Source organism: Achromobacter sp. ES-001, assembly GCF_019448355.1.
GTDB classification, from domain to species: Bacteria; Pseudomonadota; Gammaproteobacteria; order Burkholderiales; family Burkholderiaceae_B; genus Achromobacter; species Achromobacter spanius_B.
In genome coordinates, this window is the sequence record NZ_CP079940.1 from 4,404,655 (window position 1) to 4,462,177 (window position 57,523).

Consider the following 57,523-nt stretch of genomic DNA (forward strand, 5'->3'; position numbering starts at 1 on the left):
ATTGAAAGAGCGAATCGTTCACGAGCTTGATCGCCGCGCGCCGCCGCCGTAGACGGCGACTTTTTCAGCCACGGACGCCGGTCACCGCCTTGATCCGCACGGCGCCTTGTTCGGACTCCGATGTACAGCTACCCGGCACCGGCGCGTTCCACTTCATATAAATATCTTTCTGGATCAGCACGATTATTCGGGTACCAAGGGGGTATTGCGCACAGATTATCTCCTGCCTTATTTTTTGTGATGGCCAGAGCACAAGTAACACAGCCACATGCACTATCACCGCCCTATTGAACATCCCGGATTCGCATTTCTACACGGACCGCGAAGTGTAGTGAGGGATGCGTCCCCGATGTTTAGAAAAGGCAATCAAACCAGACAGAAAGTATCTAACGCGTTAACTTTATTGCGGATTATTCTGTAATAATCCGCCAGCGAGATAATCCGACCAGATAATGCGCGTTAATAAGACTATTGACCGGCCGGGCTCGCGCTCAAGGTATTTTTGTAAACCTTGCCATCTTTCATGATGAGGCGCAGATGGGTATCGGGGTCGCCCAGAAAATCCAGATTGCGAGACGGGTCGCCGTCGGCCACCAGAATATCGGCCAGGGCGCCCGGCGCGATACGGCCCAGCGGCTTGGGGTACGGGTTGCGTTGGCCCGACAAGGCCAACAAATCGCCGTTGACCCCGGTTGCCTGCGCCAGCAAGGTCAGTGGGTCATAGAACCGCACCAGCTTGGCCAACTGGCGTCCTTGGCTGGGCGTGTTCTTGGCATTGAACAGAATGTCGGTGCCCCAGCCCGTCTTGATGCCGTATTTTTGCGCCAGTTCATAGGCGCGCACCGTGCCTTCCGACACGCGCCGCTGTGATTCCTGACGCGCGGCATCGGGATACGTGTTGGCGTCCTCGTCCATCAAGAACGGTTGCAGACTCCACCAGACGCCCTCTTCACGCATCATGCGCACGCTTTCCTCGTCGGCCAATTGCCCGTGTTCGATGCATTTGACGCCGGCCTTGATCGTGCGCTGGATACCCTTGGGCGTGTAGACGTGGGCCATCACATAGGTATTCCAGTCGGCCGCCGCGTCAACGGCGGCCTGCAATTCCACTTCAGAAAACTGCGTGCTGTCCAAGGGATCGTAAAGCGACGACACGCCGCCGCCCGCCATGACTTTGATTTGCGACGCGCCCAACATCAGCTGCTCTCGCACACGCCGCAATACTTCGGCGGTGCCGTCGGCAATCATCGCCACGCCGGCGCTTTCCACAAAGCTCAACGGGGTATTGGCCGCGCGCGGCAAGTCGCTGCGCAAGCGAAAATCCCCGTGACCCGAGGTTTGTGAAATCATGGCGCCGCTGGGATAAATGCGGGGACCGGGCACCATGCCTTCATCGATGGCGCGCTTTAATGCAAACGCCGGCCCGCCCGCGTCACGAATCGAGGTAAACCCACGCATCAACGTGCGCTCGGCCTGCTCGGCAGCCGCGATATACAGATACCCCAGGTCGGCCGTCATGGCGACGGTTTGGCCCACCGCCGCCAACATGGAATGCCAGTGCACGTCGATCAAGCCCGGCATGACGAGCTTGCCCTGGCAATCAATCACCTGTGCGCCGTCAACCGATTGCCCGGCGCTGGGCAAGGCGGCAATTACGTTGCCTTGAATCAATACCTGCACGCCGTTTTGTACCGGTTTGCCCGAGCCATCGAACAAACGCAGGTTGGTCAGCAGCAAGGGACGATCGGAAGGCGTGGGGTGACGCAGCCAGTTGCTGGCCGCGCGCGCGCCCGTAAAGGGAAGCATCATGGCCGCCGCGCCGCCGAGGAACTTGCGACGCGACATATCCGCCATCACCCGCTGGTAAATCAAGCCACAGGCCACGCTGCCACACTGGCAGGGCCGCTTGAGGTTCAATACGCCGTTGCCGCCTTTGGCGCCATTGGCACCGTTCGGCGCGCGGCCGGCTCCGCCACTGAATAAATAACGCTGCGGAGAATCGAATGCATGAGCGGTAGCGCGGGCCATCGAACTTCTCCTGATGTTGAATACACGGCAATGCGATGTGCCGATGCTACTCAATAAACAGGATGCCAGCGCAAATAATTGCCGGCCTGATTGCCGGTCTGTAACCAAGCCGATTAATAATGGGAATTGCGTGCCGCGCGGGCAATTCCTTGCTGGCGTCGAGAAGCTACTGCGCCATGCGCCGCAGCCGATCCAATTCCGCCTTGTTCAGGCGTTTGGCTTCCAACTCGGCGTAATTTCGTTCGCCCGCATCGTAAGACCCTTCAAAGATGCAGCGGCTGCGCAGAATCTTGCAGTTATCGCTGACCACCCGCTCGGACGCGGCAACCTTGGCGGTTTCGCTGGATCCCGTCGGTGTGGTCGGCGTCGACGAACAGGCGGATATCAGTGCGGCAAACAAGAGCGCCACGCTGTGGCGGCTCAACAATCGAATCAACATTTTCCCTGGCCCATGGCTTCATCAGCTGTACTTATAGCAAGGGAAACGTCAAAAAATCGTTCCAAGTCGTAGCAGCGCGGCCCGGCGGTCACTCGTCTTCGACGCCCGACAGGTCGGTGAAATCCGCCACTTCGCCGTCCTGGAAGTTGACCATGATGCCGTAGGGTTCGCAGATGGGAAACACCCCTTCCTCGAACAGAATGGACCAGTCTTCCTCACCATGGAAGATGACTTCCGGGCCATCCACCAGGGGCACGCCCACCGGAAGCTGGAACGACGCGTCGCAGCCCAGCACCTCGGGATCGCTGCGATACACCTCTTCCAGATACGCCGTCGCCTTGGCGATCCACGCGCCCAGATCCGCCATGATCCGCGTAAACGCCGCCATCCCGGCCTCATTGTCGCGAGAGTCCGCCAGCACCTGGACGGACACATAGACCTGGCCCCCGTTTATGTCCGGCGTATCGACATTGCCTTGCAGGTAACGCAGGCCGTCTTCGCTGGTATTCAGGGTCAAAGAGGAAAGGGACGGATCGATGGAGGGCATGGGGGGCCTTTAAAGAATGGGAGTGCCGGCAGCGCGTAGCCTGAGCTTCACCGTAGCGCCGATAGATCAGGCTACGAGATTAGCATTTGCCCGTGGCCGATAAACCGTCTGTCCGGCGCATCCCCCTCACGCGTTTGGTGTCGCCCCTTGGCCTGATAGCCCGGTCCCAACGGCCTCCAACGTATGCGACAAACAATAAATATCCGACCACGCGGCGGCCGGGTCGGCGTGCCTCGCCAGTTCCTCGGCATTGCGCACCTCGCCTTCGCAGGCGGTGACCGCGTTGATGTCGTAGCCGTTGACGATATAGATCCAATCGGCAACGCCGTCCCGGGCGCCGCGTATGGCTTGCTCGGTCGTTTGTGCAATCGCGGGGGTCTGCGTCATCAGCAGATGCGCGCCCGAAATGCCCGGGCGCACGCAGCAGGCGGCAGCATGCGCTTTCACACACGCGCGCAAAGCGTCCCGCGCGCCTGCGCGCGGTGACAAACGCAGGGTCAGCGCGTACCGCGCCAAACCGCCTCCGACGCTTTCCAGCACCCTGCACTGGCTGCGGATCATGTTGCGATGTTGCGGCATCAGCTTGGTGGACCAGGGCGTCGGCTGGTTCAACCTGCCCAGGTAGGCGGGCGAACTCAGCGTGTCGTAGCCGTCAAGTTCGTACATGACGAAAAAGCCTTCGCCGCCATGGGCGCTGACCCAGCGCGAGCCGCGCCGGAAACCCGGCACGCTCATGCGCTCGGGGAAGTGTTCATGCGAATGCCAGTCTTCGAATTCCGAGCGCCATGCCGGCGCAATATCCCACCACATAGCGATGGCGGCGCTGCCCAATAGCGCCATGATCAGCGCTTTGCCCGCAGCGCGGACAATTCCGTGGCCACCTGCTGCATCACGTCCGTGCCGATCTCGCCGGCGAACTTGTCGACCACCGGTTTGACGGCCTGGCGCAAGCCGTCTACCGCCTGCGGCGCCGGCTCGTTGACCTGCATCAGCTTGCGCAAGTCGTCGATGGCCACGGCTTCCTTGGCCTGCGAGATCTTGCGTTCTTGCTGCTTGGCTTCGTTGGCCGCGTCCAGGATGATCTGGCGTTCGGCCGGCGACATGCCGTCCCACGTCTTCTTGCTCATCAGGAACGGCATGCCGGTATAGATGTGCCGCGTCAGCGACAGGTACTTTTGCACCTCGGCGAACTTCGCGGACTGGATCACGCCCACGGGGTTGTCCTGCCCGTCGATGGCCTTGGACTCCAGCGCGCCATAGACTTCGCCGAACGTCATCGGCACGGGGTTGGCGCCCAGGGTCTTGAACATCTCGATATACACCGGCGCGGCGATCACCCGGATCTTCAAGCCCTGAAAATCCTGCACGCCGGTAATGGGGCGGCGGCTGTTGGTCATGTTGCGAAAGCCCAGGTCCCAGATTCCCAGGCCGACCAAACCGTGGTCGGCCAAGCCGTCCAGCAGGCGCTTGCCCACCGGGCCATCGGACACCGCATACGCTTCGCGCGCATCGTTGAACAGAAACGGCAGGTCAAACACCATGAAGCGCTTGTCAATGCCGGCCAGCAGCCCCGTGGCCATCGACGTGAAGTCCAACGTGCCGCCGCGCACCGCCGACAGGTTTTGCGGGTCGCCCCCCAGCACGGCGTTGGCATAGATCGACACCTTCATCTTGCCGCCGCTTTTCTCGGCGACCAGGTCGGCAAACTTCTGCGCGCCCTGCCCCAGCGGATGATCCGCGGCCAAGCTGAATGCAAACTTCAGGGTACGCGCCTTGACCTCTTGCGCGGCCACGGTGGCGGTTAGCGCCAGGCAAACCGAAAGAGATGCGGCGGCGGTTACGGCAAGGCGAAATAACGGCTTTCCAATCTGCATCACAACCCCTCTGGTTTGGTGTCGGCAAGGAATATTTCGCTGCGAGCATAGGGCATAATTTTGAATGCCGTTCAAATTTTGGCCGAATTCAAAATTTGAATTTGGCCGCATTCAGCGCTCGGTTTTTCATGGTGGCCAACCCAAGGAGTTGCAATGAGCGGGGCAATCGAAAAGACATTGGCATTGCTTGAATACCTGGCCAAGCACCCCGACGGCGTCGCGCTGGCGACGGTGGCCGACGACCTGAACCAGTTGCGCAGCGGCTGCCACCGCACCCTGCACGAGCTGATGAAGTACGGCTACGTGCGGCAGACGCCGGTGCGCGGCGAATATGCGTTGACGACCAAGCTGGCGTCGATGGGTCTGAGCTTTCTGGGGCGTTCGGGCGTGGTCGACATTGCGCAACCGGTCATCGACCGCTTTGCCCTGGCCACCGGCGAACTGGTGCGGCTGGCCATCGTCGACGGTAAGCGGCTGACCCTGGTGGCCAAGGCGCAAGGGGCAAAGTCGGGGCTGCTGTATGACCCCGACATGGGCATCGACCTGCGCCTGTCTTGCAGCGCGGCCGGCCACGCCTGGCTGATGACGTTGCCGGAGGACCAGGCGATTGCGTACGTCACCGAACAAGGGCTGGGCAAGCCGCGCGATTTCGGGCCCAATGCGCCCACGTCGATCCGCGCGTTGCTTGCCGGCCTGGACGGCCACCGGCGGCGCGGGTACAGCATGCTGCAAGACGTTTATGCGGCGGGCATGAGCGCGATGGCGGCACCGATTCGCCGCCCCGGCCACGCAAGCACGGGCATCCTGGTGGTGGCCGGCCCGTCGCAACGCTTGACGCTGAAGGCAATGGAAAAGTTTGGGCCGGCGCTGCTGCGCGCGGCCAGCGAGCTGGCGCAGGCGGCAGAGGCGTCGCCGCTGCTGCGCTCGGCGCGCGTGGGCACGTGGGGCAATGGCCCGGCCGCGGAGGACTAGCGCGCCGTGGCCGGATCACGGCCTACTTCGCCGTATCGTCGCCGTCACTACGGCCCTGCATGGGAAAGCGCTTTCGGAACATCGGCGACGCCAGGCTTGCCAGCGCCAACTCTTCGGTGGCCGCCAGCAACTGAGGGCCCAGTTCCAGCATGCGCGCTTCGGTCAGGCGCATGGCGGGGCCCGCGATACTGAGCACGCCGATGGCGTCTTCGCCCTTGCGCTGCACGGGCGCCGCCATGGCCGTCATGCCGGGCGCAAACACTTCGTTGATCATCGCGTAGCCGCGCTTGCGGCCGGCTTGCAGCATCTTGGTCAACGCCGCAATCGTGGTGGGCGCGTTGGGGCCATATTCCGCCGGCGAACCGAAGCCTTGGCGCGACACCAGATCCAGCGCGCGCTCGTCCGACATCGTCAACATCCACGCGTGCCCGGACGCGCTGCACGACAGCCGCGCGTCCGATCCCATTTCCGGGTCGTACCGCAAGCCGTGACGCGCGCCCTGCGCCTTGGCGACCCACGTCAGCCGTTCGTTATCGACGATGGCCAGGCGCACCAGCTCGCCGGAGATATCGGCCAGCCGGTCGACCAGCGGCTGCGCGATATCGACGATGCCGGTCGCCGCCAGATAGCTCAGGCCAATGGAGGCCACGCGAGCGGTCAGCGCGTAGTCGCCGTGGTCGCGGATCTGCCTGACGTAGCCGCAACGGCACAGGTCGGTCAGCAAGCGATGGGCGGCGCTTTGGGGGATCTCAAGCTGCTGCGCCAGCGAGGCTAGCGGCACGCCTTCGGGTCGGGAGGAAAGGTGCTCCATGACGGCAAGCGCGCGTTCGAGGACTCCGGCCATGTCATCTCAACAAGTAATGGGGTGATGGATGATAACCCTAGGTGGAAAACTATTCCACTCGGAATTACATTCCACTACCGAGTCCTCCAAGACATCGAGAACATTCCAAAAAAATCACGGAAGGAGACAACGATGAAGACCCGCATTTTCTGCCTGGGCCTGATGGGCCTGCTGTGCTCGACCGCCATGACGGCCCATGCGCAGGACATCCAGGAACGCACCATCCGGTTCGGCCACCTGAACAACACCGACCACCCCGTCAGCGCGGGCGTGCAGAAGTTTGCCGAGATCCTTGCCAGCAAAAGCGGCGGCAAGATGAAGGTGAAGGAATTCCCCGCATCGCAGCTGGGCAATGAAATGCAGCAGCAGTCCGGCCTGCAAGGCGGCGTGCAGGAAATGTCGGCGCCCGCGTCCACGTCGCTGGCCGGCATCGTCAAGGAATTCGGCTTGATCGACCTGCCCTTCTCGGTCACCGACTTTGGCCAGGCAGACGCGCTGCTGGACGGGCCGCTGGGCCGCGCGCTGATCGCCAAGCTGCCTGAAAAAGGCCTGGTTGCGCTGGGTTTCTGGGACCTGGGCTTTCGCAACGTGACCAACTCCAAGCACGCCATCACCAAGCCCGAAGACCTGGCCGGCCTGAAGATCCGTGTCATTCCCAACCCGGTATTCCTGGACACGTTCAAGGCGTTCAAGGCCAACCCCGTGCCCATGCCGTTTGCCGAGCTGTACGGCGCGCTGGAATCCAAAGCGGTGGACGGCCAGGAAAATCCGTATTCGGTGATTCTGTCGAACAAGTTCTACGAAGTGCAGAAGTACGTCAGCGCGACCAACCACGTTTACGCCGCCAACATCGTGCTGGTCAGCAAGAAATTCTGGGACAAGCTGTCGCCCACCGAACAGCGCCTGATGCAAGAGGCGGCCGACGAGGCGCGTGGCTACCAGCGCAAGGTCAGCCGCGAAGCCGCGCAAAAAGCCGTGGCGGAATTGCAAGCCAAGGGCATCCAATACAACACGATCGAACCGGCGGAAAAAGTCCGCATGCAGCAGGTCGTCAAGCCGGTTATTGAACACTTCACCGGCAGCTACGACCCCGCCATCGTCAAGCTCTACAACGACGAACTCGCACGCATCCGCAAGTAAACGCACCGGCGTATCCATCATGAAGATTCTTGTTTTGCACGGCCCGAACCTGAACCTGTTCGGGCGCCGCGAGCCGCACATCTACGGCACCACGACCTTGGCTGAAATCAACCAGCGCCTGGCCACGCTGGCTGAAGAATTGGGCGTGGAACTGGCCACGCTGCAATCGAACCACGAAGGCGCGCTGATCGACTTTCTGCACCAGAACATCGACGCGGCGCAAGGCGCGCTGGTCAATCCGGCCGGGCTGACGCAGCACGGCGTGCCGCTGCACGATGCCATCAAGGCAATGCCGTTTCCGACGCTGGAGGTGCATATGTCCAACATCGCCGCGCGCGAAACGTGGCGCGCGCATTCGATCATTTCGCCGGCGGTGCGAGGCACCGTGCAAGGGCTGGGGCCGCATTCGTACCTGACGGCGCTGCGCGGGCTGGTCGACATCCTGCAAGAAGCGCGCGCATGACATCGCGCACGCTTTGCACGCTGAAGGGGGCGGCTTCATGGTTTACATAGACGGGTTCATCGCGGTCGCGTGCCGCGTGCTGGAGCTGGCCATCGCGCTGCTGCTGGCGGCGATGGTGGTGCTGGTTTTCGGCAACGTCGTTGCGCGCTACGGCTTCAATTCCGGCATCACCTTGTCGGAAGAACTGTCGCGCTGGATGTTCATCTGGCTGACGTTCCTGGGCGCCGTCATCGCGCTCAAGGAACGCGGCCACCTGGGCATGGACATGGTGGTGGCCAAGCTGCCGACGGCGGGCAAGAAAATATGCCTGGTCGTGGGCCAGATCATCATGCTCTACATCGTGGGCCTGATGTTCAAGGGCAGCTGGGAACAGGCCGTGATCAACGCGGACGTCAGCGCGCCCGTCAGCGGTTTGCCGATGGCGATCGTGTATGTGGCGGGGCTGGTGTTCTCGGCCTTGGCCGGGCTGATCATCGCGGTGGACCTTTATCGCGTGCTGGCCGGCAAACTGCGCGACCAGGACCTGATCATGGTCCAGGAATCCGAAGAAGCCGTGCAGCTCAAGCAGATTCTGGACGACGCCAACCACGGCGCGCCGGGGAGAAGCGCATGACCATCTTCGTATTCATCGGGTCGCTGCTGGGCGTGATGGCGTTGGGCGTGCCCATTGCCTTTGCGCTCTTGGCCAGCGGCGTGGCGCTGATGTGGCATCTGGATATCTTTGATTCGCAGATCCTGGCGCAGAACGTGATCGGTGGCGCGGACAGCTTTCCGCTGCTGGCGGTGCCGTTCTTCATGCTGGCCGGCGAAATCATGAACGTGGGCGGCTTGTCCAAACGCATCGTGGACCTGGCCCTGGCGCTGGTCGGGCACGTCAAGGGCGGACTCGGCTACGTCACCATCATGGCGGGCTGCCTGTTGTCGGCCTTGTCCGGTTCCGCCGTGGCGGACGCGGCGGCGTTGACCGCGTTGCTGCTGCCGATGATGGTCAGCGCGGGCCACAAGAAATCAACGGCCGGCGGCTTGATCGCGGCCACGGGCGTGATCGGCCCGGTGATCCCGCCCAGCATTGGCCTGGTGATTTTCGGCGTGGCCGCGAATGTGTCGATCTCGAAACTGTTCATGGCGGCAATCGTTCCCGGCTTGCTGATCGGTGGCGCCTTGTGGCTGACCTGGGCTTGGCTCGTCCGCCGTGAAAAAGTGGTGCCGCCGCCGCGTAAATCCGCCAAGGAAATCGGCACGGCGGCGCGCAATGCGCTGTGGGCGCTGATGCTGCCGGTCATCATCCTGGTGGGCCTGCGCATGGGCGTCTTCACGCCGACGGAGGCCGCCGTGGTGGCCGCCACGTACGCACTGCTGGTATCGACGCTGGTCTACCGCGAGCTGAAGCTGAATCAGTTGTACGCGGTGTTCGTGTCGGCCGCCAAGACCAGCGCCATCGTCATGTTCCTGATTGCCGCCGCCATGGTCAGCGCGTGGCTGATCACCGTGGCCGACCTGCCCGCCAAAGTCGTGGACATGCTTCAGCCATTCATCGGCAACAAGATCCTGCTGATGGCGGCCATCATGGTGTTGGTGATGGTGGTGGGCACCGCCATGGACATGACGCCCACCATCCTGATCCTGACGCCCGTGCTGATGCCGGTGGTGCGCGCGGCCGGCATCGACCCGGTGTATTTCGGCGTGCTGTTCATCATCAACAACTCGATCGGCCTGGTGACGCCACCCGTGGGCACCGTGCTGAACGTGGTGGCGGGCGTGGGCAAGATGAAGATGGACGACGTCACACGCGGGGTCATGCCGTTCATGGTGGCCGAGTTCGCCATCATGTTCCTGATGGTCGTTTTCCCGGCGCTGGTGATCGTGCCCGCGCGCTGGTTCGGCGGGTGAGGCGCAGGCGTTGTGCGGGGAGGGTCAGGCCCGCACCCGCACAACCGTATCGCACGCCCTGATCCGCTACACAAAGGAGAATTTTCGCAATGTCCGATCTTGCCCAATACCGGCGTCCGTTCTGGAACACCCAGCCCGCTTACCGCTTCGACGCTTATGGTTCCACGCTGCTGCGGTCGCCGAATGAGCCGCTGATCGCCGTGCCGCAGACCCTGTCCGAAATCACCGGCCCCGCGTTCGGCGCCGCCTTCGTCAAGCAGGGCGACAACGACCTGACGCGCATCGCCAGCGCCGACGCCATCGGCGAACGCATCATCGTGTCCGGCCGCGTGCTGGACGAGAACGGCCGGCCGGTGCCCGATGCGCTGATCGAAATCTGGCAGGCTAACGCCGCCGGCCGCTACCTGCACAAACGCGATCAACACGACGCACCGCTGGACCCGAACTTCAGCGGCGAAGGCCGAACGGTAACGGACGCGCACGGCCGCTATCAGTTCAAAACCATCAAGCCGGGCGCCTACCCGTGGGGCAACCATTACAACGGCTGGCGCCCGCAGCACATCCACTTTTCGTTGTTCGGCCGTGCCTATGCCACGCGGCTGGTCACGCAGATGTATTTCCCTGGCGATCCGCTGCTGGAATTCGACCCCATCTTTCAATGCGTGCCGGACGCCAAGGCGCGCGCCCGCCTGGTCGCCACGCTGGACTGGGAAACCACCGTGCCCGACTACGCGCTGGGCTACCGCTTCGATATCGTGCTGCGCGGCCGTAACGCTACCCCGATGGAGTAACGCATGCTCTACCCCACTACCTCGCAAACCGTCGGCCCTTACCTGCACATCGGCCTGTCCGGCCTGAACTGTGCGGACTTGACGGCGGGTCAGCCCGACCTGGACGCGCCCCGGGTCGTCATTGAAGGCCGCATCATCGATGGCCAGGGCAACCCGGTGCCCGACGGCATGATAGAAATCTGGCAAGCCGACGCACGCGGCGTGTACCGTCACCCGGACGATCCACGCCATGCGGACAACGCTGCGCCAGCCGGCTTTACGGGATTCGGGCGCGTGCCCACGGAAGCAGACGGCTCTTTCCGCTTCACCACGATCAAGCCCGGCGGCGTGCCGGCGCCCGACGGCTCGCTGCAAGCGCCTCATCTGCTGGTGTCCTTGTTCATGCGCGGCCTGCTCAAGCATCTGTCCACCCGCCTGTACTTCCCGGACGAAGCGCAAGCCAATGAACAGGACTGGGTCCTGCGCCAGACGCCTGCCGCGCGCCGCGGCACGCTGATCGCGCAGGCGTCGGACAACGGCGTACTGCGCTGGAACGTCGTCTTGCAGGGCGCGGGCGAGACCGTGTTCTTCGACCTCTGACCGCGTCAGCAACGGACGCAACATGACCATTCTTTCCGGCCTGACGGAACAGATCTATTCCGACCGCGACATCATGGGCCTGTTCTCCGGCCCCGGCACCATCCGGCGGATGCTGGCGGTGCAAGCCGCGCTGGCCCGCGCGCAGGCGCGCTGCGGCGTCATCCCCGACAGCGCGGCGCGCAGCATCCACAAGGTCTGCCATGCCGAAGACATCAACAGCATCCTGGACCTGGACGCCATCGCTTCCGCCTCCATGCTGGCCGGCAACATCGCCATCCCCTTCGTCAAGCAACTGACCGCCGCCGTGCGCCAGGCAGACGCCGAGGCGGCACGCTTCGTGCATTGGGGCGCCACCAGCCAAGACGTGCTGGACACCGCGCTGGTCTTGCAACTGCAACAGGTTGCCGCGCAGCTGGACCAGGACCTGGACGCGGCGCAACGCGCATGCGCCCGGCTGACCGCAACGCATCGCGACACGATCATGGTCGGCCGCACGTGGTTGCAACACGCACTGCCCACCACCTTTGGCGTCAAGACGGCCGGTTGGTTGGAAGCGCTGACCCGCTCGCGGCAACGCCTGCGGCACGACGCCGAACAATGCGCCCTGCTGCAATTCGGCGGCGCCGCCGGCACGCTGGCAAGCCTGGGCAACGCCGCCCCCGATGTTGCGCGCGTCCTGGCCGAAGAACTGGGCCTTGCCCTGCCCGACATGCCCTGGCACACGCATCGCGACCGCCTGGCCGACTTGGCGGCAACACTGGGCGTGCTGACCGGCACGCTGGGCAAAATCGCCCGCGACGTGTCGCTGATGGCGCAGACCGAGATCGCCGAGCTAGCCGAACCCGCCGGCCCGGGGCGCGGCGGCTCCAGCACCATGCCGCACAAGCGCAACCCCGTCAGCAGCGCCGCCATCCTCGCCGCCGCCACCCGCATGCCACCGCTGGTGTCCACCATGCTGTCCGCGATGGTGCAGGAACACGAACGCGCGTTGGGCGGCTGGCAAGCGGAATGGGACGTCCTGCCGCAGATCTGCGCGTTGGCGGGCGGCGCATTACGGCATCTGGCGGGCATGCTGGACGGGCTGGAAGTCCATCCGGAAAACATGGCCCGAAATCTTGGTGCGACGAATGGCTTGATTCTGGCCGAAGCGTACGCGCTGGCGCTTGGCGGTCGAATGGGTCGTCTCGAAGCGCATGAATTGGTCGAACGGGCGTCCAAGGAGGCGGTTCGCAGGAACTGCACGCTAAAGGTTGCGATGCAGGAAGCGCTGGCGGCGCATGAGGGCACGCGGGATCTGCTTGGGAAGGAAGAGCTGGATCGCTTGAGTGATCCGGCGAATTATCTGGGACAAGCGGGGGAGGTTTGTGATCGGGTGTTGGCGGGGTGGGAGGGGCGGCGCAGTTAGCGACGCGCAGTCCCAGTACTGGTGCCCCCGGGAATCAGTCTGACAAATGGGGATTTTGGCGCAAACGATGTTGTGTATTATTGTGTAGGCCGTGACCATGGGCTAATGAATAGCGCCGACATCATCAAACGACTAAAAGCGGATGGCTGGTATCTGGTGCACACAGTGGGCTCGCACCACCAGTTCAAGCACCCCACCAAGCGCGGCAAGGTGACCGTGCCCCACCCGCGTAAAGATCTTCCAGTGCCGACAGCGCACAGTATCCTCAAGCAAGCCGGCTTGAGGTAAGCGCGATCCGTCAGGAGACCCCAAATGCTTTATCCCATCTACGTACACAAAGAAAAGAGCAGCGCCTACGGAGCGTCTTTTCCGGACTTTCCGGGCTGCCACGCAGCAGCAACCACGCTACAACGCCTGCCAGCCGCGGCACAGGAGGCGGTCGAAGCGCACTTCTTTGGCGAAACTGCACCCATCGCGCCGCCTACCGCGCCGGAGGTGTGGATACAAAAGAAGGCATTTAAAGGGGGCTTCTGGATGCTGGTCGACATCGACCTGTCCAAGGTCAACGCCAAGGCAGTCAGGCTTAATATCAGCTTGCCCGAAAATCTGGTGCATCGGATCGACGCGGTAGCGCGGGCGCGGCGGCTGTCGCGCTCGGCTTTTCTGGCTCTGGCGGCACAACACGAAATGGAAGCGGCGTAGCCGCGGATCACCACGTCGGAAACAGTTCCATTCACATCGCGATCTTGCTTTTTGAAATGGTTTCTTTTAGTTGGATGCCCCTATGCGCACCTATCAAGGCTCCTGCCATTGCGGCGCGTGCCGCTTTGAAGTGGACATGAACCTGGACCATGTCCGCAGCTGCAATTGCTCGATCTGCAAGCGGCGTGGCGCGCTGATTCATCGCGTACCGACCGCAGCACTGCGCATGTTGACGCCGCTGGATGATTTGAGCGTTTATCGGTGGGGCTCAAAGACCGCAAAGGACTACTTTTGTCCGCACTGCGGGATTCTTCCGTTTCGAGTGCCCAGCGCGCCCACGGCTCAAGAGCTGGCGCAGGGAAAGCAGGCGTTCGTCGGTTGGGCGGTCAACGTGCGGTGTCTTGATGGGGTGGATTGGGCGGGGGTGCCGGTCCTGAAGGTGGACGGGGCGGGGCTGGCGATTTGAAAATCAACAGAAAGTTGTTAGTAGCGCAGCAGAAAGGCGCTGAGCAATGCGGGAAGCTATGGGATGGTGCCCAGGTTTGGCTGGCACAAAACGGGGCGTACAAGATCCAGAGCGTGTCCAGCTCGGTGATCCAGACCTATGGCCCCACGCGCAACTCTCCGCAGCTGGCTTACACGGTCATCAAGGAACCGGGTCCTTACGGTACTCACACCATCAAGATGGCTGCAACCTGCGACAACATGTTTGGGTGTCAACCCAACGCTTTCATAGCTATCGCCAATTTCAAGGACTATCTGTTGGCCCTGCCGTAACCCGCCAGGAATATACGAATCGCCGACCGCCCGCAGACTTGCGGGCGTTTTTATTGCAGCGGCGTCCGGCGCGGAGGTATGCCGCCCTTTCGGCACGCGCCATAAAGCAACGCCGTAGACGAGCGTATTAGTCCATTTAGCTGTTAGCGAATTTCGAAAGGGGTATGCCCTTGAGTTCGCTGACTATTCTGGCGCGGCAGGAGGGGCTCGAACCCCCGACCCCGGGCTTAGAAGGCCCGTGCTCTATCCAGCTGAGCTACTGCCGCGCAGTCGTTGACACCCGGCAAGAGATCCGGGCGGCGCATTTTACCTTGTTGCGGGAAACTTTGCGGCGGCTCCTTGCTCCTACGCCGGCGCCCCTACTCTTCCTCGATGTCCGCGTGCGTCGACACCCACAGCACGATCGCGTCTTCCTGGCTCAGGCTGATGACGCGGTGGCCCATGCGGCTGTCTATATAGAAGCTTTCGCCGGATTTCAGACGGGCCGGCTCGTAAAACTCGGTGAAAAGCTGGACTTCGCCTTCCAGCACGTAGACGAATTCCTCGCCGCCGTGGCGGCTCCAGTCCTGGAATTCGTCGAACGAGCGCGCCTTGACGCGGGTGTGGAACGGCATCATGCGCTTGTGCGACAGGGCCGTGCACAGCAGGCGGTGGTCGTAGTACGGGGTTTCGTATTGGCGGCCCTCGCCCTGGCGGCTGAGGCTGCGGCGGCCGGTGCCCATGTGGGCGTCGGACGCGGTGAACAGTTCGGCCACGTCCAGTTCCAGGCCCGCGGCGATCTTGATCAGGTTGTCATAGGTGGGCGACAGCAGGCTGTTTTCTATCTTGGACAGCGTGGACGCGGCGACGCCGGTGGCCGCCGCCGCCTGCTTCAGGGTCCAGTCACGCGCCTGGCGCAGGGCTCGCAGCCGTTGTGCCAATGCGCTTTGTTTGTTGCCTTGCATCCTGTGTACCTTGTCATGCCCGCGTAGTGCGCTCCCGCCACCAGTCGCGCGCCTGGTAAGACCAATAAGTCAGTTGAACCGCCGCCGTGCCCAGGCCGCCGCCATTCCAGGCCAGGCCAAAGGGTGCGAACAGTTTGTAGCGCTGCGTGTCGCCGGTGATCCCTTCGGCCACGACGCGTCCGCCGATCGAGGTGGTGTTCATGCCGTGCCCGCCAAACGCCGTGCAGTACCACACGTCCGGCGCCAGTTGGCCGATTTGCGGCATCAGGTGGCGGGCGTAGGCCATGCGCCCTGACCATGCGGTTTCAACGCGCACGCCTTTTAACTGCGGGTAAACGGACAGCAATTCGCGGCGCAAGGACTCGGCCAGATCGGGCGGGTCGTCGACACGGGTGGTGATTCTACTGCCCCAGCCGATGCGCCCGCCATCGAGCACGCGGTAATAGTTGCCGGCGCGCCGATCGTCGCCGATGGCGGCGGTGCTGCGGATGGCTTCCTTGACACGGTCGCCCAGCGGTTCGGTCAGCATGATGTAGGTGGCAATCGGCAACATGGCGCGCCGCAGCGCCGGCACGACATCGCCCGTGTAGCCGCCGGTGGCCAACACCACGGCGCGCGCATCGACCTGGCCTTGCGCCGTCGTCAGGTGTTTGACCGCGCCTTCCAGCGCCAAACCGGTGACCGCGGAATCTTCATGGATGCGCACGCCCAGGCGCTGGCATTCTCGGGCCAGCGCGCGCGCGTAATTGAGCGGATGGAAGTGGAACGAAGACGGGTCTTCAATGCCCTGGTGATAGACGTCGGACACCAGCCGTTCGCGCACCTGCTCGCGCGTCAGAAAACGCACGTCGCGGCCGAAGTCACGGCGCTGCGCCTCGCACCACTGCTGGAGCGCATCGGTGGCTTCGTAGCGCACCACGCGCAGGCGGCCGTCGACCTTGTGCGCGTCGGCGATGGCCAGCGTACGGATGTTGTCGCGGATGATCTCCACGCCTTCCATCGACAGCCGATACAGCTGCCGGTAATGGTCTTCGTCCACATGGCGCTTGATGGCGTCAGCGCCAGCCGAGAACGCGGGCGACACCGAGCCGCCGTTGCGGCCCGACGCGCCCCAGGCAATGCGCCGCCCTTCAAGCAACGTAACGCTGCGCCCACGCCGGGCCAGTTCCAGCGCGGTGGACAAGCCGGCCAAGCCGCCGCCCACCACGCAGACGTCGGTGCTGGCCACGCCGGCCAGCGGCGCGTAGCGCGTATCGCTGCCGGACAGGGTGCGCTTGTAATAGGTGTCGATGTACTCGGAGGCCATGCCGGTGGGGTCCGTGTCAGTGCAGGCTTGCGCCTTGCAGGCCGCCCGTCAGGCGCTTTTCCAGCCAGTTGGCCAGGCGCAGCAACGGGTAGCAGTAGATGAAGTAGATGGCGGCGATCAGGCCGTAGATGAATAGCGATTTGGCTGGAAAGGTGATGATGAAGACCTCGCCCTGGCGCGTCAGTTCGGTGATGCCGACCACCGACAGGATGGCGGTGCTTTTGATCAGCATGACGTAGACGCCGCTCATCGGTTGCACGATCAGGCGCATGGCCTGGGGCAACACCACCAGCCGCAGGATTTGCAGGGGCCGCAGGCCCAGCGTCATCGCGCCTTCGGTCTGGCCGCGCGGCACGGACTGGATGGCGCCCATGACGATTTCGGCAACATAGCAGGACGTATACACCGACAGCGACACGAAAGCGGCGGTGCCGGAATCCCAATGCAGCAGCTCGATGCCGGAGCTGGGCAGCACGAAGTAGAAGATGTAGAGCTGCACCAGGAACGGCGTGCCGCGCAGAACGTGGATGTACAGCCCAAGCAGCTGATGGATAACACGTATGTGATAGCTTCGGATAACACCAATCACAAAGCCCAGCAATGACCCGGCGATGATGGCCACAAAGGATATCTTCAGCGTCTCCCAGAAGCCCTTGAGCAGGAAGGGCAGCACGACGCCGGCGGTGGACAGATAGGAATCCAGCATGCTTACCTCGCGTTCCAGGCCGGGCCGGCCAACCACAGGCTGACGCCTCGCGACAACAACAGCATCACGCCGTAGATCAGCAGATAGCCGGCGGCAATCGTCAGGAAGCTTTCGCTGGGCACGATGCGGTCACTGTTCATCTGCACGCCCGCGGCCACCAGTTCAAACACCGTGATCAGCGACAGCAACGACGTGTCCTTGATAAGAACGGCGGTCTGCCCCAGCAAGGGCGGCAGCGTATTGGCAAAGGCTTGCGGCAGCACGACGTAGCGCAGCCGCTGTTGATAATTCATGCCGCACGCCTTGGCGCCTTCGACCTGGCCACGCGGCACGGACTCGATGCCCACGCGGATGATCTCGCTCATGTAGGCGGCGTGATGCAGCGTCATGGCCAGGATGCCCAGGATCATTTCGCTCCAGCGCCCGGCGCCCGGTATCAGCATGGGCACCGCGTAATAGACCAGGTAGATCTGCACCAGCAAGGGAGTGGACCGGATGAACTGCACGTAGGCGGCTACCGGCCGCCACACGGCGGCGCGGCGCGACATGTGCAGCAAGGCCAGCGGCACGCCGGCCAACACCGACAGCACCAGGCTGGCGCCCGCCGCGATCAGCGTGTTGCCCAGGCCCCTGGCGAATTCGCCCGTGTACTGGCTGACGATGCGCCAGTTGTAATAGTCAGTCAACCAGTCCATGGGCGCTTCGGCCTCCCCTGTTGTGCCGCGCTATCGATCAGTGATCGGTGATCAGTGGTCCTTCTTCCAGTCGGTGGAATACCAGTACTTCACCTGATCGGGCAGCGTGTTGTCAGCGGTCTTCAGCGTTTGCCAGTTATCCAGCCAGAACTTCAGGCGAAAGGCGTTGGGGCCGACGGCGAAGGCCAGCGGTTCGCGCACCATCACGCCGTCCAGCACGCGCAGGTTGCCGAAGTCCACCAGGAACTGGTTGGCGGTGGACATGGACATAATGCCGGCGTCCAGACGACCGCTGGACAAGGCCTGACCGACCGGCGCGCTGCCGCCCGAGAACTCTTTCATGGTGGCCTTGGGCAACATCTTCTTGCCCACTTCGGCGTACGTGCTGGCGCCCAGCACGCCGACGTTCACGCCCGCCTTGTCCAGTTCTTCGTACGACTTGTAGGGCGAGTCCTTGGGCACGACGGCAACCGTTTCGGCGTAGAACATCGGCGCCGAAAACAGCACCTGCGCGGCGCGCTGAGGCGTGGGCGTCATGTCGGCCGCCACCATGTCGGCCTTGCCCGACAGCAGCGCGGGCAGCAAGCCCTTCCATTCGTAGTCTTGCAGTACAAGCTTGACGCCCAGGTCGTCGGCCATGCGCTTGGCCACTTCCACGGCCAGGCCAGTGCGGTTGCCCGACTTGTCCATGAAGCTCATCAGGGGCCCGGACGTCTGCACCGCCACGCGCAATTCGCCGCGCTTGATGATGTCGCCCAGCTCGTCGGCCTGCGCCGGCAGCGCCACGGTGGCCGCCGCGAACGCGACGCCGGCCATGCCCAGCCATTGTTTGATTTTCAACATTTGAATGTCCCCTAGAAGTGGATGAAACCTTGTCATTCCGGGCAAAGCGTTGTGTTGCCGCATGGCCGGCAGCGCCCGGATTTGCCGGACCGGCCTGTGCTTGGACTACAGGATCTTGTCCAGGAAGGCGCGCGTGCGCGGCTCCTTGGGATGGCAGAACACCTCGTCGGGCGTACCCGTTTCCACGATGCGGCCCGCGTCCATGAACAGCGCGCGGTCACCGACGTCGCGCGCGAAACCCATTTCATGGGTCACCACCGCCATCGTCATGCCGTCGCGCGCCAGTTGCCGCATCAATTCAAGAATGCCGCCCACCGTTTCGGGGTCCAGCGCCGAGGTGGCCTCGTCGAACAGCATCAGCTTGGGGTCCATGGCCAAGGCGCGCGCAATCGCCACGCGCTGCTGCTGGCCGCCGGACAACTGGCTGGGATAGCGCTGGCCGTAGTCGGCCATGCCGACGCGGCCCAGCAGATCAAGCGCATACTTTTCCGCGTCGGCGCGGCTGCGGCCACGCACCACGCGCTGGGGTAGCGCAACGTTGTCCAGCGCAGTACGGTGTTGGAACAGGTTGAAGTGCTGAAACACCATGCCCACTTCGGTGCGCCAGTGGTTCACGTCGGTAGCCGGGTCGGTCAGCGACACGCCGTCCACGCGGATCGTGCCGCTATCGATACTTTCCAGACCATTCAGCGTGCGCAGCAAGGTGCTTTTACCGGACCCGGACGGCCCGACGACCACCATGACCTCGCCTCGATTCAACTGGCAGTCCACGTGATCCAGCGCCAGATGCGGGGGCTGCCCGTCGCGTTGGAACGTCTTGGTGACTGCCTGGACATCAAGTAAAGCGTCTGCCACTGATGCACCTCGAAGAGGGGTTTTTCTATTGCCCGCGCCCACCGCCAACGGGCAAACGACGCTAAAGCCGGTTTAGAAAAAAAGTTTCGCAATTCACGCTGGAGTTTCGTATAGTAAATTTTTTTCCCGAATCGCCACTTAGGCATAACCCGCATAACCCCGCATTTCCCGCATAACCCGCATAACCACTTAGCGAAGCATTGATTTCGCTGGCACTCCAAGGAACCGGCATGGACACCCCTCAAACCATCCTGCAAGCGCTCGGCCTTTCCGCCGACGCCCTTACCGGCGGCACCCTGACCGCGCGCAGCCCGATCGACGGCGCTGAGCTGGCCCGGGTGCACGAACACACGGTGGCCCAGGCCCATTCCGCCATCACGCGCGCACGCCAGGCCAGCCTGGCCTGGCGCGACGTGCCCGCGCCCCGCCGCGGCGAACTGATCCGCCTGCTGGGTGAAACGCTGCGCCAGAACAAAACCGCACTGGGCCGCCTGGTCAGCCTGGAGGCCGGCAAGATCCTGGCCGAAGGCGAAGGCGAAGTGCAGGAAATGATCGACATCTGCGACTTCGCCGTCGGCCTGTCGCGCCAGTTGTACGGCTTGACCATCGCGTCCGAACGCCCCGGCCACCGCATGATGGAAACCTGGCACCCGCTGGGCGTCATCGGCGTCATCAGCGCCTTCAACTTCCCCGTTGCCGTCTGGTCGTGGAACGCCGCGCTGGCCATCGTCTGCGGCAACGCCGTGGTCTGGAAGCCGTCTGAAAAAACGCCCTTGACCGCCCTGGCCTGCCAAGCCCTGTTCGCGCAAGCCATGCAACGTTTTGGCGACGCCCCCGCCGGCTTGTCCGAAGTGCTGATCGGTGGCCGCGAAGTTGGCGAAGCGCTGGTCGATTCGCACGCCGTCGCGCTGGTGTCCGCCACCGGCTCGACCCGCATGGGCCGCCAGGTCGGCCCGCGCGTTGCCCAACGCTTCGGCCGCGTGCTGCTGGAACTGGGCGGCAACAACGCCATCATCGTCGGCCCCACTGCCGACCTGGACATGGCCGCGCGCGGCATCGTCTTTGGCGCCATCGGCACCGCCGGCCAGCGCTGCACCACCACCCGCCGCCTGATCGTGCACGAAAGCGTGGCCGACGCCCTGGTCCAACGCCTGCACAAAGCCTACGCCAGCGCCACCATCGGCAACCCGCTGGACGCTGGCAACCTGGTCGGCCCGCTGATCGACCGCGGCTCGTTCGACGCCATGCAAGATGCCCTGCGCGCTGCGCGTGAACAAGGCGGCAAGGTCACCGGCGGCGAACGCGTGCTGGAAAAGGACTATCCCAACGCCTGGTACGTGCGCCCCGCCATCGCCGAAATGCCCGGCCAGACCGACGTCGTCTGCCACGAGACCTTCGCGCCCATCCTGTACGTGATGCGCTACAAGGAATTTTCCGACGCGCTTGCCCTGCAAAACGGCGTGCCCCAGGGCCTGTCGTCCGCCATCTTCACCAACGACCTGCGCGAAGCTGAAACCTTCCTGTCGGCCTCCGGTTCCGACTGCGGCATTGCCAACGTCAACATCGGCACGTCCGGCGCGGAAATCGGCGGCGCCTTCGGTGGTGAAAAAGAAACGGGCGGCGGCCGCGAATCCGGTTCCGACGCCTGGCGCAACTACATGCGCCGCGCCACCAACACCATCAACTACTCGCGCAACCTGCCGCTGGCGCAAGGCATCAAGTTCGGCGAATAAACCCGCCCGCGTGATTTGATGCACAAGGCCCCGCGCGTTGTCCGCAACGCGCGGGGCCTTATTGCATGGGCCATGTCTGCCCGCGACACGCCGCGTAACGCCTGTTTATTACACCTCCTACATCCGATAAGCCTGCCTTACAAACAGTTGCGGCGCGCGATGCTACATTGCCTCGTCACAAGAACAACACACGCAACCATGCCCTTACGCCGTCTTGCTCACCGCCGTTTCGCCCTGCGCGCCCTGACCGCCGCCGTCGCCCTTGGCGCCGCCGGCTCTGCCGCCGCGGGCGTGTCGTACCGCCTGGACCGCCCCTCGGCCGCGCCCGGCGAAACCGTCACCATCGAAGCTGTGTTCTTCAACGAAGGCAGCGCGCGCGCCAACTGGGAAGCCCCGCCGGAACTGGTTCTGCAATGGCGCAGCCAAGACGGCCAGATTGTCCGCAGCCTGGCCAAACTGGCCGGCGACCGCGCCAGCTACAGCGTGCCCGTCAACAACTTTGCGCGCATGGCGTGGACCGCCGTCGTGCCCAGCACCGCCCACGGCCTGCAAGCAGTCTCCATTGAAGGCCAACCTTCCATGATGGCGCTGGACGCGACCGGCCGCGACGCCGGCACCGTCGCCAGCCGCCCCGCCCAAGGCCCCGTCGTTGACGCGCGCAGCGGCGAACCCGTACCGGTTGCCGCCGTGACCGCCGTCGGTGCCTCGCCCGAAGGCGGCCCGGCGCCCGACGCCGCCGTCATGCCCAGCGTGCAGCCGCAAACGGCGTTCGACCGCTTCCGCAGTTCCATCTCGGAATACAAGCCCGTCTACTTCGACATCGGCACGCGCGGCCAAACCACCGCCCGCTTCCAGATCAGCGCCAAGTACCGCCTGTTCAGCCCTGCCGGCGACCAACCGGCCACCTGGGGCCAGAACTTCTACCTGGCCTACACCCAGACCTCGCTGTGGGATTTGCAAAGCGATTCGATGCCCTTCATCGACACCACGTTCAATCCCAGCGCCTTCTGGCTGTCGGACAACATCTGGCAGTCCGCCAACCAGAACTGGCGCTTCGGCATGAACACCGGGGTCGAGCACAGCTCGAACGGCAAGGACGGCGACGACTCGCGTTCGGTCAACGACGGCTACATCGAACCGCGCTTTCACTATCGCTTTGATGGCGGCAGCACGCTGACCTTCGCCCCCAAGGTCAAGGCCTACTTCGGCGTGGCCGACGAAAACCGCGACTACGCCGACTACGCCGGCCACGTCGACTGGCAGCTGCGTTGGGCGCAAGACAACGGCGCGGTGGTCTCCGCCATGTACCGCCAAGGCGACCAGAAGCGCCGCACGACTCAGCTGGATTTCGCGTGGCCGCTGCAACGCACGTGGTTGAATATGAACGGGTATCTGCACTTGCAGTATTTCAACGGGTACGGCGAAACGCTGCTGGGCTACAACCAGCGCAACGAATCGCAGTTCCGGGTGGGCTTGTCGCTGGTGCCGTAATGCGCGGGCATCGCGGGCGACAGCCCGCAATCACCTCGCAATCACCTCGCAATCACCCCGCGTTCGTTGATTCATACACCAGCGTCGCCAGCGTCAGGTCCTCAAGCGCGCTGCCCACGGCCTTGAACACCGTGATTTCCTGATCGTTGCGCCGGCCCTGGCGGGCGCCGGTCGTCAGCTGGTGCAGGTCGCCCTGGATCGCCTCGCGGGTCAGCACGCCGGCCTCGAATGCCGACAGCAGGTCGCCGGATTTGGTGGGGGCCTCGTCGGTATCGACGTACACCGACGTCCCATCAAAACAAGCCGTATCCGTCTCGCGCATCTGGGGCGTGAAACTGCCGATCAGGTCCAGGTGCGCGCCCGGGCGCAACCAGGCGCCCTGGATCAGCGGCACGGTAGACAGGGTGGCGCAACTGATGATGTCGGCCTCGCGCACGGCGGATTCCAGGTCGGACGTGGCCTGGGCGTCAAAACCCTGTACGCGCAGCGTTTCGGCCAGCGCATCGGCGCCGGCCTGGCGCACATTCCACACCAACACACGCTGAATCGGGCGCACCGTACGCATCGCTTGCGCGAGCAGGCCGGCGATGCGGCCCGAGCCCACGATCAGCATCGTGCGCGCATCCTTGCGCGCCAGATAGTCGGCACCCAGCGCAGCCGCGCCCGCCGTACGGTAGACCGTAACGATGTCGCCATCCACCTGCGCAATCGGCACGCCGGTCGTGGCGCTGTACAGGTTGTACGTGGCGTGCAGGCCGGGCAGGCCCTGGTGCGTATTCTCGGGAAAGATGTTGATGATCTTCACGCCGAAATAACCCCGGTCGCTCCAGGCCGGCATGATCAGCGTGGTGCCCTGGGCATCGCCCGACCGGATGGCGTGCACGTGGCGCGCGGGCACGGTGGCGCCCTGGCGGAAGGCTTCCCGCAGGGCGGGGATGACGGCGTCGAATGACAGGGCGCCGCGAGTCTGTTCGGTGTCGATAAAGCGCATGGGATCAGTGCCTGAAGAGGGTCAACGAATCAAAGGGCCGAAGGCAGTCTAGCAGCGCGGTCCTCGGGTGTGATGATCGAGGGCTGGATTGTCGAGATCCCGCACTCACGCGGGGAGCTTTTGGTGCACCTGCCTCCACTCCGGGTTGAACCTTCACCATCCATTGCCACTGGCATTCCTGGATGAGCCCCAGCCCTCCATTGAAGGCATTCCCTGGCGCAGCTATCCCTGGTCTCCAAAAAAATTGCCTGCGATAACGCAGGCAATTTTCAACTGGGCTTAGGCCACGTCCGGCACGGGTAGCGGATCACCCGCGCCTGTGCGTTCGGTGATCAGCTTGTAGTGCTGCGGGCTGCGATGTTTAGCGAAATTGAAGACGTGTTCGCGGAAGGTCTGGCCCATGGCCAGATCGATCTTCGCGGTAATCACCTCGTCTTCCTCGCCGCTGGAACGCGCCACGATCTCGCCGGACGGCGCCACGATCATCGAACTGCCAATCATGTGGTGGCCGTCTTCATGGCCGCACTTGCCGGCAGCGCCGACCCACACCGCGTTCTGATAGGCGCTGGCCTGCAACACGATCTCGTGCGTGGTAGTGCGCCAGTGCGCCGGTTCGTTCCAATGGATGTTCAGCGACGGCGTGTTGTAGCCCAGCACAATCAGCTCGGCGCTTTGCAGCGACATCACGCGGTACGTCTCGGGCCAGCGGCGGTCATTGCACAGGCACATGCCGATCTTGACGTCGTTGGTCTCCCACACGCCAAAGCCCAGGTCGCCGACTTCAAAGAACTTCTTTTCCAGATGCTGGAACGGTGCATCAACCTTGTGGTCGGAATGCCCCGGCAGATGGATCTTGCGGTACTTGCCGATGATCTTGGCCGTACGGTCAACCAAGATGGCCGTGTTGAACTGGCGGCCTTCCGGCGTCACTTCCGCATAGCCCAGGTAAAACCCGATGCCCAGCTCGCGCGCGGTGTCGAACAGCGGCTGCACATCGGCATTGGGCATGGACTTTTCAAAGAAGCGGTCCACGGCTTCGGCGTCTTCCATCCAGTAGCGCGGAAAGAAGGTCGTCAGGGCGAGTTCCGGAAACACGACAAATTCCGCCTTGCGACCAGCGGCCTCGCGCATCATCTCGACCAGGCGGCGCACAACCACCGCGCGGGTGTCGGCAAGGTTCACGGCGCCCATCTGGGCGACTGCCAGGCCCATTTTGCGGGCGGGGGATGCGTTACTCACGATGTCAATCTCCAGGGGTTCGTTTCGAATGGGGTTCGAGTGCCGGGGGGGGTGGCAGATGGCGGCGGTGAATGGCGCGCGCGACCGTAGGAAAGAAGCATGCATGCCTTCGCGACTTTGCGATACCGTGAGCAGTTGGGTTGCGGCGGGCGGTGGCCAGGGCTGGGATTGTGGCCAAAGCGCTGATTAGATTGAAGATTCAGCACGCGGACGGTGTTGGCGGACGGCCGAGGCATAACCCTGGATCATGGACGCCATGCAAACTTTTATATCGGGTTTCCCCGCAGTGCCGGGCGTGCCGCGCTTCGCCCATCCTACAAAGTACCGTCGCGTCAGGTGCCGAGGCTAGGTCCGTCGAATCACGCCCGCAAAATGCCACCGAACCACATGCCAAAAGAGGCCGCCCGCGCGGCCGGCTTTGGCGGCCCTGCACACTCTTCCACTCCCCCACCCGGCCTCACAGAAGCATGCCAAGCACACCACCCGCCCCAGCGACCGACAAGTTTGCGCGGCGCAGCTCGGGGTGGTGGCGGCCTGGTGGCGCGGGGAGTCGATAAGCCCGAGGGAATCCGAAGGCAGCCGCCGCAGGCGGCAACGAGGATGACGACGGGGCAGTCCGGAGCGAAGGCTCCGGACCGCAATCGTTGACCCGCGCCGCCAGGACGCCGCCGCCCCGGGCGTCTGAAGAACCCCGCCTTGATCATCTCAAGAACCGCCCCCCGATCGCCCAACGCCCCTCACACCAAGCGCCTCAAGAACCCGACCTCTAGTGCCCCAATCCCTCACGCACCAAGGGCATTCCCTCCCCTCTCCCGCGCCAAGCCTCCCGTAAACTTCCCCAAAAAATCCGCCCTCGCCCCGCAACAACCCCATCATGTTTGCCGACCTGAACCATCTATCCCACCACGCCGCCTGGCGTCGTCAGTTGGAAATGCTGCTGGAATCCGCCGGCGAAGGCATCTACGGGATTGATCTGCGTGGCCGTTGCATCTTCATCAATGGCGCGGGCGCCACCTTGCTGGGCTATACCCCGGACGAAGTCGTAGGCCGCAACATGCACTACCTGATCCACCACTCCCACGCCGACCGCGCCCTGATGCCCGTGCATGACTGCCGCATCTTCCAGGCCTTTCGTGAAGGCCGTGGCGTGCGCGTGGACGACGAAGTGCTCTGGCGCCGCGACGGCTCCTGCTTTGACGCCCAATACGCCTCGTACCCCATCCGCAACGATGGCGAAGTGGTCGGGGCCGTGGTCACGTTTTCAGACATCACCGACCGCAAACGCATCGAACGGGAACTGCATAGCACCCAGGCCCTGCTTGAACGCCGCGTGGGCGAACGCACCGCCGAACTCAGCAATGCCCACGATTCGCTGCGCCGCCTGTCATCCCACCTGTCCACCCTGCGCGAAGAAGAACGCGCCCACATTGCCCGCAACATCCATGACGATCTGGGCGCCTCATTCACCGCCCTGCAACTGGACCTGAACTGGCTGCGCCGCCAGCTTGGCGCCACCCCCGCCCTGCAATCCCACGTCGACCGCATGCTTGAGGTCACCCAGACCGCCATGGGCGCCACCCGCCGCATCCTCAGCGACCTGCGCCCCGTCGTGCTTGACCACCTGGGCCTGTGGGCCGCCCTGGAAACCCTGCTGCAAGACCTCCAGACCCGCACCGGCCTGCAATGCCGCTACCTGTGCCCGCCCGACACCGAACGCCGCCGCCTGGACCGCAACGCGGAAATCGCCGTCTACCGCATCGTCCAGGAACTGCTGACCAACGTGCAGCGCCACGCCTGCGCCCGCAGCGTCAGCGTCAGCGCCGTCTGGAGCGACGACGGGCTGTTGCTGACCGTTGAAGACGACGGCATCGGCATGCAGCTGCCCGAAGCCCGCCACACCTTCGGCATCCTGGGCATGCGCGAACGCGCGCGCGGCATCGGCGGCGACCTTGCCCTGGACAGCGCCCCCGGCGCCGGCATGCGCGCCCGCCTGCGGCTCAATCCCAACTGACACTCCCATGGCCCTGAACCTGCTTATCGTCGACGACCACCTCATCATCCGGCGCGGCCTGGCCCGCATCCTGGAAGAAGACCCGCGCGTGGCCCTGGTACACGAAGCCGCCGATGCCCCCTCGGCCCTGCGCGCGCTGCGCCAGACCCGTTACGACGCCATGGTGCTGGACGTGGCGCTGGGCGAACGCGATGGCCTGGACGTCCTGAAAACCGTGCGCGCCGACTACCCCGCGCTTGGCGTCGTCATGCTGTCCGTCTACCCCGAAACCCAGTTTGCCGTGCGCGCCCTGCGCACCGGCGCGCACGCCTACCTGAACAAAGGCTGCGACCCCGACGAACTTCTGTCCGCCCTGGTCAACGCCGCCGCCGGCAGACTCTACGTCACCCCCGCCGTGGCCGAACTGCTTGCCCATACCGTGCGCCAGGACAGCACCCGCCCCCCGCACGAACAGCTGTCCAACCGCGAATTCCAGGTCTTGCAACTGCTGGTCGCCGGGCGATCCGTCTCTGCCATCGGCGAACAGCTGGCGCTGTCGGTCAACACCATTTCCACCTACCGCAGCCGCATCTTTGAAAAGCTTGGCGTGCGCACCCTGGTCGAGCTGGTCGCCTACGCCAACACGCACCAGCTGGGTGCGATTTAGCGCCCCGGCGCACCAGCGCGGCGCGCCCGCGCACCGCGTAGTACACGCACTACACGCATATCGTCGAACCCGGGATACCGGCGCCATGCGCCCGGCCCCATGATGGCTCCAACCCTTCTGGCCGGAGCCATCCCATGTCCCTATTCAGCAACCCGTTCGACGCCAACAGCCGCCTTGCCTGCGGCTGCGGCCGCCACGCCTCGCAGGCCGACCACGAACGCGCCACGCAATCGGCCACGGAGGCAGCCGCCGCGCTTGCCCGCCAAGGCGCCGCCCAACTCCGCGCCAGCCACGACGACACCACGAGCAACGCCGTCGACCAGGCCGTCATGCGTGCCCTGTTCCCGCAAGACGCCCTGCGCCGCCGCTTCCTGCGCGCCGTGGGCAGCAGCACCGCCATGGCTGCCATTGCGTCGATCTTCCCGCTGGCCGCCGCCCGCGAAGCCTTCGCGCAATCCACCGGCCCGCTGGAAAAGCAGAAACTGAAAGTCGGCTTCATCCCCATCACCTGCGCCACGCCCATCATCATGGCGCACCCCATGGGGTTTTACGCCAAGCAAGGCCTGGACGTAGAAGTCGTCAAGACCGCCGGCTGGGCGCTGATTCGCGACAAAGCCATGTCCGGCGAATACGACGCCGCCCACATGTTGTCGCCCATGCCGCTGGCCATCTCGATGGGCGTGGGCGCCAGCCGCGCCGTGCCATGGACCATGCCCGCCGTTGAGAACATCAACGGCCAGGCCATCACCCTGTCCATGAAACACAAAGACCGGCGCGACCCCAAAGACTGGAAGGGCTTCAAGTTTGCCGTCCCGTTCGACTTTTCCATGCACAACTACCTGTTGCGCTACTACCTGGCCGAACACGGCCTGGACCCCGACACCGACGTGCAGATCCGTTCCGTGCCGCCCCCCGAGATGGTCGCCAACCTGCGCGCCGACAACATCGACGGCTTTCTTGCGCCCGACCCCGTCAACCAACGCGCCGTGTACGACGGCGTCGGCTTCATCCACACCCTGTCCAAAGCCATCTGGGACGGCCACCCCTGCTGCGCGTTTTCCGCCAGCAAGGAATTCGTGACGGCCATGCCCAACACCTACCAGGCCTTGCTCAAGTCCATCATCGAAGCCACCGCCTACGCTCGCGACGCCGCGCATCGCAAAGAGATCGCGTCCGTCATCGCCGCCCCCAACTACCTGAATCAGCCCGTCACCGTCGTCGAACAAGTGCTGACCGGCACCTATGCCGATGGCCTGGGCAAAGTGCTCACCGACCCCAACCGCATCGACTTCGATCCCATGCCATGGCAGTCGTTTGCCGTATGGATCCTGACGCAGATGAAGCGCTGGGGCCAGGTCAAGGGCGACATCGATTACCAGAAGGTCGCGGCCGACGTCTTTCTGGCCACCGACGCCGTGCGCCTGATGCGCGAAGCCGGCCTGACGCCGCCGGCGGAATCGGCCAAGACCTTCAGCGTCATGGGCAAGCCGTTTGATCCGGCGCAGCCCGAGGCCTATCTGGCCAGCTTCAAGATCCGGAGAACCTGATGCGGTCTGTGCAATATTGGCGGGCAACGTTTCTGTCCGTCGCGCTGTTCCTGGCGTTTTTGCTGCTTTGGCACGCCGCCACCCGCCCCGACACGGGCGGCGTGGCGGTGGACCCGGCTTATGCCGCGCTGGTCGGCAACGCCGCGGCCAGCGGGTCGAAGACGCCGTTTCCCGGCCCCGCCGAGGTCGGAGAAAAGCTGTGGCAACACATCAAGGACCCCTTCTACGACCGCGGCCCCAACGACAAAGGCATCGGCGTGCAGCTGGCGTATTCGGTGGCGCGCGTCTTGACCGGCTTCAGCCTGGCCGCGCTGGTGGCCATCCCGCTGGGGTTCCTGATCGGCATGTCCAAGACCGTTTACCGCGCGTTCGACCCCTTCATCCAGGTGCTCAAACCGATCTCGCCGCTGGCCTGGATGCCGCTGGCGCTCTACACCATCAAGGACGCCGACACCTCCGCCATCTTCGTCATCTTCATCTGCTCGTTGTGGCCGATGCTGGTGAACACCGCCTTCGGCGTGGGTGCGGTACGGCAGGACTGGTTGAACGTGGCGCGCACGCTGGAAGTGTCGCGCCTGCGCACCGCCTTGCAAGTCATCCTGCCCGCCGCCGCGCCCACCATCATGACCGGCATGCGCATCTCGGTCGGCATTGCGTGGCTGGTGATCGTGGCCGCCGAAATGCTGATCGGGGGCACCGGCATCGGCTACTTCGTCTGGAACGAATGGAACAACCTGTCCATCGCCAACATCATCTGCGCGATATTTTTCATCGGCCTGATCGGCATGCTGCTGGACACCGTGCTGGCGCGTGCCGCGCGGCTGGTCAGCTATCGGGAATGACGTCATGACCCATGCATTTCTGCAAGTCCAGGGCCTGGGCAAACGCTATCCCGGACGCAATGGGCAGCCCCAAGCGCCGGTGTTCGAGAACATCGACTTCGATATCGAACAGGGCCAGTTCGTCTGCGTCATCGGCCATTCCGGCTGTGGCAAAACCACCATCCTGAATGTGCTGGCCGGCATCGACGACACCAATGAAGGCGTCGTCATCATGGACGGCCGCCAGATCTCTGGCCCGTCGCTGGAACGCGGCGTGGTGTTCCAGGCGCACGCATTGCTGCCCTGGCTGACGGCGCTGCAAAACGTGGAATTCGGCGTGCGCTCGCGTTGGCCCGCGTACAGCCGCGATCAGGTCCGCGAACACAGCATGCGTTACCTGGACATGGTGGGCCTGGCGCATGCGGCCGCCAAGAAGCCCAGCGAATTGTCGGGCGGCATGAAGCAGCGCGTGGGCATCGCCCGCGCCTTCGCCATCCAGCCCAAGATGCTGTTGCTGGACGAGCCCTTCGGCGCGCTGGACGCGCTGACGCGCGGCACCATCCAGGACGAGCTGCGCGCCATCGTGCAGCAGACCCGCCAGACCGTATTCATGATCACGCACGATGTGGACGAAGCCATCTTGCTGTCGGACCGCATCCTGCTCATGAGCGCGGGCCCCTATGCCCGCATTGCCGAGTCCGTCAGCGTGGACCTGCCGCGCGACCGGACGCGCGCCAGCCTGCACCACGAACCCCGCTACTACGACATCCGTAACCATCTCGTCGACTTCCTGGTCGACAAGGCATCCCATAAGGAGTGAACCCCATCATGATGTCCCGCGCTGAAGTGACCGAACTGGTCGTTACCCGCAAGCTGGAAAAGAAGCTGTCCTGGACCGCCATCGCCGACGCCGTCGGCCAAAGCAAGGAATGGACCACCGCCGCGCTGCTGGGCCAGATGACGCTGACCGAGGAACAGGCGCTGGCCGCGGCCCGCATCCTGGACCTGCCCGACGACGCCGTGGTGCAGTTGCAAGTGGTGCCCTACAAGGGCTCGCTGCCCAGCACCGTGCCCACCGACCCGCTGATCTACCGCTTCTATGAACTGATCAACGTCTACGGCACGACGTTCAAGGCGCTGATCAACGAAGAATTCGGCGACGGCATCATGAGCGCCATCGACTTCAAGATGGACCTGTCGCGCGAAGCCGACCCCAAGGGCGACCGCGTGCAGATCGTGATGAGCGGCAAATTCCTGCCGTACAAGACGTATTAAGGGATTGCGCCGCAGCGTTGCTGGGTAGCGGGCTGCGGCTGTGGCTGCGGCAGGGCTTGGCCCTGGGCTCGCGGCTGCGGCCGCGGCTTGGCGACTGAGCCTCGGCTTGGGCGCCAGGGGTCGGCGTATCGCCTACCCTTCCGCCGCCTACCCTTCCGCCGCCTACCCTTCCACCGCCAGCTCTTCCCAGCCCAGCTCCCGCGTGCGCTGTAGCGCGGCCGTGACCTCGTCGGCCGCCTCGCGCACCGCGTCCACCAGATCCAGCCCGGTCAACAGCCGGGCGGTGACGCTGGCCATGAACACGTCGCCGGTGCCGTGCACCGACGGCGGGATGGCGATTTCCGGATGCGTCACGACGCTGACCTTGTCCTGCGTCACCACCGCCAGCTGCAAGGTCCCGGGCGCCGCCGCCATCGGCGCCGCGCTGGTCACGACAATCCATGTCGGCCCCAGCGCCATCAGCTCGCGCGCCGCCGCCGCCACCTCGTCCAGCGTCGACAACGCCCGGCCCACCAACATTTCCAGTTCGAAATGGTTCGGCGTCATGCCGTCGGCCAAGGGCACCAGCAGGTCGCGGTATTGCGCGACCAGGCCCGCATCCACATACAGCCCGTCGTTGCGGTCGCCCATGACCGGGTCGATGTGCACGCGCACGTCCGGCCGCGCGGCGCGTAGCGCGGGCAGCCAGGCGGCAAGCAGATCCGCCTGCCCCGGCTGCCCCAGGTAGCCGCACACCACGGCGCGCGCCACGCGCGTCACGCCGCGTTCGTCCAGCCCTTTCAACAGGCCGGCGAACCAGTCCAGCGGCACCGCCCCGCCATGCAGCGTGGGATAGTGCGGCGTGTTGCTAAGAAGCACCGTCGGCACCGCGATGGCTCGCAGCCCGGCGCGGCGAAAGATCGGCATGGCCGCGTTGTTGCCCACGTAGCCATAGACCACTTGGGACTGGATCGAAATAATGTCCACCTGCGCGGTGGTGGCAGGCAACGCTGCGCCGGCGGTAAGGGCAGCGGAGATGACGGTCATACGGCGGGCTCCTGACGGAACAAAGTTGCATGCGGCGTAGCGCCGGCTGTGCAACATTCTAGTCCCGCGCGGCGCCATCGACGGCAGCGGCCGATCCCTCCCGCGCTCCGCCCTGGCCGGCGGCGGCCAGCCAATCGGCGCCGTCGCGTATCGCTTTGGCCATGGCGCCCAGATGCGGCGCATAGGGATAGGCGGACGACGCGGTGACGCGGCACTGCCGCATGTCGGGATGCGCGGTATTAAGCAGGTATTGAAAGCCGCCGGACGTAGCCGGCACGCGCAGCAGCAAGGACTGGCCGCTGGCCGCCCACGCGTCGCCTATCGCGCGGGTGGCGCGCAGGTCCGTCTGCCCGGGCGCGGGCGCGTCGGCCACGCTGACCGAACGGCCGGGCGTGGTCACCGACAGCAGCTGATAGCCGCGCGGCAAGGCGTCGGGGTGCGTCACCTCGGCCAACACCAGCCGCGCCAGCACCGCCGCCGCCGGGCTCGCCTCCAGCACGATGACCGGCACGCCCGCGCCATGCCAGCGCCCGGGCGGGCAGGCGCGCGGCTGTAGATCGCCGGCATTGCTCAAGCGCCACAGCAGCATCATGGTCCGTTGCCTTCGTCGATATCGATCAGCCAGCTTTCGATGAACCCGGCATAGCGCCCGTGCTGGCACAGCAGCAACGGCACCCGGCCCAGCAGCCGGCGCTTGGGGCTGCGCAGCCAGCGCTGCCCCTCGTCCCGGCCGCCGAACACCAGCTCGGCCAACCAGACCACCCGAAGCGCCCGATACAGCACCCGCAGGTCGGACACGTCCAGGCCGAATGCCAGGCCGGGCTCCGGTGGGCATAACGGCACCAGCGGAAACCAGCGCGCCAAGTCGTCCGGGAACGTCTGCCGCAACGCCTGCAACAGCGGGGCAGCGCCCTGCAACGTAGAAGGTGCGCGCGTCGTGCCCAGGGTCTGCGTCAGCCGCCAGTCCAACGCCAGCGTGACGCCGTGGTCAGCTGCTGACGCAGCGCCGGGCGGCGCGTGGATCACCGTGCTTGCCGGCGCATCGTCCACGGCAGCCGGCCGCTTACGGAGCGCGGGCGACGGAGGCCGGGCCGGGCGTTGCCGCCGTGCTTTGCTCGAATGCGGCGTTGAGTGCCGCGCCATCGATGCTGACGGTTCCGGCATTCAGCAAGCCCTCCATATAGGCCCGCGCGGCCAGTTCCTGACGTTGGCTGCGCAGCGCGGCGCGCAGTTGCTGGCTGACCTGGTCGAACGGCGTCACGCCCGCCGGTTGCAACGCCGTCAGCTTCAAAATGTGAAAGCCGGCCGCCGACTGCACCGGCGCCGACACATCGCCCGCCTTCATCTGCTGGACCACCGGACGCATTTCAGGCGTCAATTGCGCCAGGGGCACGAAGCCGATGTCACCGCCTTGCGCGCGCGTGGTCTCGTCTCGGGAATTGGCCTGCGCCAGCGCCGCGAAGTCGGCCTTGGGCGCCTGCGCGCGGCGGACCAGGTCCTGCGCCTGCTTGCGCGCGGCGGCAACGGCGTCGGCATCGCCCAGCGGCGCGGGCAGGAAGATCTGGCTGACGTGGTACTGCGCGGGCACGGCCAGCTGCGGCTTGGCGCGTTCGTACGCCGCTTGCAGGTCGGCGTTGGTGGGGTAGCCGTCCGGCGCGCGGCTGACCGACTCCAGATAGCTTTGCATCACGATGCGTTCCTCGGCCGCCTGCACCGCACGGCGGATTTCCGGCTGATCCTGCCAGCCCTGCGCGCGCGCCTGCTCGATCAGCGCCTTCTCTGCCAGCCGGGCACGCAGCCATTGCTCGAGCCCCGCCCGGTTGTCCTGCAACTGCTGGCGCGCTTGCGGCGGTAAGGCCTGCAATTGCCGCAGCAGCTCATCGCGATCCACGCGTACGGCGCCCAGCGTCGCGATGGCCGTGGCCGGTTGGGGCTGGGGCGAGTTTGCTTGCGGCTTGGCGGTGGCGTTGGCGGATGGCGCGGCGGTGGCTGCCGTGGCGGCAAGCGTTCGGGCCTTCGCCGAGCCGGATGCGGGAGCGGGGGCCGCCGCCGATGCGGGAGCCGCGGCCGCAGCCGTGGGCGACGCCTCGCTGCTTTGCGCATCCTTGCCGCGCATCAACGCAACGGCGCCCGCCAGCACGGCGATCAGCAACACCGCCGCCGTGACGCGCAGCGGTTTGTTGGCGGTCAGGGTCTGGTTCATGGTTCTATCCCTTCAGGCAATCCACGTTACGCAGTCGCCAACGAGTCGGCCGGCGTTTCCACCGCATTGACGTCCCCCTGCGGCGATGCATTGGCGCGCAGGAACAGCAGGAACTCTTGCAGCAAGCGGTCCCACAATTCCGTCGTGGCGCGCAGATACGATTCCGACACGCCGCCCGCCACGATCACGTCCAGCTCCAGCACCAGGAACACGCCTTGCACCGTCAGCCGGGCAAAGCGCTTTTCCACGTTCCAGCGCTCTGCCAGGCCGGCGGGCACGTCGCCCTGCACGCGCAGCGCGCAGCTCAGCGTGTAGTCCAGAAAATGCCCGTCCTCTTGGGCGGGGTTGCCCATGCGGGCGGCAAAACCCACGCCCTGGCTGGCGCTTAGCAACTGCACCATGCCGTTCTGCTCGGACCGCGTGACGCGGTAGCCCACGGATTGCAGCAACGCTTGCAGGCGTTCGGCATCGACATCAAGAATCAAGCTGGTTTCGGTCATTCTTAGGGTCCTGAAAAATGGGGAAGCAATCGGAGGAAGCAATTCGGGCAAGCAAGGCTACGGGCGCGACGTTGCAGCGGCTTGACTGCCAGCCACCTGCGCGTCGTACAGCTGATCGCCATAGGCCTGCGCCTGCTCTTCGAACTGCACGCGGGCCTTGCCGGCAAAGGGCTGCTTGATGGCCAGGATGTCGCCCGTGCTGATGCCTTCGTAGGCGTTCAGAATTTCTTTGCCTGCCTCGTACATCTGGCGGTTCTTGGCCACGCAGGTCTTGATGTCCGCATCGCGCAGCGCCACCGTGCGGGCCAGCGCGGCGCGCTCCGCTTCCTTGGCGCGCGACAAGGTCAAGAGCTCGTCGTACGCGCCCTTGAACTTGCCCAGCTGTGCCTGGCTGGCCGCGACCTGGGACTGCGCGGCTTGCGCCACGGCGTCCTGTTGCCCGGCAAGCTTTTCGGCCTGGCCACGGGTCTTGGCCAACTGCGCGCGCAGCGACTCCAGTTCTTTCTGCGCCGCGTCGCGTTGCGTTTCCGCCGCCGTCTTGGCCGCGTTGATCTGCGCCTGCTCGCTTTGCAGCTGCTGTAGCTGCTGCGTGGTGCTGCGCAGCTGCGCGCGCAGACGCTCTTCCATGCTTTCGGCGCGCGCGCCGCCCGCCACGCTCAAGCCGGCCGCGCACAAGGCCACGGCCGCCGCCAAGCGCCGCCCGCGTCCCGTCGTGGCCGCGTGGCGGGATTCATCCCAAACGGTATGCATGTCCATGGCCTTAGAACCTGGCGTTGATTTCAAACTGCATCGTGTCGATGGCCAAGGGCGGACCGTAGATCTCCTTGGTGCTCATCCAGCGGAACACGCCATACACGTTCTTTTCGAACGCGTAGCCCGCCCCGATGTAGTAGCCGCGCGCGTTGGTGCCGCCCTGGTGGAACGACGAATCGTTGTAGGCGTCGGGCAGCGCGTCCGGCTGGATGTACTTGTAGCCAACAAAGGCCAGCCAATCGCCCTTGTCCTTCAGGTCATACGAGCGCCCCAGCGTGGCTTGCAGCATCCAGGCGTTGGGGCCGCTTTCGATATCGCCGTTGTCGCCGAAGTTATTGACGATGTAGCCTTGCGAGCGGCTTGCCATCTTGCTCTTGCTGTAGGCCAGGTTACGGATGTAGTTACCGTTCAGGCGCAGGCCCAGGCCGTCGAACACGCGCGTGTCCCAACGCAGGTTCAGGTCCAGCAGATCGAACTTGGACGCCAGGCCCACGTATTGCGGCTGCGGCGTGTCGGCCGGGTTCAGCGGGTTGGGCGCGATGTTGCGCAGCAGGAACAGCGTGTTGCCCTTTTGCATGAACGCCGGGCGCGACCAGTCGGTGTCGCAGCTTTCAGCACCCGCCCACGGCGAACATGAACTGGATCGCTTGCCCGCGATGTTGTCGAAGTGGTAGTAGGCCAACGCGCCGCGCAGGCTGTTCTGGTTGTTGATCTTCCAGTCGGCGCCCACCTGCCCGCCCAGCAGCCATTTGTTTTCCGTTTCGCCTTCGCTCATCGACGATGAGCTCCAGCCGTTGTTCGCGTATTCCGTCGCGAACGCGCCCAGCGTGCCGAACAGCGTCACGTCGCGGCCTTGCAGCGGCTGCTTGAAGATGGCGGCGATACCGTCAAAGTTCAGATCGTTGGAGAACAGCGTGTCGGTCGATTCGAACGGGTTGGCGATGCGCCCGCCGGTCACCGTGGCCCACTTGGCCGGGCGATAGGTCAGGTAGGCCTGGTCCAGCCAGATGTCCTTCTTGCCCATGCCGCCGCCCAGCGTCTGCGACGTGGATACCGGGCTGTCGTCGCTGCCGGTGGCCAGGCGGATGCCGGCCGTCCAGGCCTCGGAGATTTCCGCGCGCACGCCCAGGCGGGCGCGGATGCGCAGCTGGTTGCGGCGGTCTTCGCGCGTGTTCAGCATGGGCGGATAGCCGCCGTTGGTGTTGGGGTTGACGTCGTACGGCCCATTGGCGTTCAGCTTGGCAAAGTCAGTGATTTCATTGCTGTTGCCGCCGTTGTACAGGCGCGATTCATCGCGCACGCGCACGTCGCCTTCCACCGTGATGCGCGAGACCCAATCCGGAAACGTATTGGGTTGCGCCCAGTTTTCTTCCTTGGCCTGCACCATGACTTCCGCCTTGACCTCGTCGCGAATCTGATCGCGCACGGTCTGGGGAATGTAGGGCACGCGCACATCGCCGGCCTGCGCCACGGCGGCGCCCCGGTCGGGCGCGGCCTGGCGGGCCGCCTTGGCTTCGGCTTCCGCCTGCGCGACCAGCGCATTGGCCTGTTCGGGCTTGAGCACGCCTTGCTGCACCAGCAGGCGGATCAGGTTGATGGTGGCGTTCTCGGACGGCGCGGGCGCGCTGTGCGCCGGCAGGCAGGCGGCACCCGCCACGGCCAGCGCCAGCGATGCCGCCAACCGGTTCAAAGGGAACTTCATGCTGTTGTCACTCCAGGATCAATTCAATTTGGGACATCAAGACGGGCGGCGGCCAGTCAGCGACGCGCGGATGGGCATGTTGGCCGAGGCCGGCGGGCGCTCGTCCAGCCCGGGCACCGCGCGCAAGGCGGCGATCACGCGCGCATCGACGTCGGCATCGCCGCTGCCGCGCGTCAATTCCACGCGGGTGATCTGGCCGGCTGCCGTCAGCCAGATGTTGGCTTGCAGGCGGAAGGTCAGGTTGCGGGTGCGTTCGTCTTCGCGCAGGATCTTTTGCAGCGCATAGGCCAGGTACTGGCTGTAGGTGGCATTGCCCGCGCGGCCACCGCCGCCGCCCGACATGCCTTTGCCCTGCCCCGCGCCGATGTTGAAGGCGTCGCTGCCGGCTTGCGCATCGCCGTCGATCTGCATCGGGTTGGCCAGGTCGTCGGCCGGACGCGGCGGCGCCTCGTCCTGCGGCTTGGGCGGTTCGGGCGTGGGCTGCGGCTCGGGCTCGGGCGTGGCCACGGGCTCTTCCTTGGGAGGCTCGGTTTCCGGCGGCTTCTCGGGTTCGGGTGGCGGTGGCGGCGGCGGGGGCAGCGGGATGATGGCGGTGACCTTGGGCGCATCGCGCCGGACACCGGACATATCGTTGGCCCAGCGCCAAAGCGCATAGGCCGCCACGACGGCCGCCACCGCCACGGCCGCCAGCTTCAGCCAGCGGCGCGCCGGATGCGGCCCGCGCAAGGGATCGGATGCGTGTTGCGACATGACGTGGTTCCCGGCCCTATTGCGGCTTGCCGGTAACCAGGCCGACCTGCGCAAGCTCCAGGCGACGCAGCAGGTCCAGCACTTCCACCACCTTCTGGTACTGCACGGCGGCGTCGCCGCGCACAATCACCGGGAAGTCGGGGTTCAGTGCTTTCTCGGTACGCAGCCGGTCTTCCAGTTCGGGCAAGGTGACCGGGTAGGCGTCCAGGAACACCTGGCCGGCGTCGTTGACGGAAATCGCCTTGGTCTTGGGCTGCGACAACGCCATGGTGGAACTGGCCTTGGGCAGGTTGACCTTGATGCCGGCGATCTGCGCGGTGGCGGTCAGGATGAACATGACCAGCACAACCATCAGCACATCGACCAGCGGCGTGATGTTGATGCCGTCGACGGGCGCGTCGTCATCATCGTCCTGGGAAGTGGATACGGAAGCCATGCTGTGCTCCTTACGCGTGGGCGGGCGCGGGCTGCGCCTCGCGCATGGCAGGGTGGCCGGGGGCAGCCGCGCGCGGGGCGGTGTGATGCGCCGCTTCCTGCGCCTGGGTCTCGCCGTGCACTTCGGCCAGGCGCGTGATGAATTCGTCGACGAACACGCGCATGTCGGCGCTGACTTCCTTGTTGCGCGACACCAGGCGGTTGTAGCCAAACAGCGCGGGGATGGCCACGAACAGGCCCATCGCGGTGGCCAGCAAGGCGGCTGCCATGCCGGGGGCAATGGCGTTGATGTTCACGTCGCCCGCCATCGCCGTGCCCAGGAACACGACCATGATGCCCAGCACCGTGCCCAGCAGGCCGATGTAGGGGCCGCCCGCGATGGCGTTGGACAAGGAACCCAGCTTGGAACCCAGCGCCAGGTTTTCCTTGGTGCGCACGGCGTCCATCGATGCGCGAATGGCTTCGATGGTGGCGGCCGAAATCGACGTGGTGTCGGCGCCCTGCGCGCGGCGCGTGCGGATTTCGTTGATGGCTACGCGGTACAAGCGCCACAGCGAGGCGTTCGCCAGGCGTTGCGCCAAGGCGTTGTCATCGGCCAGCAATTCCAGCCGTTGGCCGACCGTGGCGAAGCTGTCGCGAAACACCTCGTTGGCGGCGGCCACGCGCGCCACGTTGCGGCTTTTTTTGAACATGATGATCCAGGACTGCACCATCATCAGCACCAGCACGCCGATGATGATCCAGGCGTCGATCGGCACGGCCTTGAGCAGAAAGCCCAGGCCACCGAAACCGAAGCCCGACTGCTCTTCATCCGCGCCGTAAGCCACCAGGCGCGACTCGGCGCCTTGCGAGGCGGCGTCGGCGTGGATCAGCGCGGCGGGGCGCGCAACCTTGGACAGGCGCACTTCGTCCATGGCGCCCACGAACGGGGCGTACACCGGACGCGGTGCGGCAGCGGGCGCGGCGGCGTCGGCGGAGGCCGCACCGGTCGCGGTATTCGCCGAATTCGCCGAATTCGCGGAGGTCGCGGAGTTCGTCGCCGGCGTGGCAGGCGTTGCCGACGCAGCGGAGGCGGCCGGCATCGGCACGTCGCCCCCCAGCGCGGCAGGCGTGGCCAGCGGCGGCAGGCTGGCGGCCAGCGACGCGGTGGCGCGGCCGTTCACGTACAGGTGCACCTGGCTGCCATCGGCCGTCACGGCAAGGTGCTGCCACGCGGCGGGCGTCAGCGGCTGGCCGGGCTGGCTGCGCTGGCCGTTCACTTCCACAAACGGCACGCCCTGGTTGATGCCGATCAGCAAGGCGTTGCCGGCATCGCGACGCGCATAGACCAGCTGTTCGCCGGCCGGTTGGTCGGCGCGCACCCAGGCGCTGAACGTGAACGCGCCCGCGGCCGGGATGGCCAGCGAGGGGCTGGCGGGCAGCATCAGCGGCGCGTTGCCCGTGAACTGCGCGGCGCGGCCAATCACGCCGTCGACCGCAGCGCCCGTCGGCGTCTGGCCGTGGTTGCTGTAGGCGGTGGTGTCGCGCGGCGGCGCACCGGCCGCACCGTCAAAGTGATAGACCAGCGTGTAGTTCGGGTCGAAGCTCAGTTGCCCATTGGCGGACGCGGGCGCCTTCTGGTTGCCGTAGTACATCCAGATGTCCTGGCGTTGGCCGTCGGCAAGTTCCGGCACGTCCACCCACACCAGCGCCATGCCCAGCAAGGGGTCGAACGATTCCAGCTGGTGGTTCAGCACGGTCTGATCGTCGGCCGCCACGAAGCGGATGTCGGCGCCCTTCTCGTTGATGCCGTCAAAGGTGAAGTTGCCCGTATGCAGGCGCACCAGCAGCGGCGTGCGGCCGGCGGGGCCGCCCAGCGGCAGGCCCTGCGCGGTGCTGTCAACGGTGATTTGCTTGCGGTACTGCCAATCCGGTTGCCACCAGGCGTTGGCGGCCGACGGCAAGACGCCGGCCAGCACGGTTAGCAGGAGCATCAATAGGCGTTGCATGAGTAAGACTCCGGGATGGAAAAGTGGCGTGCGCTCAGAAGCTGGCGCGCACGCTGAAGTTCAGGCGGGGATCGTGTTTGCGGGTATTGGGGCCGTCTTTCAGCGGATAGCCCCAGTCCAGCGAGCCCGACAGCCAATCGATCATTTGCAGGCGCGTGCCCAGGCCTACGCTGGCCAGCGAATAGCGCGAATCCTGCTCAGGCAGCGGGTCGCGCAAGCGCAGGCTGGCCGCGTCAGCAAAAGCGTAGAAGCGCCATTCGTTGACGTTCGCGCCCAGCCAGCGCGCCAGCGACGGCGTGCGCCATTCCAGCGACGCCAGGATGCCGTCGTCGCCCGTGCGTTCGGCCGCCAGGTACCCGCGCACGCTGGTCGCGCCGCCCGCCGAGAATTGTTCGTTGGACACCAATGCACCCGAGGCCAGCTGGAACGATCCGCGCAGGCCCAGCTGCCAGTCGCCAAACAGGTTTTGCGTGTGCGTGCCGTCGCCGCGCACCAGGGCAAAGCTGGGGTTGGCCTGATAGCGCTTGTCGTCGAATTCCTTCCAGTCGCTGCCCTGGTTGAAGAAGGAACCGCTGGCGCCGACCAGCGACAAGCCCAGGCTGCTTTGCGAGGACTCGCTGTAGCGGTAGCCGTTGTAGGCCAGCGTGAACGGCAGGTACTTGATGGGAATCTGGTCTTCGTTGGCGCCAAAGCGGGTGGACTCGTCGAACTTCTTGTAGTCCAGGCCGAGGGACAGGGAATTGCTCCAGTCGCCTTGCGGGTCCATCGTGTAGATCGCCGACAAGCCGAACGAATAGCCCTTGCCCAGCACGTTGGTGCCGCCGATGGTGGCCACGTTGCTGTCGCTTTTGTAGCCGGAGAATTGCAAGGCCCAGCGCGGCGCCAGCGGCATCGAATACGAACCCGACCACACCTTGGCGTTGTCCGTATCCTGCGGCGCGGTAAAGAACGTCAGGCTGACGGAATGGCCCAGCTGCCACAGGTTGTCATAGCCCAGCGAGGCCGTGCTGCGCAGGCGCGAGGTGTCCGCGCTGTAGTCGTTGTTCAAGCCCACGCTGGCATGCCAGGGGCTTTTGTCTTCCACCTTCAGGTCCACGTCCATCGTGCCCGGCAAGCGCCCTTCCTTGACCAACGGCACCACCTGACGGCCGGCGCCCTTGTTCAGCCCGGTCAGCTCGGCCTGCGCCTGGTTGAAGTTGGGCACCTGCCCTTCCTGCAACGCGGGCACCTCGTCGCGAATGGTCAGCGGCGAATAGTGCTGCGCGCCCACCACGCGCACGCGGCCGATCTTGGTTTCGGACACTTGCAGGAAGACGATGCCATCGGCCACCTGCTGCTCGGGCAGGTCCACATAGACGGACTGGTAGCCCTGTTCCTGATAAATCGTCTGCAAGGCTTCGCGCGCCGATTCAATATCGGCCAGCGTGCGGTCAGGCCCAAGATAGGGATAGACGGCGCGCTCGATGTCGCGCGCTTGCAGCACGGTGTTGCCGCGCACGATGTATTCGTTGATGTTGACGCGGCGCTCTACGCCCGTGGGCGCGTCCTGCGCCAGGGCGCCGTTCATGGCAATGGCCAAGGCAAACGCATGCGGCGCACGGCGCAATATGGCGCGCAACGCGCTACCCCTACTTTCGAAATCATGCATGACGATGCACTCAGTTCCTTGTGTGAAAACCGGTCGGTGCCGGCCGCTACCGTGCAGCGCTACGCGACAATTTCGTTACGGCTTTTGCCCGCAACAGCGCGTCCATGGCTTCTGCTTGTTACTAGACGTACTGGCAGGCCCGGGACGACGCGTTGTAAGAAAAACTTCATGAAAAAGAATCGCGGCGTGCGCGGTCGCCGGGGGTCGCCGCCTTGCGCGGGGATTCTGGCCACGCGACATGACGGCGAATGCAGTGCAAGCGGCGTGGCGAAAAAAAAACGCGGCCGGTGCAAACCGGCCGCGCATACCAGGCATGGTTGGGGCATGCAGGAGGCACTTCCCTTACATCGTCAGGCGGCTTTTCTCCTCGGCGCTCAAGCCGCCGGTTTCGCTGGCGTTCAGCGCACCCGCGCCCAGCACCTGCACGGCGCTGGCGGCGTCGTACTTGGGCGCCGCCGATGCCGACCCGGCCGGCGGCGCGGTCGGGGCGGCGCCCGCCACCGGCTCGTCGCCATAGCCCAGGATCTGCACATTGATGACCGACGGCTGATTCTGGCGCGCTTCGTTTTGCGCACGCTGCGCCGAGGCCTCGGCCGCATTGACGGCCGAAGTCGCCGCCGCGCTGGCCGATGACAACGCGCCGGTATTGACGGCCGCCGACACCGGCACGCCCGCGCTGTCGCCCTGGGCCTGGATGTTGGCGGCGTTCACCACCTGCAAGGCCGCGATGTTGACGTTGCCCGACACGCGGATGCCGGCCTCGCCCGCGTCGATCGTGCCCAGCGGCGCGTACAGGTCCACGTCGCCCGCCGGCACTTCCGGCAGCGGCGCCAGCGTGGCGATGCCCGCGCCGGTGCTGGGCGCATTGGGCGACAAGGTCACGTTGCCCACGGCGTCATATTCCCGCTTGGGCGGCGAATACAGCACCGTGGTCTTGGACCCGCGACCCGCGTTGATGTCGCCTTCGGCCGACCACGCCGTGATGCCGCCGCCAAAGGTCGTCATGACGCGGCTTTGCCCCAGCAGGATGCTGCCTTGCGCATACAGCTGGATGTTGCCTTCCCCCTGCGTGATGATGCCGGCCGTGGCGGGCGGCGCCACGCCTTCCACGCCGAACACCTGCTGCCCGCCCGGCGTCATCAGCTGGATGTCGCCGCCGAAGCTGCTGCGGATGCCCGCCGCGCCGTACAAGGTGATGTCGCCGTCATACGCGCCGGGCGTCGCGTCGGAAAACAACGCGGCGATGGCCTGGCGACCGCGCAGATAGCTGCCGTTGCGCGGGCTGCTCTTGTCGTTGTATTCGCGGCCCCCGGCACGCAGCTCGGCAAAATACACCTGCCGCGCGAAGATGCGTTGCTGCTCGGCGGGCAGCGCCGCGAACGCCGCGCGCGCATCGTCCGTGCTGCCGGCAAAGCCATAACGCTGCGTCAACCACAGCAGCAGTTCGGCCTCGTAGGTCTTGAAGGCCAGGCCCTGGTCGACCAAGGGGCGGCCGGGGTCGGCGGCCTTGGCCGGGTCCAGATAGCGGTCGATAAAGCCCGCGTAATCCGGCCCCTTGGCGCCCACGCCCGCCTGCACGGCGATGGATGCGCCCAGCCGGTGGTCGCCCGACAGCACCGGCCCCAGGCTGGTAATGGACGCGCGATCCGCCATCAACACGTGACGCCCCGCCGATACCTCCAGCACGCCGGGGCCGGCCACCTGGAACGAGCTGTACAGGATGTCGCGCCCGGCGGACACGCGCGATACGTCCAGCGCGTCGCGGTGCAGGAACAGGTTGCCGGCCGAGGTCACCGACGTCGAGCTGGCGCCGAAGTTCATGCCGTTGGTCGTGGGCACATCGGTCTTGACGCCGGTGTCGGTACCCGAGGCCACGATGTCGCGGCCCGCCATCATCCACACCGGGCCCGACGCCTCGTACCACGTCTGCCCGGTATTCGGCCCCTGCAAGACCGAGAGTGCTTCGCCGCTGCGCAGCCCCACGATGTCGCCATCGCGGGCGTAAAAGCGCGTCACCGCATTGGAACCCGCCGCGCCGGCCGTCGGCGCATTGAAATAGAACAAGGGGAAATGGGTGTCGCGGGCGCCGTCGATGCCGTCCACGCCCTTGTTGCCCAGGGCCACATTGGAGTTGGCTTCGGACAGGTAGCCCGAAAAGGCCGGCGCGAACACGTTGGCCACGCTGGCGGGGTCGGCGCCCGAGCGGTTGATGGCGTAGCCGCCCGCGTAGATGGAATTGCCGGCCAGCACTTCCAGCTGGCCACGCGCGCCCGGCGCCAGGGTCAACGAATACGGCAGCCCCGAGGCCTCGTTGTTCAGGTAGCCGGCCGACACGCCCGCATACACGCTGCCGTCGTAGGCCGTGGCGCGAAGAATCGACGGATACAGATAGCGTCCGTCCGACGGCGACGTATTGCGCCCGGTCTGCACCGACAGCCCCTGCGCGCTGTGCGAGGTCTGCCGGCTGGGCGTCAGGTTGCCGCCCGCGCTGGACAGTTCGATGGCGGTGTTCTCGGTCCACATCGAGAACCAGCTGGTGCCGCCGCCGGTGCGCAGGGTGCCATCAAGCAGGTGGTACGGCGTGGTGTTGGGCACCGCCACGCGGCCGGGGTCGCCGGCGCCGCCCACCACCAGGTCGCCGCGCGTATCGATGCGCATGACCGAATCGCCGGGAATCAGCACCAGCCCGCCCGTGGCGCTGGTCAGGGTGGAGACATACGGGTCGTAGCCGCGGCTGTCCTTGGCGTCCTGCTGGTTGACTTCGTTGCCGTACCGCAAATCCAGGCCGCCCACCGCGCCGCTGGACAGCCCGGCGTGGCCGCGCAGGTTGATCAGCGCGCCTTGCAGGTCCAGCGCGGGTTCGCCGTAGTAGGGCGTGGGGCCCACGGTGGACGAGACCCGTCCGCGTGCGCTCTGCGTAGGGTTAAGCCCGCCGCCCACACGGATGTCGATGTCGCCGCCGCCCGTCAGCGTGATGGCGCCATCGGCCGCGACACGCCCGGTGCTGCCCACCGCCACGATCAAGCCCTGGCCGCGCGGGTTGGCAACGGACCCGCGCGATTCGATATTGCCGGCGTCGCCGTCCACGCGCAGGTTGACGTTGCCGCCGCCCAGCGCGCCAAAGCCCGTGAAGCCCACCAGCAGCGGCGTGTTGTCCTTGAAGTCGGAAGGCGCCTTGACGTAGCTGCCGAAGTTGATCCACCACGCGGTGGGCGTATCGCCGCCGTTGGCGCTGCCCGAGCCTTGCCGCCACAACCAGTTGCCCACGCCCACGCTGGGCGCCAGCACGCGCGCGTCGAAGGGGCCACCGGTGGTCTTGCCCCACACGTCGCCGCGCAGGGTGCCGCCGGTGTACAGGCCCAGGTTGCCGCCTTGTTCCGGATACCAGGCTTGATAAGTGCCGCCCTCCGATACGAAGGGTTCGTAGGTGCTGGAATGCGCATCGCCCAGCACCGTGGCTTCGTAGCGGCCGCGCGGCAGTTGGTAGGCGGGCGCCACGTCGGCGGACTGCGTGCCCGCCGTGTAGACCCCGTAAGCCGACATCAGGCTGATGTCACCGCCGGCCGCCAGGTCCAGGTCGCCCGTGCCGGTGCGCAGCACGCTGAAGTTCTGCGTGTGCGCGGTTACCGTCGTCGACGACTTGTTCTCATAGCACTGCTCTGGCGAGCGCGCACACTTTTCCAGGTCTTCGTCCGACACCGGCGACCCGGCGGGCTGACCGTACGTGTTGTCCGGCGCCCAGGCCCAGCGGGGCGGCGGCAGGCACAGCCCTTCGATCGCGTCGCACAACCACAGCAGGTCTTCCGGCACCGGCGCATAGGGCTCGAAGCCGGAGGGGCCCGCCTCGGGGCCCCACACCAGGCCGGCGCCCATCGCCAGCGTGACGTTGTAGTGGCTGTCGGCCAGGTTCAGCTTGCCGGCGCCAGGGCCGGGTTGCACGCGCAGCGGGTCCGCCGCATCCAGGTCCGCGCCGGCCACCAGGCGCAACGACCACGACTGGCTCCCGGCGGGCAACATCTGCGCCAGCGCCCAGTTGCGCCGCTGGTCGGCCGTCGTGCCGGGGCGCAATTCGACATAGTCCACGCCATCCGGAAACACCAGCTTGGCCTGCGACGGAATCACCGCGCCTTGTTTGAGCGTGATCGTGCCCGCCATCAACAACACGTTGGGCTCGTAGCCTTGCGTGGTGTACAGGTTGGGCAGCGCCACATTGGCCGGCCACGTGAACGCCTGCATGGCCGTGCCCGCCGTCAACAGCGTGCCCGCGCCCAGGCGCGTGCCCACCGGCAGGTCCACCGCCTGCTTCAGGATGCTGCCCGCCGCGTACAGCAACTGCCCGGCCGCATCGCGCACGTCGCCGGACAACACCGTGCCTGCCGCGATGGACAGCGGCTGGTTCAGCGCCGCTTCAACGGGCAGGCGCGTGCCGGCGGCCAGCGTCGTCGGCTGCAAGGGCAGCGCGTAGTTCAGCGTTTTGCCACCGGGAAATTCGGTGCCGTCGGCAAGCACGACGCCGCCGCGCGGCAACACCACATCGCCGCCGAAGGGCTGCGCGCCCGGCGTCAGAATCCAGCCGTGCTCGTCGTCGGGCGTGGCTGCCGGCGGCGCGAAGCCGTCGTTGATGCTGCCGAAGACGTCCAGATTGCCCTTGGCGCGCAAGGTCAGCGCGCCCGCCTCGCCGGAGCCGTACACCGACGTCATGGCCGAACGCGGGTTCAGGCTGGCATAGCGATAGCCCGACAGGTCCAGGTCGCCTTGCACGACCAGGTCGCCATCGCCCGTCTTGCTGACGATTTCCACGCCCGGCCGCAGGTGGAACACGTCGCGGTAGGTGGCGTTGTTCAAGCCTGCAAGCTTGGCGTTCAGCAGATTGCCGTTTGCCAGTGCGTTGCCGATGAACGTTGCGCTGTCGCCATGCAGCGTGTCCAGATAGGCCTGGTCAATGATCTGATGGCTGCGTCCGTTGGCGCGGTCGGCCGGGTCGCCGACGCGCGCGTCGTCATAGCGCTGCATGGCCACCAGCGAAATGGATTTGGCGCCGTCGATGGTCAGCGGCCCACGCGCGTCGATAGCGATGTCGCCGGCCGTGGCCGCCGCGCCGCCATTGACGCCCGCGTTGCCCGACGCGTCGATACGCGGCGCCAGCAAGTCCAGCGTGCCCCGCGAGGCCCCATCGTGCTGCCCCGCGCCGGTGCCTGCCGTGGCGGCCGTGCCGTGGCGCAGGTCGATGCGCGCGCCGCTGGCCAGCGTCAACACGCCGCGCCCGGCGTTCAGTTCGACCACCGCGCGGTTGGGCGCGTCGATGATCTTGCCGTAGCTGTCCACGCGCAACACGGTACCGTGCGTGTCCAGCACGGCGTTGGACGCCAGGGTCAGCCCGTCGCGCGCGGCCAGGCGGATGCGGCCCACGCGTTCGCCGCTGGCATCCACCACGCCGGCCACCGTCAGGCTGCCGCTGTCGATCGACAGATTGATGTCATTGCCGCGCAGCGTGTTGCCCAGCGTCAGGCTGCCTTGCTTGAGCTGGAAGCTGCGCGCGCCGAAGACGCCGCCCTCGTTCAGGCGCTGGTTAAGCGCATCGAAATCCGTGCTGAGCGTGGCCGCCGTGCCCAGATGCTGGGCACGCACGTCGATGCTGCCCGCGCGATACGGCACGGCGGTACCGCCGGCATCGTAATGGCCCGAGCTGGCGCCCAGGATGCGGCCTTGCAGGTCGACCACACCGGCCGACGCCGCCAGCGCATCGGCCCGCAGCGTGCCCGCGTTGTTCTGTTGCGCCGACAGGTCGATCAGCGCGCCGCCCGCTTGCCGGATGCCACCCTGCGCGCTTTCCAGAATCACATCGCCGCCCCAGCTGTAGCGCAGCACGTCGTTGAACGCGATGGCCCGGCCGGACACGTCGATTTGCGACGCCCCGGTCAGCAACACGCCGTCGCGGCCTTGCAACGTGAGCTTGCCGCTGGGCAGCACGATACGGCCGTCGACTTGCACCGTGGCGCCGGACAGGCCGACTTGCGCGCCCAGGTCCTGCACGGCCGCCACCGGCCCGGCGCCCGCGCCGGACAGGCGCACGTCGCCGCCCGCCAGCATCTGGTTCACCGAACCCGCGCCCCCGGTCAACAGCGGCGTGTTCAGGTTCAGGTTGCCGCCGCGGTACGCGTAGCGGCCGGTGCTGCTGTCGAATGCGCCCTGCGATTCATACACGGACAAGCTGCCGCGATGGTTTGCCGTGATCCGGTCGCTGGCGTTCAGGTTGACGCTGGCAAAGCCCAGCGCCAGACGCGCATTGTCTTCCTGGCCGCTGGGCTGCGCGCCCTGGCCATAGCCGAATTCGATGCGCTCGGCGTCGATGCGCAGCACGCCCTTGCCCGTGCCCGCGCCGCCGGCCACCACTGCGCCGGGCGCTTGGGTTGCGCCGTTCCAGATCAGGTTCTGGGTGCGGATGCCCGCCTCGTCGCCCGCGTCGCCAAACCCGTAGATGGCCGGGGTGCCCAGCGCCAAGGTCGCCAGGCTGTATTTGCCGGTGACCGGGTCGCGCGTGTCCAGCGCGACGGTGCCGTAGAAGTTCATCGCGTCGCGCGCGGTCAGCGTCAACACTTCCAGCGCGGGCGCGCCCATGCTGGTGTCGCCGCGCAGCAAGCGGGCCAGGATGTCCTGGTTCAGCGTCAGGCCGCTGGGCAGGATGCCCTGCGCCGCCGCCTGCGCCAGCGTTTGCGCCGTGCCGACATTGACGGCGCCAACGGCCAAGGACAGGTTGCGGGTGCCGTAGCGCACCTGCTCGCCCAGGTCGAAGGCGCCGTTGGTGGCGGCGGCGATGGTGCCTTCGGAATACAGGCGCGTCACATCGTTGCACGCCGTGGTGGCGCATGTGCCGATGCGGATGGCGCCCGTGGCCAGCGCGTCGGGCGCCAGCACGTCAAGGCGGCCATTGGACACGGCCAGCAGGCTGGCGCTGCCCGGTTGGAAGGCGTAGCCGCTGGTGGAATCCACGGACGGCGCGCCCCGGCCCAACGTCGATATCCCGGCGCCAGCTTCAAGCTCGATGGTGTTCGCCGAGAGCAGCACTTCGGGCGCGGTCAGCTGCGCGCCGGTGCGCAGCACCACTTCGCGGGCGGACTGCTGGAAGGTATAAAAGCGCCCGCCCTGCCCGTAGGACACCACCGGCATCGCACCGACGACCAGGCGGCTGGCGCCCAGCGCCGTCAGCGCATCGGCGCCCACCGACGTGCCCGCGAAGCCTGCCGTGGGCGCCTGGCCCGGGGCCAGGATCTCCACCGCGGTGCTGCCGCCGTTCACCGCCACGGCGCCACCGAAGCCACCTTGCGCAGCCTTGAAATTGGCCTGGCCTTCAAAGCTGAACGCCTGCCCGTCGGACGAACCGGGATGCAGCGCCAAGCGCAGGGTGCGTGCGTCGGCGGGCAGCATCGCGCGTGGCACGCCGCGCGTCACGGCGTCCGCCGCCACAAAGCTGGCGTAGCTCATCTCGTTGTATTGCGACAGGGTCCGCAGCACGTTCGCCGGCGTCAGGATGACCGCGCTGGCCAGGCTGTTCGCCACCTGTGTGCCGGCGGTCGACAAGGACCCGCTTGCGGCCCAGGACTGGTTGCGCATCCGCATGGGCGTCACCGCCGCGCCCGCCGTGGCCGCGCCGTTGATCTCGACGCGGAATGCGCCGGGCAGCAAGGCATAGGTGGACGGCAGCAAGGTGTAGGTGCCGGCCGGCAAGCCCGGCACGCCCGCGCCCAACGTAATCTGCCGGCCCACGCCGGGCGTGGACGCGCCGGCCTCGCCGCCCACCGGGGCCACGGGCGCCTGCGCCCCGGGCACGATGGCGTACACCGGGTTGGCGGCCAGGCCGGGCAACGTAAAGCCGCCGTCGGGGTTGTTGCGCACCAGCGGCGCGTAGCGCGCATCGGTGGAACCGCCCCGGCCAGACACAAAGCCCGCGCCGGTCAGCTCGCCGCCACCGGACAGGTCCAGCACCGAGCCCGGCAGCGCATCCACGTCCTGGAATGCCAGGGTAACGCCGGTGCGCAGCGCGGCCTGGTCGCCGATGCCGGCTGCGCCCCCCACGCCCACCAAGGACACCGGCGCGCCCTTGAACTGATACGACACGCCGTCCGTCGTGCCGCCATAAGGCATCAACAAGCCGGCGCCGCTGACCGAGGTCACGCTGCCGGGCAGCAGGCTCAGGCGTTGCGTGCCCATCCGTTCGCTCAGGTCGCCGAGCACAATGGCGCCCAGCGGCGCGCGGATGACGCCGCCCTGCTCTACGGTGGCGGCTGCCAGGCGCAACGAGCCGAACGCCGAATACGGAATGGGCGGCAACGCAGCCGTCGCGGCATCGTGACGCGCCACGGTCAGGCGGCGATCGGGGTCGAACCCCTGCGTGCCGTCCTCGCGCCGCGTGTAGCCGGCCAGCACTTCGGCCTCGGCGCCGGTGGCGGGATAGACCTGCGCGGCAATCAATGCCAGATCGCCACGTGTCCACAGTCGCGTGCGCGGTTCGTTGTCGTTGTTGGCCAGAAAGCGCAGGTCGCCCGCGCTGTCCAGCGTCACGCGATCAAAGCCCGCGCGCGCCACCGGCAGCGCACCGCCCACGCCGCGCACGATCGAGCCCTGCGTGCCGAAGGACAAGCTGTTGCCCACTTCCAGCAGATTGCCGGCGCGCACGGTGAAGGCGCCTTCGCCCACCTCGGCCGCATCGGCGAACAACACGCGCGGGCGCAGCACGCCATTGGTGGCCGCATACTTGCCCAGGCCGGACAGCCGCACATACGACGACGCCAGGTTCACGCGCGTTTGGGCGGCGGCTGTTGCGGCAACTTGTGCGTCAGCGGGTGCCTCGGTTTGCGGCGCCACCGAGAACGCGCCGGCATACAGGCGCAGGCTTTGCGCCGTCTGGATGTTGACGTCGCCGTCAAAGGACATGAGGCCGTTGGACAGCAGCCCCAGATGATCGAAGCCCCCGCCTGCCAACAAGCGCGCGGTGTCCAAGCGGGTCTGGCCATAACGCAGGCCCTCTTCGGCCTCGCCCGGTTTCAGGTCGGCGCGCAGGCCCTGGCCGGGAGCGGTCGCGCCCAGCACCAGCTCGCGCGGCACTTGCACGTCGACGCTTGAAACGTTGTCGCCCGCAATGCGGTACAGCGGGGTTTCCAGCGCGATATCCAGCGTGCCGCCCGATGCGTTGGCGCCGCCCGCCCGTGCGATGAACGTGCCGTCCAGATGCAGGCCGTTGTAGGAACTGAGCGAGATGCGGCCACCGTCGCCGTTCAGTGGCACCGCGCCCACGCCGTTCACGTCCACCACCGTGCCCGCGCCCGACGCGTTCAGCACCGCGCCGGGGCGCACAATCACGTAGGCGTCGGCCGACGTCGCCGTGGCGCGGTCGTGATTGATCTCGCCGCCGATCACGATGACGCCGCCCGAGTCCGCCACGCCATAGCGGCGGCCCTGCGCGTCGATGCCACTTTCCGCGCGCCCGGCCACGTCCAGCACCGCCTGTTCGCCGATCCAGATCGAGCGGTTGTGCAGTTCGCCATCGGCGGTGTCGAAGGACTCGGCCACGTCCAGCGTGCCCACGCGCAGTTGGCGAATATCGATCTTGCCGCCGGCGGCCGTCAGCGCGCCCGCGACCGTGATCTGCCCGGCGCCCAGCAGTTCGATGCTCTGGCCCGGGTCCACGTTGATGCGCGCGCCCCGGCCGATGTTCAGTTCGACCAGCTTGTCGGCGCCCGCGGTCGCCACGCTGCGACCGCTTTGCAACAACAGGCTGGCGCCGCGCCGCCGCGTTGCCGTGCCCGCCACGGGATCATGTTGATAGACGGGCGGCAGCCACGTGTCCAACACCGCTGCCGGGTCCGTGCCGGTGGGCACGCCTTGCGCGCCCGACACGGGGCGATAGACGGGCATCAGCACATCCACGCGCGCATCGTCAGCCACGGTCAGGCCCTGGCTGCCGGTAATCTCGTAACGCGAATAGCCCTGCTGGAAGAAGGGCGCGGCCAGGGTCAGCATGGCCTCGGCGGACGCCAAGGGGTCGGCGCCGACAGCCACGGCTGCCGCGCCCCCGGCCGCTGTGCCGGACGCATCGGGCACGGCACCCCGCACGGAGGGCTGCACCGCTGCCGGGCCATCGCCCAACACGATCTTGCCCGCCACCAGTTTCAGCGTGCCGCCGCCTTCCACGCCGTAGCCGCGCAATTGCGCGCCCAGGGTCACCTCGCCCACGGAGCCGTCGCCGGCCGCCACCGCGTCTATGGTCGTGTTGCCGCCCTTGCCGCCCGTCACCTTGTTCTTGGGCCGCAACACCGCGCCAGAGCTGACGTCGATGACGCTGCCCGCCGCCAGCTGGATATCGCCGCTGCCGCGCACGGACACCGAGCCGCCGTTCAGATATGGCATCGCGGCCGTCTGTTCGGGCGACAGGGCCAGGTTGGTCCACATGCCCGTGGCGTCCAGCCGCGTGCGCGCGCTGAGCGCGACGCGGGGCCCATCCCCCTCGCCCGCCGCGCCCGCCACGCCTGCCACCGTATCGGTCACCCCCGACGGCGAGATCTGGCTCAACACATTGCCCAGCCGGATGCTGCCGGCGCGTGCCGTCAGCGTGGCATCCACCGACACCTGGTTCGCGAACAAGGTGATGTCGCCGGCCGGTCCCACCTTCAGATCCGACTGCACGGTGATGTCCTGCGCGGCGATCTTGATGGCGCCCAGCCCCGCGCGGTTCAGCTGCGCGGTGTCCAGTTGCAGGGTGCCCGCGCGGTCGTCCGGCAACGCCGTGTCCAGATCCAGACCCGCCGCAATCGCGGCCACCTGGTCCGACAAGCTGACATGCTGGATCGTGTTTTCCGACAGGCCCAGCGCGTATTGCAACGCGCCCGTGCGCTTGTCGTAGTAAGGCGTGTACGTGCCCACCACCAGCTGCGCGCCGCGCGCCGCCGCCCGTTGCGATTGCTGATAGCCGTCCAGCCCCGCTTGCGCGGCGGCGGTCTGGCGTTCGCCTTGATAGGTCTGGCCAACGAGCTCGCCTTCCAGCACCGCGCTGCGGGTGCCGATCAACAGCCTGCCCGCGTCGCGCCCCACCGTGTAGCCGCTTTCGAAACGTTCCTTGGGCGCGATCAGCGGATTGTAGAAATACTGCGTCTGGCCCCAGCGCTCGTGCGTGGCCTCATAGCCCTTGTACAGGCCGGTATAGGCCAGGTCGCCGGGCGCGCGCGACACCTCGTACAGCCGGCCGTCCGCCCCGCGCAGCCAGGTCTGCCGGATCTTGCCGTCCTGCACGTCCAGCGTGCCGCCCGACACGTTGATCTGCGAACCGGCCCGCGTCACGACGTCGCCGCCCGTGAATTCCACGTTGCCGCCCTGCGCCATCCATTCGTTGACCGCATGGCCCTGCGTGCCCAGATACCCGCTCACCTCCAACAGGCCGCCCGCCGTGTACCAGCGGTCGGTGGCGTAGCCGTTGGTGCCGGCCGGCACCAGCACCAGGTCGCGCGCATCTACCCAGATGTCGTTGTTGTTCAGCTTGCCGCTATCGCGGTTGATCGGCGCGTCGCGCTGCTCGTTGCCCTGGACGTTGATCTTGACGCTGTTGTTCTCCATCGCCACGGGCACGCCCACGGCGCCCGCCACGTCCAGAATCGCGCCCTCGCGCACCAGCGCGCGCTGCGTGGCCTGCACGGCGATCTGCCCGCCCGTGGCCAGCGTGATCGACCCGGTGGCAAAGTCCACCGTGCCGGAACTGTTGATTTCCACGCGCGACAACTCGCGCCGGTCCGCGCCCGCCGCCACTACTGTCGCATCGGTTGCCGGGGTGACCGGCACGCGCAGGCCGTCGCGCTGGCTGTCCAGCGCCAGTGCGCCGCTGCGGTCCAGCAGGATGGCCGTGGTGCCGGATTCAGCCAGGGTGATCTTGCCGCCCTCGCCCACCGCGTTCAGGTGGACCGTGCCGCGCGTATCGACCGACGTGCTGGACAGCACCACGCCGCTTTGCACGACGTCACCGCCCGTCATCGTCACGTCGCCCACGGCGGCCTGGATCAGGCCCGTGTTGGCAACGCGGCCCGGCGTGCCGGTGGGCGTGACTTCGTTGCCCTTGGTGGTGGACAGCAGATTGCCGGACGTGCCCTGGCCACGCTTGATGACGAAGTTGTCGCCCGCCGCCAGCGCGGCTTGCCCGGACGGCGTGTTGATCGTGCCCGCGTTGTTTACTTCCTTGCCCAGCAGCAACACATAGCCGCCGCCCGCCGTGGACGTGGCCGGCGCCGCCGTGCCGATCAACGCACCGGCCTGCACGTCGATATTGCCGCGCGCGTCGGTAAAGGTCGGCTGCGCGCCGTTGTCGGCGTACACCCCCTTGTCACGAAACTGCGCGTCGGTGATCGCGCCGGCGGCGGCCACCACGTTGCGCGCGTTGACCTGGCTGGTGCCGGTGAAGATCACGCCGTTCTGGTTCACCACCATCACGGTGCCGTCGGCCTTGATCGCGCCCTGGATCTGGCTGGGCTTGGCCGCCGCGCCCACCACCCGGTTCAGCACCGCGTCGTCCGCGCCCTGCTTGAATTGCAGCGTCGTGTTGCGCCCGACGTTAAAGCTGTCCCAGTTCAGGATGGCGCGCGATTGCGTCTGTTCGATGGTGACGACCTGGCGGCCGTTCTGCACGCTGGGCGACGCGGCTTTCGCGCCTTCCCATTTGGCCAGGTCCCCCGTGGCGGCCCACAAGCCGCCCTCGACCAGGCCGTCGGGCACATCGGCGCCACCGGCGGCGGCCGCCGCGCGCGCTGCCGCCTGCGCGGCTTGCTGCGCGGCGACGGCGGCGGCCGAGCGGTTCAGGTTATCCAGCGACCGCTGCAACTGCTGGCGCGATTGCGCCTGTTGGCGCGCGCCGGCGCCTATGCCCGCCATACTGCCGTCGGGCATGCGGCCGGTGCGCTGCGCCGTCGACTGCACGGCATTCTTGTCCGAGAACCAGCCGGGGCTGAAGGCGCGCTGCTGCGCCTGCGCCGCGCCGCTGGCGCTGCCTGCGATCAGCAGCGCGGTGACCGCCTGGGACAGTGGCGTCGGACGCCAGTTCGGGCGCTGCCGCCCCGGCACCCGCCCCATGTTCCGCTTGCCACCCGAGTCCGACATCCGTGCCTGCATGATCGCCATCCCTTGTTCCAATCGCGCGAGTTCTTCACTTAGAACAAGACAGACGGATAGAAAAATGCAGACCAGAACGCTGTCACAAATAATTCATCCAGACAGGCGTTTTACGACGCGCTTATGACAACAACACCACGCCGGCGGGCAGATGTGTCACACGCGCGCCATACGCATCGCGGATCAGGCGTTCGGCGTCAGCCACCTGTGCCAACGAAAACCGCGCTTGCACCAGACGCTTGCCCAGTTGATCGTTCATCAGCACCAGCCGGCCCCGGCGATAGCGGTTCAATTCATCCACCACCTGCGCCAGCGGCTGCTGGTTGAACACCAACCAGCCCTGACGCCACGCGGTGACGACCGCCGTGTCCACCGCCACCGGCGGCATCACGCGCGCATCGTCATAGCGCAGTTCGCGGTTGGCGGCCACATCGAACACGCCTTCGGCATGCACCAGCCGCAACGCGCCGGACAGGCAGCACAGCCGCGCCTGCCCGTCGATATAGCGCAGGTTGAACGTGGCTTCGCGCGCGGTGATACGGCCTTTGCCGGCGACCACCACGGCCGGCGTCGCACCGGCGCGTATCTCGGCTTCGCCTTCGGCCAGCTCGATCACCGCACCGTTTGCGTCGTTGCCCACGTTAAGACGCGTCAGCGTATTCATGTCTACGTCCACCGACTGGCCCAGCGCCACGCGGCGCTGTTCGCCCGCCGCCGTGCGGTAGTCCGCGCCCAGCGTGTCCACGCCGGGCCACAAGCCCAGCGGGGGCTTGAACGCCAGATACGCCGCTGACGCCGCCAGCGCGCCGCCCAGGAACGCGCGGCGACCGTTCAATGCCGGCCGCTGCGCACGGCGGCTCGCGCGGTCGGCAACCACGCCCTGAATGGCGGGGCCCATGCCCTGCCACAGCTGCTTCTGGGCGGCGAACGCGGCGGGGTGTCGGCTGTCTGCACGCAACCAATCGCGAAACGCCTGCGCGTCGTCTTCGGTGGCGCGGCCCGAGGTCAGCGCCAATAGCCACTCGCGCGCCTGTACGGTAGCGGCGTCTTCCTGCTTGTTCCGTCGGGGCATGCTCATCGTCAACGCCATGGTGTTTCGTCCCGGCACGCTTCGCGGGAGGGGACGCCCGGGTGGCTCGTTCCGTTGCCCGTCGCCTGCCCGGCCACGAGGAGTTCTTGCGCGCAATGTTCCAGCGCGCGCTTCAGTTCCTTGGACACGATGCGCTCGGACACGCCATAGCGCCGCGCAATTTCCGCATGCGGTAGCTCTTGCACACGCGCGGCCAGCACCATCTGCTGCGTCCGTTCGGGCAGTTTCTTCAGCGCACGCTGGAACGCATCGATCTGGTTGCGGCCTTGCGCGATGCGGGCAGGGTCCGCGGCCTCGTCCGCCAGGTGGATCAATTCACTGATTTCAACGCCCGTCAGCAGGCGGGAGTCGCGGCGACGCTGGTCTTCCGCGATGTTCAGCGCCACGCGAAAAAGATAGGCGGCCGGTTGCTGGATGGACGAACTGGCGGGCAGGTCGTTCACCTTCAAAAACGCTTCCTGCATGGCGTCGTGCGCCAGGTCGTCCGAACCCAGTCGTCGACGCAGCTGACTGCGAAAGTCGTTGTAGCGTTCCAGAAACAACGCCCGCAACGAGCCGTCCGGTTTGTTATCCCGCACTGCCGGCTCCCCTATCCGCATCGCATTGCGCCGCACTGCGCGGCGTCAGCAGCACCGTCAACGGCTGCGGCATCCCTGCCGGCAGCGGACCAATCACCGCCCCGCGCAACGCCGCTTCCAGGCGTCCGTCCAGGCCGGCTTGCCCCGTTGACG

The 57,523-nt window shown here is 66.2% G+C and carries 50 protein-coding genes and 1 tRNA gene (2 of these 51 running past the window's edge); 21 read left to right on the forward strand and 30 right to left on the reverse strand.

All coding sequences use genetic code 11. From position 1 onward, the window contains the following. Positions 1–52, forward strand: partial view of an IclR family transcriptional regulator gene (locus KYT87_RS19805; RefSeq protein WP_255593333.1) — the 3' portion only. Its footprint begins 755 nt before the window's first position; only the last 52 of its 807 coding nucleotides appear in the window; its start codon lies beyond the left edge, outside the window; the stop codon is at positions 50–52. 416 nt (positions 53–468) lie between these two features. Here the strand turns inward: KYT87_RS19805 and KYT87_RS19810 are convergent, their stop codons facing one another. The 5 genes from KYT87_RS19810 to KYT87_RS19830 form a co-directional block, all read right to left on the reverse strand. Further along, the gene (locus KYT87_RS19810; protein ID WP_370638781.1) at positions 469–1,845 is read right to left on the reverse strand and encodes an amidohydrolase family protein; all 1,377 of its coding nucleotides are present in this window, start codon (positions 1,843–1,845) and stop codon (positions 469–471) included. 349 nt (positions 1,846–2,194) lie between these two features. Then, a complete protein-coding gene (locus KYT87_RS19815) occupies positions 2,195–2,437 on the reverse strand; it encodes a hypothetical protein (protein ID WP_370638782.1) in 243 nt (80 codons plus the stop codon). A gap of 118 nt (positions 2,438–2,555) precedes the next feature. Further along, positions 2,556–3,014: a hypothetical protein gene (locus tag KYT87_RS19820; protein WP_046804888.1), complete on the reverse strand. Its 459-nt coding sequence runs from the start codon at positions 3,012–3,014 to the stop codon at positions 2,556–2,558. A gap of 126 nt (positions 3,015–3,140) precedes the next feature. Beyond that, complete coding sequence (locus KYT87_RS19825; RefSeq protein WP_219990659.1) at positions 3,141–3,854, reverse strand: hypothetical protein; 714 nt, start codon at positions 3,852–3,854, stop codon at positions 3,141–3,143. Positions 3,855–3,856: 2 nt separating this feature from the next. After that, the gene (locus tag KYT87_RS19830; protein WP_219990660.1) at positions 3,857–4,888 is read right to left on the reverse strand and encodes a TRAP transporter substrate-binding protein; all 1,032 of its coding nucleotides are present in this window, start codon (positions 4,886–4,888) and stop codon (positions 3,857–3,859) included. 153 nt (positions 4,889–5,041) lie between these two features. On the opposite strand from KYT87_RS19830, the gene KYT87_RS19835 reads away from it, so the two are divergent. Beyond that, complete coding sequence (locus KYT87_RS19835; protein ID WP_046804885.1) at positions 5,042–5,860, forward strand: IclR family transcriptional regulator; 819 nt, start codon at positions 5,042–5,044, stop codon at positions 5,858–5,860. 22 nt (positions 5,861–5,882) lie between these two features. On the opposite strand, the gene KYT87_RS19840 is transcribed toward KYT87_RS19835, so the two are convergent. Then, complete coding sequence (locus KYT87_RS19840; protein WP_120156462.1) at positions 5,883–6,704, reverse strand: IclR family transcriptional regulator; 822 nt, start codon at positions 6,702–6,704, stop codon at positions 5,883–5,885. Between the two features lie 132 nt (positions 6,705–6,836). Here KYT87_RS19840 and KYT87_RS19845 point away from each other — a divergent pair, with 132 nt between their 5' ends. From KYT87_RS19845 to KYT87_RS19895, 11 genes are all read left to right on the forward strand, one after another. Next, positions 6,837–7,844: a TRAP transporter substrate-binding protein gene (locus tag KYT87_RS19845; protein ID WP_046804883.1), complete on the forward strand. Its 1,008-nt coding sequence runs from the start codon at positions 6,837–6,839 to the stop codon at positions 7,842–7,844. 19 nt (positions 7,845–7,863) lie between these two features. Then, positions 7,864–8,307, forward strand: coding sequence for a type II 3-dehydroquinate dehydratase (locus KYT87_RS19850; protein WP_046804882.1), 444 nt, complete (start codon positions 7,864–7,866; stop codon positions 8,305–8,307). Between the two features lie 37 nt (positions 8,308–8,344). Beyond that, entirely contained in the window at positions 8,345–8,920 is a 576-nt protein-coding gene (locus KYT87_RS19855; protein ID WP_219990661.1) for a TRAP transporter small permease, read from the forward strand. After that, complete coding sequence (locus KYT87_RS19860) at positions 8,917–10,197, forward strand: TRAP transporter large permease (protein ID WP_104144064.1); 1,281 nt, start codon at positions 8,917–8,919, stop codon at positions 10,195–10,197. Before KYT87_RS19855 ends, KYT87_RS19860 begins: the two co-directional genes overlap by 4 nt. Before the next feature lie 89 nt (positions 10,198–10,286). Then, complete coding sequence (pcaH, locus tag KYT87_RS19865) at positions 10,287–10,988, forward strand: protocatechuate 3,4-dioxygenase subunit beta (RefSeq protein WP_046804879.1); 702 nt, start codon at positions 10,287–10,289, stop codon at positions 10,986–10,988. A 3-nt stretch (positions 10,989–10,991) separates the two neighbouring features. Continuing rightward, complete coding sequence (gene pcaG / locus KYT87_RS19870; protein ID WP_219990662.1) at positions 10,992–11,567, forward strand: protocatechuate 3,4-dioxygenase subunit alpha; 576 nt, start codon at positions 10,992–10,994, stop codon at positions 11,565–11,567. Between the two features lie 22 nt (positions 11,568–11,589). Then, positions 11,590–12,972, forward strand: a complete 1,383-nt coding sequence (locus KYT87_RS19875) for a 3-carboxy-cis,cis-muconate cycloisomerase (RefSeq protein ID WP_219990663.1) — start codon at positions 11,590–11,592, stop codon at positions 12,970–12,972. 105 nt (positions 12,973–13,077) lie between these two features. Beyond that, positions 13,078–13,260: a type II toxin-antitoxin system HicA family toxin gene (locus tag KYT87_RS19880; protein ID WP_082134483.1), complete on the forward strand. Its 183-nt coding sequence runs from the start codon at positions 13,078–13,080 to the stop codon at positions 13,258–13,260. 24 nt (positions 13,261–13,284) lie between these two features. Then, on the forward strand, positions 13,285–13,674 hold the full coding sequence (locus KYT87_RS19885) for a type II toxin-antitoxin system HicB family antitoxin (protein ID WP_219990664.1): 390 nt from the start codon (positions 13,285–13,287) through the stop codon (positions 13,672–13,674). Positions 13,675–13,756: 82 nt separating this feature from the next. After that, positions 13,757–14,140 (forward strand): GFA family protein, encoded by a 384-nt coding sequence (locus KYT87_RS19890; RefSeq protein WP_219990665.1) that lies wholly within the window; start codon positions 13,757–13,759, stop codon positions 14,138–14,140. Continuing rightward, the gene (locus KYT87_RS19895; protein WP_120156467.1) at positions 14,137–14,451 is read left to right on the forward strand and encodes a hypothetical protein; all 315 of its coding nucleotides are present in this window, start codon (positions 14,137–14,139) and stop codon (positions 14,449–14,451) included. Before KYT87_RS19890 ends, KYT87_RS19895 begins: the two co-directional genes overlap by 4 nt. 189 nt (positions 14,452–14,640) lie before the next feature. On the opposite strand, the gene KYT87_RS19900 is transcribed toward KYT87_RS19895, so the two are convergent. The 7 genes from KYT87_RS19900 to KYT87_RS19930 form a co-directional block, all read right to left on the reverse strand. Next, positions 14,641–14,717: transfer RNA gene (locus KYT87_RS19900), tRNA-Arg, on the reverse strand. A 93-nt stretch (positions 14,718–14,810) separates the two neighbouring features. After that, positions 14,811–15,395, reverse strand: a complete 585-nt coding sequence (locus tag KYT87_RS19905; protein WP_219990666.1) for a helix-turn-helix domain-containing protein — start codon at positions 15,393–15,395, stop codon at positions 14,811–14,813. Positions 15,396–15,408: 13 nt separating this feature from the next. Continuing rightward, positions 15,409–16,701 (reverse strand): FAD-binding oxidoreductase, encoded by a 1,293-nt coding sequence (locus tag KYT87_RS19910; protein WP_219990667.1) that lies wholly within the window; start codon positions 16,699–16,701, stop codon positions 15,409–15,411. A 16-nt stretch (positions 16,702–16,717) separates the two neighbouring features. Further along, complete coding sequence (locus KYT87_RS19915; protein WP_046804863.1) at positions 16,718–17,407, reverse strand: amino acid ABC transporter permease; 690 nt, start codon at positions 17,405–17,407, stop codon at positions 16,718–16,720. A gap of 2 nt (positions 17,408–17,409) precedes the next feature. Further along, positions 17,410–18,102, reverse strand: a complete 693-nt coding sequence (locus KYT87_RS19920; protein WP_046804862.1) for an amino acid ABC transporter permease — start codon at positions 18,100–18,102, stop codon at positions 17,410–17,412. 51 nt (positions 18,103–18,153) lie between these two features. Then, positions 18,154–18,945 (reverse strand): ABC transporter substrate-binding protein, encoded by a 792-nt coding sequence (locus tag KYT87_RS19925; protein WP_120156470.1) that lies wholly within the window; start codon positions 18,943–18,945, stop codon positions 18,154–18,156. Positions 18,946–19,050: 105 nt separating this feature from the next. Then, positions 19,051–19,800, reverse strand: coding sequence for an amino acid ABC transporter ATP-binding protein (locus KYT87_RS19930; RefSeq protein WP_104144074.1), 750 nt, complete (start codon positions 19,798–19,800; stop codon positions 19,051–19,053). Positions 19,801–20,030: 230 nt separating this feature from the next. Here KYT87_RS19930 and KYT87_RS19935 point away from each other — a divergent pair, with 230 nt between their 5' ends. Both KYT87_RS19935 and KYT87_RS19940 read left to right on the forward strand, forming a co-directional pair. After that, positions 20,031–21,533: an aldehyde dehydrogenase family protein gene (locus KYT87_RS19935; protein WP_046804859.1), complete on the forward strand. Its 1,503-nt coding sequence runs from the start codon at positions 20,031–20,033 to the stop codon at positions 21,531–21,533. 198 nt (positions 21,534–21,731) lie between these two features. Next, complete coding sequence (locus KYT87_RS19940) at positions 21,732–23,024, forward strand: phospholipase A (protein WP_104144076.1); 1,293 nt, start codon at positions 21,732–21,734, stop codon at positions 23,022–23,024. A gap of 52 nt (positions 23,025–23,076) precedes the next feature. On the opposite strand, the gene KYT87_RS19945 is transcribed toward KYT87_RS19940, so the two are convergent. After that, positions 23,077–24,015: an ornithine cyclodeaminase family protein gene (locus KYT87_RS19945; protein WP_219990668.1), complete on the reverse strand. Its 939-nt coding sequence runs from the start codon at positions 24,013–24,015 to the stop codon at positions 23,077–23,079. A gap of 279 nt (positions 24,016–24,294) precedes the next feature. After that, entirely contained in the window at positions 24,295–25,227 is a 933-nt protein-coding gene (locus KYT87_RS19950) for an N-carbamoyl-D-amino-acid hydrolase (protein ID WP_185975378.1), read from the reverse strand. Between the two features lie 901 nt (positions 25,228–26,128). Here KYT87_RS19950 and KYT87_RS19955 point away from each other — a divergent pair. The 6 genes from KYT87_RS19955 to cynS all read left to right on the forward strand — a co-directional run bounded on the left by KYT87_RS19955 (position 26,129) and on the right by cynS (position 31,554). After that, entirely contained in the window at positions 26,129–27,265 is a 1,137-nt protein-coding gene (locus KYT87_RS19955; protein WP_219990669.1) for a PAS domain-containing sensor histidine kinase, read from the forward strand. A 7-nt stretch (positions 27,266–27,272) separates the two neighbouring features. Beyond that, positions 27,273–27,911, forward strand: coding sequence for a response regulator transcription factor (locus KYT87_RS19960; RefSeq protein WP_219990670.1), 639 nt, complete (start codon positions 27,273–27,275; stop codon positions 27,909–27,911). A gap of 134 nt (positions 27,912–28,045) precedes the next feature. Then, on the forward strand, positions 28,046–29,458 hold the full coding sequence (locus KYT87_RS19965) for a CmpA/NrtA family ABC transporter substrate-binding protein (RefSeq protein ID WP_219990671.1): 1,413 nt from the start codon (positions 28,046–28,048) through the stop codon (positions 29,456–29,458). Continuing rightward, entirely contained in the window at positions 29,458–30,300 is an 843-nt protein-coding gene (gene ntrB, locus KYT87_RS19970) for a nitrate ABC transporter permease (RefSeq protein ID WP_104144089.1), read from the forward strand. Before KYT87_RS19965 ends, ntrB begins: the two co-directional genes overlap by 1 nt. A 4-nt stretch (positions 30,301–30,304) precedes the next feature. Continuing rightward, positions 30,305–31,099, forward strand: coding sequence for an ABC transporter ATP-binding protein (locus KYT87_RS19975; protein WP_046804852.1), 795 nt, complete (start codon positions 30,305–30,307; stop codon positions 31,097–31,099). A gap of 11 nt (positions 31,100–31,110) precedes the next feature. Beyond that, positions 31,111–31,554, forward strand: a complete 444-nt coding sequence (gene cynS, locus KYT87_RS19980; protein ID WP_046804914.1) for a cyanase — start codon at positions 31,111–31,113, stop codon at positions 31,552–31,554. Between the two features lie 162 nt (positions 31,555–31,716). Here the strand turns inward: cynS and pdxK are convergent, their stop codons facing one another. From pdxK to KYT87_RS20055, 15 genes are all read right to left on the reverse strand, one after another. Further along, entirely contained in the window at positions 31,717–32,580 is an 864-nt protein-coding gene (pdxK, locus tag KYT87_RS19985) for a pyridoxine/pyridoxal/pyridoxamine kinase (RefSeq protein ID WP_046804851.1), read from the reverse strand. 58 nt (positions 32,581–32,638) lie between these two features. Then, the gene (locus KYT87_RS19990) at positions 32,639–33,172 is read right to left on the reverse strand and encodes an RES family NAD+ phosphorylase (RefSeq protein ID WP_219990672.1); all 534 of its coding nucleotides are present in this window, start codon (positions 33,170–33,172) and stop codon (positions 32,639–32,641) included. Continuing rightward, the gene (locus KYT87_RS19995; protein ID WP_255593344.1) at positions 33,169–33,630 is read right to left on the reverse strand and encodes an MbcA/ParS/Xre antitoxin family protein; all 462 of its coding nucleotides are present in this window, start codon (positions 33,628–33,630) and stop codon (positions 33,169–33,171) included. Before KYT87_RS19995 ends, KYT87_RS19990 begins: the two co-directional genes overlap by 4 nt. Positions 33,631–33,643: 13 nt before the next feature. After that, positions 33,644–34,783, reverse strand: a complete 1,140-nt coding sequence (locus KYT87_RS20000) for a peptidylprolyl isomerase (RefSeq protein WP_219990674.1) — start codon at positions 34,781–34,783, stop codon at positions 33,644–33,646. 26 nt (positions 34,784–34,809) lie between these two features. Then, a complete protein-coding gene (locus KYT87_RS20005) occupies positions 34,810–35,283 on the reverse strand; it encodes a YbjN domain-containing protein (protein ID WP_219990675.1) in 474 nt (157 codons plus the stop codon). 57 nt (positions 35,284–35,340) lie between these two features. Then, positions 35,341–36,033 (reverse strand): DNA repair protein, encoded by a 693-nt coding sequence (locus KYT87_RS20010; RefSeq protein WP_240433934.1) that lies wholly within the window; start codon positions 36,031–36,033, stop codon positions 35,341–35,343. A 10-nt stretch (positions 36,034–36,043) separates the two neighbouring features. After that, complete coding sequence (locus KYT87_RS20015) at positions 36,044–37,738, reverse strand: putative porin (RefSeq protein ID WP_219990676.1); 1,695 nt, start codon at positions 37,736–37,738, stop codon at positions 36,044–36,046. 36 nt (positions 37,739–37,774) lie between these two features. Next, positions 37,775–38,488: a TonB C-terminal domain-containing protein gene (locus KYT87_RS20020; protein WP_046804845.1), complete on the reverse strand. Its 714-nt coding sequence runs from the start codon at positions 38,486–38,488 to the stop codon at positions 37,775–37,777. A gap of 16 nt (positions 38,489–38,504) precedes the next feature. Further along, positions 38,505–38,924, reverse strand: a complete 420-nt coding sequence (locus KYT87_RS20025) for a biopolymer transporter ExbD (protein WP_046804844.1) — start codon at positions 38,922–38,924, stop codon at positions 38,505–38,507. A gap of 10 nt (positions 38,925–38,934) precedes the next feature. Beyond that, positions 38,935–40,911, reverse strand: a complete 1,977-nt coding sequence (locus KYT87_RS20030) for a DUF2341 domain-containing protein (protein WP_219990677.1) — start codon at positions 40,909–40,911, stop codon at positions 38,935–38,937. Positions 40,912–40,945: 34 nt separating this feature from the next. Beyond that, positions 40,946–42,559: a ShlB/FhaC/HecB family hemolysin secretion/activation protein gene (locus tag KYT87_RS20035; RefSeq protein WP_104144099.1), complete on the reverse strand. Its 1,614-nt coding sequence runs from the start codon at positions 42,557–42,559 to the stop codon at positions 40,946–40,948. A 342-nt stretch (positions 42,560–42,901) separates the two neighbouring features. Continuing rightward, positions 42,902–55,711: a filamentous haemagglutinin family protein gene (locus KYT87_RS20040; RefSeq protein WP_219990678.1), complete on the reverse strand. Its 12,810-nt coding sequence runs from the start codon at positions 55,709–55,711 to the stop codon at positions 42,902–42,904. 112 nt (positions 55,712–55,823) lie between these two features. Further along, positions 55,824–56,780 carry a FecR domain-containing protein gene (locus KYT87_RS20045; RefSeq protein WP_255593345.1) on the reverse strand — a complete coding sequence of 319 codons (957 nt, stop codon included), beginning with the start codon at positions 56,778–56,780 and terminating at the stop codon, positions 55,824–55,826. 2 nt (positions 56,781–56,782) lie between these two features. Next, on the reverse strand, positions 56,783–57,370 hold the full coding sequence (locus tag KYT87_RS20050; RefSeq protein ID WP_219990680.1) for an RNA polymerase sigma factor: 588 nt from the start codon (positions 57,368–57,370) through the stop codon (positions 56,783–56,785). Beyond that, on the reverse strand, positions 57,360–57,523 hold the end of the coding sequence (locus KYT87_RS20055) for a secretin and TonB N-terminal domain-containing protein (protein ID WP_240433936.1). 520 nt of this gene lie beyond the right edge of the window; 164 of the gene's 684 nt are visible here — the last part of the coding sequence; its start codon lies off the right edge, out of view; it ends in the stop codon at positions 57,360–57,362. Before KYT87_RS20055 ends, KYT87_RS20050 begins: the two co-directional genes overlap by 11 nt.

What these genes read in the sequence shown, in the direction of transcription:
- KYT87_RS19810 (WP_370638781.1), bottom strand. Translation starts at nt 1,845, where the DNA reads ATGTCGCGTCGCAAGTTCCTCGGCGGCGCGGCGGCCATGATGCTTCCC.
- KYT87_RS19820 (WP_046804888.1), bottom strand. Translation starts at nt 3,014, where the DNA reads ATGCCCTCCATCGATCCGTCCCTTTCCTCTTTGACCCTGAATACCAGC.
- KYT87_RS19825 (WP_219990659.1), bottom strand. Translation starts at nt 3,854, where the DNA reads ATGGCGCTATTGGGCAGCGCCGCCATCGCTATGTGGTGGGATATTGCG.
- KYT87_RS19830 (WP_219990660.1), bottom strand. Translation starts at nt 4,888, where the DNA reads ATGCAGATTGGAAAGCCGTTATTTCGCCTTGCCGTAACCGCCGCCGCA.
- KYT87_RS19835 (WP_046804885.1), top strand. Translation starts at nt 5,042, where the DNA reads ATGAGCGGGGCAATCGAAAAGACATTGGCATTGCTTGAATACCTGGCC.
- KYT87_RS19840 (WP_120156462.1), bottom strand. Translation starts at nt 6,704, where the DNA reads ATGGCCGGAGTCCTCGAACGCGCGCTTGCCGTCATGGAGCACCTTTCC.
- KYT87_RS19845 (WP_046804883.1), top strand. Translation starts at nt 6,837, where the DNA reads ATGAAGACCCGCATTTTCTGCCTGGGCCTGATGGGCCTGCTGTGCTCG.
- KYT87_RS19850 (WP_046804882.1), top strand. Translation starts at nt 7,864, where the DNA reads ATGAAGATTCTTGTTTTGCACGGCCCGAACCTGAACCTGTTCGGGCGC.
- KYT87_RS19855 (WP_219990661.1), top strand. Translation starts at nt 8,345, where the DNA reads ATGGTTTACATAGACGGGTTCATCGCGGTCGCGTGCCGCGTGCTGGAG.
- KYT87_RS19860 (WP_104144064.1), top strand. Translation starts at nt 8,917, where the DNA reads ATGACCATCTTCGTATTCATCGGGTCGCTGCTGGGCGTGATGGCGTTG.
- pcaH (WP_046804879.1), top strand. Translation starts at nt 10,287, where the DNA reads ATGTCCGATCTTGCCCAATACCGGCGTCCGTTCTGGAACACCCAGCCC.
- pcaG (WP_219990662.1), top strand. Translation starts at nt 10,992, where the DNA reads ATGCTCTACCCCACTACCTCGCAAACCGTCGGCCCTTACCTGCACATC.
- KYT87_RS19875 (WP_219990663.1), top strand. Translation starts at nt 11,590, where the DNA reads ATGACCATTCTTTCCGGCCTGACGGAACAGATCTATTCCGACCGCGAC.
- KYT87_RS19880 (WP_082134483.1), top strand. Translation starts at nt 13,078, where the DNA reads ATGAATAGCGCCGACATCATCAAACGACTAAAAGCGGATGGCTGGTAT.
- KYT87_RS19885 (WP_219990664.1), top strand. Translation starts at nt 13,285, where the DNA reads ATGCTTTATCCCATCTACGTACACAAAGAAAAGAGCAGCGCCTACGGA.
- KYT87_RS19890 (WP_219990665.1), top strand. Translation starts at nt 13,757, where the DNA reads ATGCGCACCTATCAAGGCTCCTGCCATTGCGGCGCGTGCCGCTTTGAA.
- KYT87_RS19905 (WP_219990666.1), bottom strand. Translation starts at nt 15,395, where the DNA reads ATGCAAGGCAACAAACAAAGCGCATTGGCACAACGGCTGCGAGCCCTG.
- KYT87_RS19910 (WP_219990667.1), bottom strand. Translation starts at nt 16,701, where the DNA reads ATGGCCTCCGAGTACATCGACACCTATTACAAGCGCACCCTGTCCGGC.
- KYT87_RS19915 (WP_046804863.1), bottom strand. Translation starts at nt 17,407, where the DNA reads ATGCTGGATTCCTATCTGTCCACCGCCGGCGTCGTGCTGCCCTTCCTG.
- KYT87_RS19920 (WP_046804862.1), bottom strand. Translation starts at nt 18,102, where the DNA reads ATGGACTGGTTGACTGACTATTACAACTGGCGCATCGTCAGCCAGTAC.
- KYT87_RS19925 (WP_120156470.1), bottom strand. Translation starts at nt 18,945, where the DNA reads ATGTTGAAAATCAAACAATGGCTGGGCATGGCCGGCGTCGCGTTCGCG.
- KYT87_RS19935 (WP_046804859.1), top strand. Translation starts at nt 20,031, where the DNA reads ATGGACACCCCTCAAACCATCCTGCAAGCGCTCGGCCTTTCCGCCGAC.
- KYT87_RS19940 (WP_104144076.1), top strand. Translation starts at nt 21,732, where the DNA reads ATGCCCTTACGCCGTCTTGCTCACCGCCGTTTCGCCCTGCGCGCCCTG.
- KYT87_RS19945 (WP_219990668.1), bottom strand. Translation starts at nt 24,015, where the DNA reads ATGCGCTTTATCGACACCGAACAGACTCGCGGCGCCCTGTCATTCGAC.
- KYT87_RS19950 (WP_185975378.1), bottom strand. Translation starts at nt 25,227, where the DNA reads ATGGGCCTGGCAGTCGCCCAGATGGGCGCCGTGAACCTTGCCGACACC.
- KYT87_RS19955 (WP_219990669.1), top strand. Translation starts at nt 26,129, where the DNA reads ATGTTTGCCGACCTGAACCATCTATCCCACCACGCCGCCTGGCGTCGT.
- KYT87_RS19960 (WP_219990670.1), top strand. Translation starts at nt 27,273, where the DNA reads ATGGCCCTGAACCTGCTTATCGTCGACGACCACCTCATCATCCGGCGC.
- KYT87_RS19965 (WP_219990671.1), top strand. Translation starts at nt 28,046, where the DNA reads ATGTCCCTATTCAGCAACCCGTTCGACGCCAACAGCCGCCTTGCCTGC.
- ntrB (WP_104144089.1), top strand. Translation starts at nt 29,458, where the DNA reads ATGCGGTCTGTGCAATATTGGCGGGCAACGTTTCTGTCCGTCGCGCTG.
- KYT87_RS19975 (WP_046804852.1), top strand. Translation starts at nt 30,305, where the DNA reads ATGACCCATGCATTTCTGCAAGTCCAGGGCCTGGGCAAACGCTATCCC.
- cynS (WP_046804914.1), top strand. Translation starts at nt 31,111, where the DNA reads ATGTCCCGCGCTGAAGTGACCGAACTGGTCGTTACCCGCAAGCTGGAA.
- pdxK (WP_046804851.1), bottom strand. Translation starts at nt 32,580, where the DNA reads ATGACCGTCATCTCCGCTGCCCTTACCGCCGGCGCAGCGTTGCCTGCC.
- KYT87_RS19990 (WP_219990672.1), bottom strand. Translation starts at nt 33,172, where the DNA reads ATGATGCTGCTGTGGCGCTTGAGCAATGCCGGCGATCTACAGCCGCGC.
- KYT87_RS20000 (WP_219990674.1), bottom strand. Translation starts at nt 34,783, where the DNA reads ATGAACCAGACCCTGACCGCCAACAAACCGCTGCGCGTCACGGCGGCG.
- KYT87_RS20005 (WP_219990675.1), bottom strand. Translation starts at nt 35,283, where the DNA reads ATGACCGAAACCAGCTTGATTCTTGATGTCGATGCCGAACGCCTGCAA.
- KYT87_RS20010 (WP_240433934.1), bottom strand. Translation starts at nt 36,033, where the DNA reads ATGCATACCGTTTGGGATGAATCCCGCCACGCGGCCACGACGGGACGC.
- KYT87_RS20015 (WP_219990676.1), bottom strand. Translation starts at nt 37,738, where the DNA reads ATGAAGTTCCCTTTGAACCGGTTGGCGGCATCGCTGGCGCTGGCCGTG.
- KYT87_RS20020 (WP_046804845.1), bottom strand. Translation starts at nt 38,488, where the DNA reads ATGTCGCAACACGCATCCGATCCCTTGCGCGGGCCGCATCCGGCGCGC.
- KYT87_RS20025 (WP_046804844.1), bottom strand. Translation starts at nt 38,924, where the DNA reads ATGGCTTCCGTATCCACTTCCCAGGACGATGATGACGACGCGCCCGTC.
- KYT87_RS20030 (WP_219990677.1), bottom strand. Translation starts at nt 40,911, where the DNA reads ATGCAACGCCTATTGATGCTCCTGCTAACCGTGCTGGCCGGCGTCTTG.
- KYT87_RS20035 (WP_104144099.1), bottom strand. Translation starts at nt 42,559, where the DNA reads ATGCATGATTTCGAAAGTAGGGGTAGCGCGTTGCGCGCCATATTGCGC.
- KYT87_RS20040 (WP_219990678.1), bottom strand. Translation starts at nt 55,711, where the DNA reads ATGGCGATCATGCAGGCACGGATGTCGGACTCGGGTGGCAAGCGGAAC.
- KYT87_RS20045 (WP_255593345.1), bottom strand. Translation starts at nt 56,780, where the DNA reads ATGAGCATGCCCCGACGGAACAAGCAGGAAGACGCCGCTACCGTACAG.